Below are 55,051 nucleotides of genomic sequence, written 5' to 3'. Positions count from 1 at the left end.
CCCCCCCCCCCCCCCCCCCCCCCCCCCCCCCCCCCCCCCCCCCCCCCCCCCCCCCCCCCCCCCCCCCCCCCCCCCCCCCCCCCCCCCCCACCACACTAGGCATCGCCTGCCAACTCCCGCGCCAGCCAAGCCTTCGCCACTTTCAGATCCTCGAACAGCGTCGTGTTCGATATCCCCAGCACCTCCCCGGCCTGCTCGTAGGTCAGCCCGCCGAAGTACATCAGCTCCACGGCCTTGGCGCCTCGCTCGTCGAAAACGGCCAGTCGCTCGAGCGCGTCGTGGAGTTCCAGCAGCGATGCGTCATTGGCAGGCGATTGGAATACCTCCTCGTTGAGCGTTATCGCCGCCAGCCCTTCGCCTCGCTTGTCACGTTGCTTGCTGCGCGCGTGGTCCACGAGCACTCGTCGCATCGATTGAGCGGCGAGGGCGAAGAAGTGTACACGGTCCTTGGCCTTCACCTCCGCCCCGGCCAGACGCAGGAAGGCCTCGTTGACGAGCGCCGTGGCCTGCAGGGTGTGACCAGCGCTCTCGCGGCGCATGTGCCTCGACGCCAGCGCCCTCAGCTCGTTGTACAGGCGGGCCAAGATCTGACTGTGGGCGGACTCGTCCCCCGCCCGGGCGGCGGACAGCAGTTGGGTGACGTCTATCGACTCGGACATATCCGTTCCTAGGCTCGTCAGGGTGAGCATCGGTGCGGGGCAGCCGGTATCGCCGAACGATTCGTTGCTGCACGACGCTCTTTAGGGGGTAAGCACAGAACAGCAAACAACCTCTTGTCAAGGAGCCCTCATGAGCCCCAAGAACCTCATCGTCGTCGCCTACTTGATCCTCGCGCTGGCCCCCGCTGGCGCCGTCCACGCCGAACTGAGTCCCGCCGAGCAGAGCTTTCAACGTTCGCTCGGGCAGCAGACTCGCTTCGAGATGCGTCAGCGCGGCGACGTCGCCCGCCACGCGCGAAAGCGAGAGCAGTACCTGCGCACGCTCGATCGCGTGGGGCGCCCGCAACCAGGAAAGACCCGCGTGCCTTCCACAAGAGTGCGCAAGGCGGCACGCTACGCGAAGGGAGGCGTGGCCGCCTACGCGGGAGCCTACGTGGCAGGACGGATCGTCGGCGTCGACGTGCCTGATCCCGTTGAAGCGGCCGAATGGACCTACGAGACGCTGAAGGATCCGAAGAATATCGATAAGCGCTTGGAACGTCTGGGCCACGACAGCTGGCGCGAGGTTCATAGCGGGGCCCGGACGATCAGCGATCCGAAGCGAATGCTGCGCAATACCGAGCGTCTTGTCAGTGACACGGGTAAAGCTGTCGAAGAGGCGGGTTGTAGCGTCGTCAAAGTGTTCGGAGCGAGGTGCTGACAGTGTCTCCAGGACGTGGCGGGCATCACCCCACCAACGGTACGTCGCGAGGGTCAAGCTCGGGGTTGTCCATAGGACACTAGCCATGCACGTCAAATCAGTCCTCGGGGCCCTCGTTGGTGCGGCAATCGCAACATCGGCGGTGCGCTACTTGTTGTCAGCCGCGCCGGAGGCTTCCCGGGAAGTGCGGACTTCAACGCCTTACTCGCCGAGTACGGCTGCGATGGCAGCGTCGGTGTCGTCTTTCGCGGGCCGTTCAGTCTGACGCTACGTGGTAGTACTAACGCTTCCGGAAATTTCTTCGAGGGTGCGCGGGTGTTGCCGCCTTCCTGCGGTCGCTACGTGCAGGCGATCGCCCTGCGCTCCTCAGGCATCCGCGCCAACGCACCGCCGACCAGCTATTCCGCTTCAGGCGCCGTCCCGTACACAGTGTACGCCTGGCCGGGCTCTTGAGTATTCGGCGAGGTCTGCGGCGCGCTGATGATGAAGTCCGCCACGCCGTCATTGTTGATATCGCCCGCAGGGCTCACGGACGTGCCCGCGTAGTCGTTGGAGCCGGCGCCCGCGAACACCGTACCGAAGCTGCCGTCGCCACCCTGTACTTCCAGCAGGCTCAGCACATCGGTGACGGGGGGATAGTTGCCATCTACGGCCGTATCGCGACCGTAGATCACGTAGGCGTTACCCACGCCGAAGCGGCGGTCGTAACTCTCCGCGTTGGGGGCGCCAATGAGCATGTCGTCGATGCCGTCGCCGTTGACATCGTCAATGCCGGCGGCTGCGGCGCCGAACTCGTCGATCGCCTCGATGCCGTCCAGGATGAAGCCCAAGGTGCCATCGCCTGCGCGCAGGGACTCCACGTCCATGCTGGCCGGGAGGGCGCCGGGATCACTCTGGCCGTACACGACGTACGCTGAGCCTTCGCGTCCTCGCACGAAGGCGTCGCCGATCACGATGTCGTCCAGGCCATCGCCGTTGAGGTCACCGATGCCAGCCAGTCCTTCGGGAATCGAGTCATTGTCGCCGGTGCTGAAGAACACGATACCGTCTGACCCATCGCCACCGTTCGCTTGGCGCAGCTGCGTAAGGTCGAAGACGGCCGGGAAACCGTCTTGCGCTTCGGCGTTGCGGCCGTAGACGAGATAGACACCCCCCGTGGTGCCATCTTCCGTGGTGGCGCTGCCCACTAATAGGTCTTCCACTCCGTCGCCGTTGAAGTCGCCTGCGTTCGCTAGCGTTGGTTGACCGAAAAGGTCGTTGGCGAGCACCATGCCTCGCGAGCCGTCGCCGCCTTCTTCGGGCAACAGTGCCTTCAGCGACTCTACCGGTGCGAAGGTGTCCCCGGCCGTGCTATCGCGGCCGAAGAGCACGTAGCGGTCCGTATCCTGCCGGCCGGCGACTACAAGATCATTGATGCCATCGGCATTCAGGTCGACGGCATTGCTGATGCCTTCGCCTAGGCCAGCGCTTTGCACGAAGCCACGCACCACGAAGCCCTCGCTGCCGTCGGCTCCGGCGGCAGGGAACAGCGTGTCGACGAAGAAAAGCGGTGGGAAGGCTGGCTCGTTGCCGCCGTCTCGCCCGTAAACCACGAAGACCTCACCGGCTCGGCTGATCTCGTTCGGACTCGCCTCGCGGTAGCCAACGGCCACGTCATCGATCCCGTCGTTGTTGGCATCGCCGATGCCTGAAACGACCACCTCCAAGCGCCGCGCGTAGCGCCGGGGATAGGTGATGGCGAAGCCCCGCGTGCCATCCGATGAGATGCCCAGGGAGGCGACGTTCAAGTCAGATCCGAATGCATCGCCACCCGGGACATCGCGGCCATACAGAACATAAGCCTCGCCTTGTTCCTGGGCGACGGCGATGTCGTCAATGCCATCGGCGTTGATGTCGCCGAGGCTCGTGACGACCACGCCGAGTGACTGATTACGAAAGTCGCGCAGGACGAAGCCCTGGGAGCCGTCGCCGCCGAAGCCGCTGGAGAGGCCGACCAGGGGGACGTAGGGTTCCTGGGCCTGCGCTGAGGCGAGCACGGCGGTGCACAGCATGCCGGTGAGGGCACCGGGCCGTTGAACGTTGACGACGGCGCGGCGCACGGCCTGTACGAGAGAGGCTCCGCTTCCTATCATGGCTACTCCCGGGTTGGTTCGGTTTTGTGTTCCAGCCGCGAAACCGATGGTCTGTGTGGCTCGCGGGTCTTCTTGATCGGTACGGACGGCTCGGAGCCAATCGACACCGAGCATGCGCTCGGCTGAGTGCTAGAGGCGATTGAGGCCTTGCCGGAAATGGCAGATGACGATCCGCGGGCAAGGGAGGCGCTGCCGTTGATGATCAAGGGCTGGGGTTCGCTCTCGTTGTGTGCCGCATGCAAAGCCGCCGCTGGTCCGATCCAAGGGCAGATCTCCATACTCTTCAAGCAAGCGGACGGCCAGCGCAGGTGACCGTGGGTGGATGGACCAAGCCGTCGAGCCGATTTACCTTCATCACCACGCCCGCGTGCTGGAGGCGCCAAGTCCCAGGTTAGTCAAAGCGAGAGTGCGATGCCGTGGGCGAGCGCTGGGACCGCGCCGCTCCAAGGGGAGTAGCACTGAAGTACGCGGCTGCTGCTACAAATCGCTCTACGCGACATACAAGAACGCCTGGGGAGTTCGCCCGGCCCTTCTAGCTGCACGTACAAAGACGATCCTTACTCCTGAGGGTGGAGGTCAGTTACGCGTCTTCGAAGTAGCGAGAATGATAGGCAGCTATTGCGAAGGTCGTCTGCGCGGGGTTCTACTCTGGGTTTGCGCCTACTGCGGAAGCGGCCAGGCTCGGCGTAGAACGAGAACTGTTCAGCAGTGCAACAGCCGTACTTGCTGGCGCCTCACTGTTCGAGTTGGGCGATCGGCTGAGTGCTGTGGCTTGCGCGCGGCGCGTCGAGCCCTGCCTTCGTTGGCTACCAGACGGCTCCTACCCCGGCACACCTATCGCCACGATGAAGCAACCAAGCTCACAGCAATGGGATGAGTTCTTCTGCGAGCTGGAGGCGTTAAAGCAGCTGCCCAGCGACCAGCGCCGCAGCGCCCTGGCGCAGCGCCAGTATCGCGATAGCGAGCAGTGGCTCAAGTCGATGCTCGTCACCTACCTCGCCCTGGCCCAGTGCGACGCGGACACCCCGCAGCCCGGAGACCGGCTGAACGACCTGACGTTGCGCCAACGTATCGGCAGCGGCGGCATGGGCGTGGTGTTCGAAGCAGATCAGCATTTGCAAGGCGCCACTCGTCGCGTAGCCGTCAAGTTCTTGAAGCCTGAGCTATGCGCGATCGCAGGAGGGCTGTTCCGCGACAGCTTGGACAAGGAGGTGCAGGCTCAGGCGCCTCTGCAGTTCGCTGGGATCTCACGGCTGTACGCGACTGGCACCTACTTCGCCCCACCAGAGAATCACGAGGTTCCCTACCTTGTAATGGAGTTGATTCGCGGTGCCGTACCGCTCACGCGGTACGTTCGCGACAACGCTCTGGAGCTTCACGAGCGTCTACAGCTCTTCCGTGTGGTTTGTAATGCCATCCAACATACTCACGATCATCGCGTGGTGCATCGTGACCTGAAACCCGACAACATTCTCGTCTCGAGTGATGGCAATCCCTGGGTCATCGATTTTGGACTCGCGCAATCCTGCGGTGCCTTGTCGCCCGGCGGGGCGCTATTGGCAGCCGGGACGCCCTCCTACATGAGTCCCGAGCAAATATCCACGGACTTCGGAGAGGTCACCGATAGGTCGGATACGTACGCCCTTGGTGTGCTCTTGTATGAGCTGGTCACCGACGAACTCCCGTACCATGTGGAGTTCGATCGTTCTTTCGAGGCGCTGAGGCGGACCATAGTTGCATCTGTTGCTCCCTCAACACGCAAGCGCGGATTGATGGCAGCCTGCACATCGCAGGTGGTTGACGAGATGGATGCCATCATCGGCGCTGCCATGACCAAGGTCCCGGCGACACGGCTCACCGTGCGCGCGCTTGCCAACAAGGTTCAATGTCTGCTCGATGCGGGCGTGACCCATTGCCAAGTTCCGAGTCCCACGGGCGAACGAAGCAACGACAGCGACAATGGTGCACGAGATCGCCGTCGGACAGGCGCCCTGAGGCTTACTGTTGCGCTAGGTATGCTTGCGCTAGTGCTTGGCGCCTGGGTGCAACTGTCGCAAAACGCTCCGCCCGCGGGCGACGCACCGCTCCCCAAGGCCGATCCCAATCGGCTCACGGTCATGGTCGCCGATCTTCAGGGCGATGAAGGCGGTTGGTTCAAGAAGCAGATCGAAGTAGCCCTGCAGCAGAAAGGGCTCGAAGTTGCCGACAAGCGTCTGCAGGTGTTGCCGATTCGCCGCACCATTCCCGTCTTCGAAGGGGCTGCAGAGCGGACGGGACACGGCACGGCGCAACAGTTCTTGCTGGCTTCGGACGCGTCCGTGGTTATTTGGGGCGGAATCGTAGGTGGCTCCAGTGACCGGCAGGGCACCGGCAAACCTCTGCTGTTCTTCTCCAGGCGGGACGCACCTGCGCAGGGGCCGAATCAGTACGCGGTGGAGGATCGCGTAGAAAGCTACCAGCTTCCAGGTTTGTTCTGGGAGCACTTCGAGGCCGTGCTGAAGCTTGCAGTGGCCGCGGAGCACGATCGGTTTTGGAGTCTTCGTGGGGGAAGCGAGTTCGACTACCTGCAGCCGTACGTAGCCCAGGTGAAGCGTCAGCTCGCAGCGAATGCGTCGAATTGGAGCCCGCAAGACCTCGCGATCACGCAGGCGGCCGTTGCGGATGCACTTACTCGTCGAGCCTTCACAAGGTTCTTGAACACCATCGACACGATCCATTTCTCTGGCCATGGTTCTCAGCTGCGCACGGAGCTACAACCGCTGGCGTTCCCTCAGGGTAATGATGCTCTCGTATCACTGCCTCCGGCTACAGACTTGCGGGCGTTCCTAGGGGAGGAGGGAAGCGAAGGCACTGCGCTGCTCGAAGAAGCGGCGGAGTCTGCCGAGGCGGCCGTCGACCTATCCGTGCCCGGCTCGGCGGAATGGACCGTCGCCCAGGCCGAGCTTGGAGATGCGTTCTATCGGCTCGGGTCGATCACGGGCGACGTGGCTAGCTTGCGCAGGGGCGTCGAGGCGTATCGACGAGCTTTCGCTCACGCGACACCTGAACTCAGCTGGCGCCTGAGCTCGAAGCGGCGAGGCGATGCGCTGCTGGCGCTCGGTGCCTTGGAAGGGGATGTGGCACTTCTCGAGGAGGCCAAGATCGCCTTTTGGGAAGCGCTCGAGGAGCTGCACGGCTTGGAGCCGTACGTGACGCCCTTGGTTTCGGCGGCCTTACAGGCAAGACTGGCAACGGTGCTGCTGATGCTCGGGCAGCGAGAGAGCGGGACCGCGTCCCTGGACGACGCAGTGCTGCGATACCAGCGTGCAATTGCCGAGATCCAGTCTTCCGGCGTGCGTTGGAACCAGAACGCGTTGCTGTTGCACGCACAACTAGAGCGGGGCTTGGGGGCGGCGCTATTGGCGTTGGGTTTGCGCGGGCCTGGCAACGAGTTCCTCGAGGCAGCCCTCGATGCGTACGAGAGGGCTGTCGCGCTGTACTCTGATGTTGCTTCGGGTTCACTGTTTGCGGTGCTCACGCTCGAAGATATGGTCAACGAGACGCCTGAAGCCTCTAGCCCACAGGTGAGCATGGAGCTGGCAAAGACGCACAAGAGTATTGGAGACGCTCTTCTTGTGCTTGCGCAACGCGACGACCGCTTCGAGACGGCCGAAAGTGCGGTATATGCGAGCCAACAAGCGCTGGCCCACTGCTCGCCTGCAGAACCGTCGGAGCTAAGGGCACAGATTCAGAGCAGCTTGGCAGCCTCGCTCTTGGTGGCTGCCCAACACGAGCTTGGAACCGACCGTCTCTTCAAAGCCTTGGCGGCGTTCAGGGAAGCGCGCCGGTATTACACTCGCGATAGGGCACCGCTGGATTGGGCGGCAACGCAGGCGGGCTCCGGCAGCGCCCTGCGCCTGCTTGGGGAGCGCGAACACAGCATCGAGTGGCTTCAGGATGCCAAGGTGGCGTTGGAGGCGGCGTGGGACGTCTATCGCGCGCAGCAGCAGCTTTGGCATCGAAACTATTTCGAGGAAGAACTCGGCTCTCTGCAGAGGCGAATAGATGAGTTAGCTAGGAGCCAACCTGGCCGCCTCGAAGCGCCACTCGATTAGCCCGAGCCGCGGGCCAGGGCATTCGCTGCCAGGTCCTAACCACTCCCTCCGAGTTGCCAGGTGCTACGAGTACGTCACGTCTTTCCTGGCGATCATGCTTTGACACAGCCTGGTGGTCTGTGAAACTCCACGAGATGAGGTGAGCTGGTTGCCGAAGCAAGCTATGTCTTGCGATGACGGGACGGTGATCAAGTGCTAGCTCATTCTCGCGGATCATGGGCTCTCACAAGTATGCTTTCCACGGGCCTAGGATTAGAGCATGTCGTCAGAGAAATCCAGCTTTCCGATCCCGGCTCGTTCAGTGAATGGTACCCAGCGGCTGTCGGTGCGAAGTGACTTGAGATACGGTGAATACGGTAACGTCAAGAGTCCGCCGTCCTTGGCCTGGCGGGCCGTTTCTAGCCAGTAGAAAGCTCCATCTAAATCGCCGATGTATCCATAGACCTCTGCAATTTGAAAGCTCCCGCGCAGACCAAACTTATCTATTAGTTTTCTCAGCGCTCGTTCAGCTCCCAAGTCTTCGCCAATCGCTGACAGCGCGATGGCGCGATGGCTAATTCGGCTTAGGTCGACTGGCTCTTTCTCGAACTCAACTAGGGCTTCCTGAAACCTACCGGTAGTAAGGTAAATCTGCCCAAGCGCGGTGTGTGCCATCGTCTGGTTGGCGTTTTCGGCAAGCACACCGTGTAGGAGCACTTCCGCTTCTTCGAGTCGCCCTGCCAAGGCCAGTACACGCGCTAGCACCGTTCGGTTGTCAAGCTTTAAAGGATCGAGATCTACGCGACGTTGCGCGTAGAGCACCGCCTTTTCCATGTCCTTTTGAATGAGGTACAGGAGAGAGACGACTCCTGCAGTTTCACTTGTGCGCGCGTCGGTGTTGAAGAGCTTCGGGCAGTAGCGATTCGCCTCGCTCCATTCATAGAGCACAAGACGCAGGTAGCACGCCTGTGCCCAGGCCGCATCGGATCCCGGAGCGAGCCAAAGTGCTCGATCTGCGGCGTCCCTCGCACGCTGGCGCATCTCCAATGTGTCCGTGATCCCGTAATCGTGCAGCACTCCATAGACTCGGGACAGTGAAAGCCAAGCCAACGCGTAGGTGGGGTCTAGTTCGACGGCGTGCTCCAGGTGCTTCTGAGCTGCTTCTAGGCCCTGTCGACTACGGTCTTGGAAGCGGCTTTTCCCTCGAAGGTACTCCGAATACGCCGCAAAGTTCTCGGAATGCTCCCGTCCAGGTGCGCGGTGAGTATGGACGACAGACGTCTTCGTAGGCTCTAGACGGCTGCGCACCTCGTCGGCAACCCGAGCGCCTACGTCCATCTGCAATGCAAGAAGGCTCTGCTGTGTTTTCTCGTACTGGTATGCCTGTGTCCAAATCACCGCGCCTGACTGACAGTCAACCAGAGTGAAAAGCACACGCCACTTTTGCTGGTCTTGGCGAAGGGTTCCGGTAACTGCGAAATTGATGCCGAGTATACTGGGAGCTTCTGTGAGCGCCTTCCCTTGCCCATGAAAAACCGATGAAGAGTAGGGGTCCACGACGAGAATCTCCCCTGCGCTGGCGGCGGTAACTGAGTAGCGCACTTCATCCGCAAGGCCATCGGTGAGTATGTCGTTTGCATCGTCGTCAGTTAGGTTTGTCAGGGGCAAGACGGCCAGCCGCGCTGCTGCGTATGCTAGTTTGAAATCTGAGCGCTCGCTTAGTGTTGAGTCTGCTGTTCGTGATACGAGGCGTTGCTGAGTCAACTCTGCAATGGGGCGCAGCAGTAGGCCGAGTGCTAACGCGACGACAATTGAGACTCCCCACTTACGCGGTGCCTTGTCTCCTGGACGTTCCCGCTCCCGTTCCGAGATCCTCTCGATCAGTGCGGCGATACGATCCGCGAGGCGCCCGACGGAGGGTCTGTCCGCCGGTGCCAACGCCAACGAATGAGTCAGCAGTTCACGCAGCGCACCTCTCTCTGCCTGGTGCAAGGAGAGCGCTAGCTGCCCGGGGAGGGGTTTGTGTGGCGCGGTGTGAGCGCGTACAGAGTCAACGTGTGCTGGGCGTTCATCAGTCATCAGCTCGTAAAGGACAAGGCCGAGCGCATAGGAGTCCACTTTCTCGCCAATTGGGCCAAGCGCGCAGTTGAGCTGCTCAGGAGCCATGTAGGCGGGTGTTCCCGACTCCTTGCCAGCTAGTGATGCGACGTCATCATGCTGGGCCAATCCAAAGTCCACGACGAACGTGCGACCGTCACCATCGACTAGGATGTTCGAGGGCTTGAGATCGCGGTGAATTACTCGGTGACTGTGCGCGTGTTGAACAGCTCTACATGCTCGCTCGATCAACCTGAGCCTGTCCTGTACGGGCAATCTGTGGGAGCGCGCGTAGTCGATGATGCAGAGCCCGTTTCTGACCAATTCCATAACCAAGTAGGGCGCATGTTCTCCAGTGCTGGGGTCGCGATATTGGCCAACATCGTAGAGGCGAGCGAGGCCGTCGTACTGAAGCTTTGCGTGGATATTTGTCTCCGCTACGAATCGTTCACGTGCGTCCTTAGCGGCGGCCGCCCAGAAGAGCGGGTTTACGATCTTGAGTGCAACAGGACGCTTCGCTTCCCCAAGGTGTTGGATCGATTCGTAGACCACACCCATGCCGCCTCTGCCAAGTCGTTGCCCTAACAGATAGGGGCCTACTCGGTCGCCAGAGTTCGGGCCGAGCTCGCCGGGTTCAACGGTTGGCATAGCGAAGTGTAGGCTCAGGAGGGAAAGCACGCGGGGGTCTGCCGCTTGTTGTCGGCGGATAGCAGAGAATTCATGAAGCCTCAGTGCAGGTGTGAGCGCTTCTAGGGCTTCTCTAATTCGGTGGAACTCATCCCAAAGGCTCGGGCTCGTTTTAGACACCGGGCGGCGATCCTCCATCTTCTAGCCAGGACAAATCCGTCGGATAGGGAGTTTTGCTCAAATTGACGACCGAATCAGGTTACCAGCCAAATAATAGCGGCGGAAAAAGTGGATGGGCTTTCGCGTTACTCCTCAACGCTATGCCCGTGCAATTTGTCATTTGCCAGAGCGTTCGTCTCTTGGGCGCTAAGGTGAGGTCGCCGGGAACGGCAGCTACTTACCTCTCGCATCGTGTCTTGGCTCATTGGGTGGCGCGTCAACTATGAATAGGTCTTGTGTCCCAAGCTCTTTGGGCCACTCGGTCGTCTCACTTCGAGCCGAATTGGTGGTCTAGCCTGTTGAGGTACACCGGTGAGCGGGCTCCTTCTTCTCGATCACCCTGCGCGCGCATGTGGTCAGCGCCTTGATCATCTTCCTGCGACGTCGAAGGCCCCTACCCCGCGAGCAAAGCCACAGTAGACTCTGGCAGCAGCAACGCTGTGCAATGTCCAGTTCGCCCGCTCTCCTGCGCCATGTCGTGTGACTGGCTGTGGCCTGCGCGTAGTCGTACGACTGTCCGGCCGTCAATCGCCAGCAGAGTATCGCGTTCGATTCAATAGGCTGCGCTGCCCTCGCGGGCGTGACGCTGAAGGTCGACCACCCCTGATCCAACGGAAAAAGAACATGAAGTGGATGAGAACTGTCTTGGCATTGGTAGGGACTTTAGGCGCGTTTTTACCGCTGGCGGACCTGGCCTACGGCGCGCTGCCGAACAAATCGGGCGTACGCCCGGCGGCGATCTCGCTGCCCACGGGACCCGGATCCCTGGAGGGCCTCGGAGAGTCCTTCGAGCCGAACTTGAGCACCGGATCCGCGGTCTACTCGGTGCCGTTGGAGGTGCCTCCCGGACGCACTGGCACCGCCCCGGAACTCTCCCTCAGCTACGACAGCGGCCGCGGCAACGGCATCCTCGGCATAGGCTGGAGCCTGTCGTCGCTGCACGTACACCGTCAGACCGACAAGGGCTTGCCCCGCTATGGCGCAGGGCCAGTGCCCGATAGCTTCGTGACAGGAGACGGCGCAGAACTGGTGCGAGTAGAGGGTGATGCGGACAGCTCGCAGCAAGTGTATCGGCTCAAGAATGAATCGCAGTTCGCGCGCTACGTCTACTTCATGGAGCAAGACCGGTGGGAGCTGACCACGCGGGACGGCACCCGCTACGGCCTGGGCGCGCGACTGAACGGCGGCGAGGTGAATGCGCGCGTGGCCCATCCGGACGTGGCGTCCGCCGCCTATGCCTGGCACGTGGCGGAGGTGCGCGACCTTAACGGTAACCAGGTGCTGTACCGCTACGCCATTGATCAGCAGCAGGTGTATTGCCAGGAGATCAGCTACGGCTTCATCAGCGAAAGCGCCGCCGCTCATGTCATCTCGTTTACCTATGAATCCCGTGAGGACCCTGTCGTCGACTATCGACCGGCTTTTCGCCTGGCCACGGCGCAACGACTCGCGTCCATCGACGTACACACTGCTGGCCAGCTCGTCAGACGGTATCGGATGGACTACGAAGCGGACCGCGCGACAAGCTGGCTCAGGCGCATCACGCTGACTGGCGCTGACGGCATTACGGCGCTGCCGCCCCAGGAGTTTGCGTACTCAGATCAGCAGCCGCTGGCGTCGTCCGCCTACGAGGCGCAGGCGGGCCTTGGGAGCACGGCTCTGCTGCTCGAGGGGGAAGACCCCGATCAGTTCCCTGATAAGGCAGAGCTCATCGACTTCGACGGCGATGGCCTCCCCGACTTCTACCGCTCGAGAAGTCCCTCGAGTCCACCGAACGAGTACGACGTGGTCTACCGCAACCTCGGTGGCGGCGAGTTCGAGCGTATCCCCCTCGCAGAGCAGGACAGCGCTGGCCTACGCATTCAGGCCCGTCGCAGCTTCGTCCGCGACGTGGATGGCGATGGCACCGCCGATCTCATCGCCCAGCGCAACATCGACTCCGGCAACTTGGTCTACCGCCTGAATCGCAAGGGGCGTTGGGCCGATGAGCAGCCGGAGCTGGTGTTACCGCCAGGTACCAACATCGAGCAGGTGTTCACTGGCGCTGACGTGCGCTGCACGGATCTGAATTTCGACAAGACGATCGATTCGGTTCGCGCCTTCACTTCGGTGGGACCTTCGGGGTCAGGGGTCTTCTTCGCGGCGTATACGAGTAACGGTGATGGCTCCTTCGACTACATCCCCCAGACGCAACCGGACATCTTGAAGGGCCTCACCGTGACCTTCGCGCAAGCGAACGGCACCTTGGTCATGGCCGACATGAACGGTGATCGCCTGGCGGACGTGGTCTTGCTGCGTGACATCAATGCGGGTGGACCGCGCTATTGGCCGTCGATGGGGAGGGGAACCTTCGATGATTCCACCAACGGCTATGCACTGCCTTTGGTCGACGGTCCTGATTTCGATGGTGATCCTGAACAAATCGGCAGGCTCGACCTGGCGGATTTGAACGGAGACGGGCTCGCCGATCTCCTCTACGTAAACGGCTCGCGCATCCGCTATTGGCTCAACCAAGCTGGCACGGGTTTTGGTGCTGAGCAAGCGCTGCTCTTCGATCGCATCTACGACCGACAGGTGGCCACCTATCGACTGATCGACGTGGACGGTGACGGCCTGTTGGAGGTCTTGTTCTACGCGCAAAGCCAAACTACCCCCGATTACCTGCCAAGAGGAACGGGCTATGTGCGCGTGTTTGCCAATAACCTTGCGCAGCGCGACGACGGTGTGGACAACGATGGCGATGGGCTCACCGACGAGGCGGACGAAGGCAACTCCGTGCCCAACATGCTGAGCGAGATCCGCAACGGGTTCGGCCTCATAACGTCAATAGGGTACGGCTCCAGCGCCGAGGAGATGCGGCGCGACGCCGCCGCGGGCGATCCCTGGCCATCCCCTGTGCCATTTCCCTTGCCCGTGGTCACGCGTACCGATCGCTTCGATGGTCTGCGCAGCTACCAGACGAGCTATGCCTACCACGACGGCTTCTACGACGGCCTAGAGAAAGAGTTCCGCGGCTTTGAGCGCGTGGAGCAACGAGACGTTGGCGACGCGTCCGCGCCCGATCTGATTACCGCCAGCGAGTTCGATAGCGGGCGCGACAACGAGGCCCGCAAAGGCAAACTCCTGCGCATGACGGCGACCGATGGCGCCGGCACCGTGTTTTACTCAGAGCAAACCACCTGGGCCACGCGAACCCTACTCTCAGGGGCGCCGGGCGAGCATCGAGAGATCACCTATTCCTACATGGTGGACCGCGGTCGAGAGGTCGTCGAGGGGGGCAGCGCACCTCCCATCACCCTGCGCTGGGAGTACGAGTTCGATGACTTTGGCAACCAAACGCGCCTGCTTGAGCACGGGCGTCTGGATCCGGGATGGGACGACGAACGCCTGACTACAACCACCTACACCGCTGCCTATCCACAGGGGCAGGAAGCGTGGATCCTGGATCGCGTGGTGACCAACACGACGAGTGATGAGAACGGTGTTCAAGTGGCTGGCGAGCGCCACTACTACGATGATAGCGACGTGCTCGGCGTCATCGTGCGAGGCAACGAGACGCTGGTGGAAGCGTGGGTCGAGAGCGACCGCTGGCTGAATGCCGTTCGTCGACGCCATGACGAGTTTGGCAACGTCATCGAGACGCGCGATGGCCAGTACGGCTTGGCTCCAGGGCATCGTCGTCAAGTGTTCTTCGACGACGGTCTCAAGATCTATCCCGTGCGCGAGGACATCGACACCGGGGCGCTTACGCTCAGCACGAACGCGGCCTATGACTTGGGCTTCGGTAAGATGATTTCATCAACGGATTTCAACGGTTACGAGACTCTTTATCGCTACGACCCCATTGCGCGCCTCATTGCCATCGTCGAACCAGGCGACACGCTTGCCGCTCCCACCGTCGAATACGCGTATGAACTCATCACCCCGGTTGATGAGTTACGCACGATCAACGCCATATGGACGGCGCGGCGAGAGCGCGCCGGCGCCGGCACCGTGGATTCGCGTTCCTACTTCGATGGCCGCGGCGAGCAGGTGATGGTGCGCGAAGAGGCCGATGTCGCGGGCCGAGTAGTGGTTCGCGATGCCGTTACCTTCAACTCGCGCGCGCTAGCGGCGCACCAGTTCCTGCCGTACCAGGAAAGTGGAACGCTAGCCTACCAGGACCCTAACCTGGCGGAGGATTCGGTAACCCTTGCGTACGATGCGCTCGGGCGTATCTCCACCACCACCCAGCCCGATGGTACCTTCCGTACGACGCAGTACGAGCCGCTAGCACAGCTGGTGCACGATGAGGCGCAAACGCAACCCGGGTCTCCTCACTTCGGCGCGGCCACGCGTCTCATCGAGGACGGTCTTTGGAATGAGGACTCGTACGGCCGGCTACGCTCGGTGGTGGAGATCGTTCGCATCGGACCCAACGGAGAGCCCATCTCCAGCACCAGCGAATGGGTGACCACCTACAGCTACGATCTGCTCGACAACATCACCGCCTATGTAGACTCTCAGCTCAACGCTAAGCAGGTACGCTACGACGGCCTCAGCCGAGTTCGCTTCATCGATGATCCGGACCGGGGCACCATGCAGCTCGAATACGACAACGCTAGCAACTTGATTCAATCCACCGATGCAAAGGGCCAGGCAATCCGTTACACCTACGACGGCGCTAACCGACTGCTGACGGAGCGCTACGGCCCCAGCGACGGGGAGCCGGACGTGAGCTACCACTACGACCAGCCCTTTGGTCCTGTCTCCCAAGGCGAATATTGGTCCGGCGTAGCGGCCGGTCCAATCGCGGAGGCGATCCTCGGTCGGTCGCCGGCACAAGATGGCTTTGATCTGAACGTGGACGGCGCGATAGACGTGGCCGACGCGGTGAGCGCGGCTAGGGCCCCGCAAGGCACGGTGACGGCCCGCAACACGCTTGGACAGCTGGCTTGGCTGAGTGATCAGTCCGGTGAGCATCATGCCTCCTTCGACGAGCGCGGACGTGAGGAGTGGACCGTCGATCGCATTCTAGACGGCGAGGGCGTGCTCAGAAACTTCTACAGCGCGAAAACCTACGACTCCATGGATCGCATCGAATCGCTCGTATACCCAGACCAGAGCGCGCTGGCGATGCAATACGGCCCTCGTGGCTTGCTGGCAGGCGTGGCAACGGTGGTCGATTCGATTCAGTACAACGCCGCAGAACAGATCGAGTCGATGACGCTAGGCAACGGGGTGGTGACGACCCGCAGCTACGACTCACGGCGCCGCCTCGTGGCCCTGCGATCCGTACGCGACTCGCTCACGCTGCAAGATCTCTCCTACGATCTCGACGCCGTCTCTAACGTGCGCGGAATCACCGACCTTAGAAGTAACGCCGCTCTTGATGCGATCGGTAGCGAACTCGGTCTGTCAACTGAGGTGGCGCGCGAGTTCGATACCACCCAGACCTTCGAGTTCGATTCGCTCTACCGTTTGACGCGTGCTGAGAATCCGAGCGTCTTCGGCCACCTCGACTACCGCTACGATCAGATTGGCAACCTAGTGCTTCGCGATGGTGAGCTGAGCGATGCGGCGCCCTTCGTGGCGGTGGGTGAACTCGCGTACGGCGGGGCTGCGGGCAGCAGCGGCCGCTCGGGGCGTAGTCCCGGCGCACCCCCCGGACCGCACGCCCTTACCTCGGCGGGCGAGGAAGCCTATACGCTAGCGTACGACGACAACGGCAACACGTCGCAATTCAACGATGCGGCGTACGGCTGGGACGAGAAGGACCGATTGATCACGCTGAGCGAAGGCACAAGCGCAGCTCGGTACACGTACGATCACGCGAACCAACGCAAGCTCAAGGAAGTGATCACCGACGGCGCTCTGGCGGAGCGCGTACTGTACGTAAACCGCTACAGCGAAGTGCGCAACGGCGAGCTGCGCAAATACGTCTACGTCGGCGACGCTCGTGTAGCCCGTGCGTACGTCGGCCAGTCCTTCGCGCCCGAGGCGTACTTCCTGCACGACCACTTGGGCTCTTTGAACCTCACCTTACAGGCGGACGGTACGGTGGCCGGACAAAGGACTTACTACCCGTACGGGCAGACTCGCCTCGCCGCGTCCAGTGATGGCGAGCTGAGTGGCATCTATCAGTTCACCGGCAAGGAGCGGGATCAGGAGTCTGGCCTCATGTACTTTGGGGAGCGGTACTTCAATCATTTTGGGCGCTTCGCCTCCGTAGACCCTGCGGACCATTTCCTCGCGCAGACGAAGGATGGCGATTTTGCGCGAGCGCCCCAGAGCCTGAACTCGTATCGCTACGCCGCCAACAACCCCGTTACGCTAATCGATCGCCTTGGACGCGCGGCGGAGCGGCCAGATTCGTGTACTGCAGCATGCCTGAACCTTAGTGACGAGATGTTCGATGCTATGCAGAAGACGACGATGCCGCAGCAAGCACCCGTTCAGGAGGTGACGCCGGGTTCTGATGCTCATCGGCGATTTGAAACCGCGAAAACGGTGACGGAGCCTGCTGCAAAGGGGATTGCTGAATTGACGGGGTTCGTCTTTCCGTTGAGCCCGGCGGGCCAATTGCTGCTCGACCTCTTTGAGTATTGGGTTGAGTCGGCAACCAGCGATGGTTCCGACGCAACGGCAGAGCCACCCCTGCCTATCAATGACGTGGGCGATCTGGTGCAAGAGGTCGACCGTGATTCAGGTATGCAGCCGACGACATTCGACGACTGAACGGGTCCTTGAGCGGGTAATTCCTGGTCGTCCCCTAACAGGTTGAGATTAGCAAGGCGTTAGCCGGCGGTAGTGCGCACGCGAACCGTCGCGTCGATCGTCGATGCAAGTGCGATCTTCTGTCAGGGGAAGGTCCAGTGCTGTCGTTCGAGTCCTCCTTAGCTTCCGGGGACCGTCGGTCGACCCATGTCCTAGTCTTCCGTCTGATTGCGCCATGTCTGATATGCGAGCTCTAGCGAACTGAGCTCGTTGCAATCCGCAATCACAAGAAGATATGGAAGCAACCAATGGCAGTTAGAGCGTCACCGTTACTAGTCCTCATCCTGATTGTCTTGTCGATGACCGTCAGCGCGGGCAGCGCCTCGGCCAACGGCACCGCGACGGCGGAGGTGACAGGCCCAGACACCGTGCGCATTTTGCTGGACCCACCGAGCACACCCGCCAACGATTCAGGTGACGCGTGTTTCAACCTCCGCACCTCCGTCGAGGTGTTCAAGAACGGGTCGTTCGTCACGACACGCACCTACGACCCGGGGGTGCCGCCCGTCGTGACACTCAGCTCGGGCGGAAGCTACTTCTTTGATGTGGAGTGGTGCGCAGATCTGGGGTTGGATGGTGGTCCTCCGCCTCTCTGGTCTGCCCGCTCGAACACGGTTTCCGTCGAAGGTCCACCACCCCCGCCAACGCCCGACACGCCAGACTTCCTTCGCTGCAACGACTGTGACTTTGAGAACTCGGGCGAGTACATCTCCCTCGATTCTTCCGTCGCCCTCGAGTGGGGCGACGAAAGTGACACGACCAGCTACACCGTGGAACGGTCTACGAACGGCGGCTCCTATCAACGCGACTTCAACACTTCCGGTACCAGCAAGACCGTCACAAGCTTGTCCGACGCCCTTTACCGGTGGCGAGTTCAAGCATGTAACGGATCCCAATGTAGTGGCTTTCGGGAGATCAGCAAAACCGTAAGGTTGAGCTCGCAATCGGTGATAGCTTCCGTAGCATCAAACACGGAAATAGACATCTTCATGAATCCGCCGAGCACCGATGATGACGGCTGTATCGGCCGCAATACTGAAGTGCGGTGGGATGCGAATCTCAAGGAGTTCCCCCCGGGGAGGAACCCAGTGCGTGTTACTGTGTCACGCGGCGGCGATTTTGTGTTCGACGTTACCTGGTGCGTCGACTTCGGCCTCGATGGTCCCGGAGCCACCCTTCAAGGTACTGCCCAGGTGGACGATGTAATTGGCCCCCCGCCACCCCCGCCACCCGATCCACCCGACACGCCTGCTAGCCTCACCTGCAGCTCCGGGTGCGAGCGCATCGAGAGCGACGAGTACGTCGACATCAACAGGGATTTCGTCCTCTCCTGGCCCGCCGTGCCGAACACGGACTACTACGACCTGGAACAAGCCGTGGTAGGAGGGTCCTTCGTCGATATCGACGAGGACGGCAGGATCACCGGCCTGTCGGACAACCTGTACACCTACCGTATTCGTGCCTGCAACGCCGACGGCTGCAGCGGCTCGAGAGGAATCGACCGCCCCGTGCGTGTCGATACGCAGCCGCCAGATGCTCCAGGCACGGTCACCGTCGAACGCGAGGGCTCCCGTCACCTGGTGAGCTGGACAGCGCCCGACGACCCCTACGTTGACTACTACGTCATCGAGCAGACTTACCTGACTTTCACCGAGGAGAAGACCGTAAGCTCCACCAGCGCAGAGTTTTCGTTGATCAGCGAGGGCGACTACACCTATCGCATTTCATCGTGTCAGAACGGCTTGGACTGTGGTGCACCTGCAGTGACGGACCCGCAGCTGTTTGACCTCGCCTGTCCCGAAGAGACCTTCGCGCACATCAACCCAAGTACCCCGCACTGCCTCGATATCGAGACTGACGACTTCGACCAGCAGCTGTCGGCGCGAATCGCGTGCGAGCATTTTGAACAGGGCACGGAGTTCCTGCGCGACGAGCTCATCTGGCGCCAGGGCCTGGTACAGCCCGATGAAGTCGACCCACCACAGGACGGGCAGGCCCCACCCCCCGACACCTTCGACAACCTGCGCAACAGTCAAGGCGATCCCACCTATCTCCCCGAGAGTCTGCGCGCAGCCGAGTCGTACTATCGCTGCGCGCTCGACGACAACCCGAGCCTCGAGGTGGCCGCGGAGGGTTTGATCGATGTGCAGCGAGCGCGCCTGCAGAAGTCCAACCTCGTGGCTGACCTGATCTCCGCGAACGCCCTGGTGGCTAAGTACTCCGATGCGCTCGGCGTAAGCGTAGCGGATGACGGCGGCGTGCGGTTGCAAGCGGAGATCGACATTCTGCAGGCGATCGTGGACGAGCTGCGTGACGCCATCCCCGGACTTCTGGAAGCGTACCTGTCGCCGGATCTGAGTGGCCGGATGCTTCGTGGGGAGGTGCCTGCGTCATCACCCGACGAGCTGCAAGTCATAGGGAGAACGTTACTCTCGGCCGTTTCACGGTTCGCGCGAGCTGAACGCAGTCGCGGGCGTCGAACGCTCGATCGGGATCTATACCTCTCGGATACGCAAGGTCGCGACGAGGTGCTTGCCGAACTCGATGACGCAGGGGCCTTCGTTGAAACGGTGCTCGATTTGGTCGAAGCAGCGCTGGTTGCGACGTTGCCCGTACCACCTGTCGGAGAGGCCCCGGCCAACTCGAATGAGAGCCTAAACGTCGTCGCCTTCGCCGATGTGGCAAGGGCCCACGCAGAGCTTGTTGATGCCACCACGTCAATTCGATTGGGCTACAACCCTTTCGGCTTTGTCTCGGACTTCGTGCCCTTCGTCGGGGCTGCTGAACAAGGCGACACGACGAGTCTGAACACGTTTAATCAAATGCATAGCATTGCTTCGGGCGCTGTGGCGGATTTGTTGGACGTAGAGGTAGATATCTGTGGCGCCTGCTCTCCCGGTGGTAGTGGCGGCGGATTGCTCGCAGAACTCGATCGCTTCTCGCGCGCAAATGACGACTACGTCTTACGAGCTCAGGAGCTCACGAGTAGCTACGATCAACGACTGCGAAGCCTGTTGGGTACCGTAAGGCTGCCAGGCGGCGGCGAGACAGTGCCGGATGTGTATAGCAGCCTGATCCCAGATGTCGATCTCGATGGCGATGGCGTTACGGAACGAGACGCCGCTCGCGAGGAGTTGGCACGGGAGGGTTTCGAGTTCGATGCAAACGACAAGGGACTCATCGGGCAGCAGTATCTGATCATCGCGAACGCCGAAGACAGAGCGAGAGCAGCGCTCGATGAGACAGCGGATCTCACGGAGCAAATCGCCCTTGCGGAGCAAGAAGCCTTGGAAATGGTGGGGATCGGTAACGATTTTGCTGACTCGGTGTTCAATCGCATCAACGAGGATGGCGAGCAGATCAGCATCCTCATCGAGGAGAAGGGCCAAGCTGCGCAAAAGGCAGCGGACGAGGCGGCACGGGCTCAGCGCAGGAACAGCTTCCTCTCGGGAATCGTCTCGGGTGGCCTCAGCTTCGGCCTGGGCGGCGCGGCAAACCTCACTTCGGTTGTGTTGAGCGGTTTCTCACAGTACGCAGGCACGATTGCTGGTGCGGGAGGGCTCGAATCCGCTTCGGGTAGTGCGGCCGCTGTTACTGCTGGTTTTGATGCGGATATCAATGATATTCGTACGGCGCAGCAAGCGGACATCGTGCTGGCCGAAGCGCTGCGAGACGAAGAGCAGCTCCTGGCTAAGCTGTCCTACACGGTGGCTAACCTCCAGCTGTCGATCAATAATCTTGCGCTGAACTACGACATCGCCCAACGCGACGTCGACCGTGAAGTGCAAGCATTGTCGCGCCAGTACGCAGAGGCAGCCGCCCTAGGTGCTGATTTCAGCAAGAGCCTCCTGCTGCTCGAGTCCATGAGTGACGGCAATGCAGTGGGCTGGAACGATGTGGACTCTCGTGATGTGCTTCATGACCTGCTGCTGGTTGGAGACCAGGCACTGCAGCGTGCCAAAGCGTGGACCTACGTTACCCTGCGAGCCCTCGAGTACTACGCCAACCGCCCGCCGGGGGCTGATGGTGGCCCGGACCCAACGTTCTTTCTAGGGTTCTACCGGCAGCTCTACTTCGCTCGTCGAGCGACGGACCTGGAGACCATTCTCCAACGTATGACCGACGTAGCCCTGAGCGGAGAGTTGTTCGATCAGGGGGCGCAGTCCTGCGGCTCTCGTTCCACGTTCTCGCTCAAGTTCGACGTCTTCACCACGAACTTGGTCAACTTCGATGAGGCGGGCGAGGTGATCGACAACGCCGATGATGTGGTCTTCCGATACTACAGCCCCTTCGATGACGTGACCTACGAGGGCAACGACGCCTACCACGCACTGTTCCGAGACACATTGAGACGCACGCTTCGTGTGGTGGGCACGGACGTCAACGGCAATCCGGTGCGCGAGCTGGCATTCGAGTTTGGGACCAACCTCTTTCCGCCGCCTACGAGCGATGTGGACGGTGTTTTCGCCGGTAACCCCTTCTACATTCTCCAGTCACGCAACGCCAAGATTCTCGGCATTTCCAACCTCAACTGCGGGCCAGCCTCCGGTCAAGGAGTGCAGCTGAACTTGGTGGGCAACCTCGCAGCATCACCTGTTGCCGAGATATACCAAGAGGGAAATAGCTACCTGAAGCATACGCCGTGGAGTATCGAGGACTTCGACGACATCAACGATGATCCGATGCGCAGCATCACGGTCTACACCGCCTATGAACAACTGATGCCAACGTGGCTGATAAGTGATCTGGGTGGGGACTCGGTGCCTGAAGAGACAATCGGCAGTACGGTGGTCGGTCTCGTTACCTCGGCCATCAACGGCACGGCGGACGATCAGTCATCCGTGACCCTGGCGTTTACGGATCGCTCGGTAGCCAATGATCGATGGAGAGTGGTGATCAATGAGGCGAGCAACGATAACGGAAAGGCCTTCTTCGATGAGCTCGAGGAGATGCTGGCCGAAGGCGCACCAATCGGCTTACCGGCAGAGCGCTTCCTAACCGACATTCAGCTGCTGATCAGCTGGGCATTCAGGAACCCAAACTAGAAAGGACGAGCAAAATGAATAGGTTCAAGTGTAAGGAATCGCCCAGACGCGCCGATCGACGCCAGGCGCTCCCGAGTGGAGCGTTCGCCGGCGCGTTCGCGCTTGGTCTGAGCCTGCTCGGCAGCAGCGCACTAGCCCAAACGCGACTCGACGTGAGTGCCGACATGGCGCTCCAAGGCGCGGAGGTCGAGCTGGCCTTGCGCATCACCGACAGCCCAGCGTCCGCCGGATTCAACGCCGCGTTACTGCTCCCAGTGGCGTTACCCGATCCGGACGGGGAGTTCCCTGGCGCGGATGCCACGATCAGCCTTCTCGGCGTGTGGCCCGGCGAGCTCCTCGAGACTGCGGGGGGGTTCACGATGCAAAGCGAATCCACGGCGGAGGAAGCTCGGCTCCTAGCGTACTCTGCGGCCGGCGCCTTCGAGGGATCCGGCGACCTTGCCTACGTGCAGCTTGCCATCGGACCGAACGTGGCTCCCGGCCTCTACCGCGTCGAGATTGCCACGAGCAATCCCGATCTTGCCGTCAACAGTGCTCTTGCGCTCTCGGATGTGTCCGGGGGAGCGTCGCTGCCCGTTCTAGGCGGCGGCGGGGAGCTGTTCGTGTACTCCTTGTCGTCGGACTTCGACGGTGACGGGCTCCCGGACAGCTGGGAGATGGCCAATGGACTCGATCCGCGAAGCGGTCTGGGCATCGACGGCGGCAGCGGCGATCTCGACGGCGACGGTGTGTCCAACCAAGACGAGTTCCTAACCGGCACGGACCCCACGGACGCACAGTCCCTACCCGAGGGCGCAAACGGAACGCTCTACGTTCGCTTCCGTGACGAGTTCAACGATCTCCAATACCAAGACCGCTGGAGCGTCGAGCTACTGGACGAGGGGGCCGCCTACTCGTTAGTGGAGGACACGTTGCCGGACGAGGAGTTGGGCACGCTCACGATTCTCGACGCTGACCTCGCGCAACCGACGGAGCCTGCCAGCTGTGACGCCTTGTTGCTCACCACCAATGCAGCGTTCGACGGGGAGACGGGCGTGTTGACGACCTCGCTGAGGCCGCTTGGGTCAGGCGTGACCACGCTTGGCCTCAGCAGGACGGACGACCCTGCCACGCGCATCGAGCTGCAGCTCAATCGCGATGCGCCGCCTTATGTGCGCGTGGTGTCCTTCGAAGCGGGCGTAGCGGTGCAACCTCCCGACCTAGTCTTGGACACGCCCCTTGGCGAGCAGATCAGCGCGCGGGTGACCAAGTCCGGTAGCGTCTACGGCTTCGTGGCGAATGGCAACGTTGTAGGGACCACGGAGAACCTCGCGCTCGGCGACAGCTACCAGCTGTTCGTTGGCGCCGAGTCGTGTGAAGGAGACGTGGAGGCGGTCGACACCTGGTTCGATCGTGTCGAGCTTCTCCTCGACCGCGACGGCGACGGACTCGCAGATCTTCATGAGGATCTGGACTTGGACGGCGAAGTCGGTGCCGAGGAGACAAATTTTGCTGATGCGGACTCCGATGATGACGACCGTTTCGATGGCTTCGACAACTGCTCTCTGTTCGCCAACAACGCACAAACGGACGGAGATGCAGATGGCTTCGGCGATTTGTGCGACGGCGACTATAACGGCGATTGCATCGTGAACTACGCAGATGCTGCGAGGATCGCCCAAGCCTTCGGCACGGAGGATCCCTTCGTCGATCTCAACGGCAACGGGTTCGTAGATGAAGTGGATGGCTTCTTGTTCAGGCAGCTGTTCTTCACGAAGCCTGGACCGAGCGGGCTGATAGCACCGTGCGTGCAGTGAGCAGGAGGGAGATCGATATGCGTACCAGAATGAGTGCTTCTTGCCGTCGTGGCGCTGCCCGTCGCGTGGCCAGCTGCGCAGTCCACGCTGCGCTTCTGATGGCTGGCGCAGCAATGGTGCCATTGCACGCACAGGTCACGGAGCAGGAACTCGTGGATTCCATCTTGGGCACTCGTTCCCTGAGTCCTGACCTACTCGATTTGAACGGTGACGGGCAGATCGATGTGTCCGATGTGGTTGCCTACCTTGGCGGTAGCCGCCCGAGTATTGCGGGCTATACCTGGCTTGTGGGCGCCACCTTCGGCACCGGTGAGGAAGAGGCGTTGCTCTCGCGTAGCTACAACTTTGCCCTGCAAGTGGAGGATGGTGTGGCAACGGTCGTGGCCATCGACGAGCTGGACCCTACAAAGGGCCTGCTAGCGCAGGATTTCGGCGCGTCGGAGTTCTTGCCGTCTCGAGTGATCCCGCAGGATACGGTGTTCTCCGTGCTCGAAGATCCGGGTGCTTGTGAGACAGCGGGTGAGGGCTGCTTCGTTCTGGTGAGTCAAGAGGTGTCGCAAGACCCCGGAGGAACCAACCCCCTGTCGACGACGCTGACGAGGTCTTGGAGCATGACCGTGTCGCTCCCCGTCGTCTATTCCGACGAACTCGCACACGGCACGATCACAGCCAACATGCAGGCCATGGTCGGCATCGAGAACCAGGGCGGCGAGGACGTTCCCTTGATCTACTCGACGGCGAACACCGGCACCATCCGCTGGTCGCGCATCGCCCCCAACGTGGCACAAGTCGATGAGTAGGCAACTCAAATGGCGGCGATCCGAAGACTATGCGAGCCCGACTAGGCGCACGCCGCAGACATACACCTAAGCTAACGGCAGGGAATTCGATGAACAAAAAGAACACGCTGAAAAACTTGAGGTCTTTGAGGTGTCTGGTCGTCGTTGCCGCGGGCACGGCGGTCTTGCAGGTGCCTGCCACGAGCAAGGCGAGCGACCTGAACGCGAGTCTACTGGAGGCAACGGCCAATGCGTTTTATTCGCAGGATGCGAGCTACGACTTGAACGGTGACGGTCGCGTGAACTTCGCCGACCTCGCCTTGTTGCGAGAGAGTTCCGGCCAAGGTGAAGGCGGGGCGCGTCGGGTGCAAGCGGATTGCCCGAGCATTCGCTTCGAGCCATCGGCCACCGAGGCGATGGAGGGCGAAGCATTCACGCTGACGGTAGTGGCCGACTTCTCCTGTGAAGCAACGCTAGGCGGCGGCGTAGACCTTCGCTGGGATGAAGGCGTGCTGGAACTCGTGAGCTGGGATCCCACACCGCCCGGTGATCAACGCTTGTCTCGACCCGGGGACATCGGGCCGGGCTTCATCGACGGCTATGGCTTTGGCGATCTCTTTGGTGTCTCGGGCGTGGTGGAGATCGGGTCCATCACCCTTCAACCCATCGACGGCAGCGCAGGCGCACTGACCCCGGTGGAACTCGGCCCCGATGATTTGCTCGGTGAGCAGATCGCAGGCGATTTCTACTCGGCAGTCACCTTTGCGATCCAAGAGGTAGCCTTCGAAGGCAGTGAGGTCACGGTGGTGGAGCTCACGGCGATTTGCTTTGGTAATCCCGCGACTATCGTAGGTACATCCGCTGATGACACTCTGGTAGGCACGCCGGGGCGTGACGTCATTGCTGGTCTGGAAGGCGACGACACGATCGACGGCTTGGAAGGTAACGACATCATCTGCGGTGGATCGGGTGGAGATGTGATCAGCGGCGGTGATGGTAATGACGTCATCTTCGGCGAGGGTGGCGGCGATCGCATCTCAGGGAACATGGGCAACGACATCCTCGTTGGCGGTGGCGGTGCCGACCAGATGTTCGGCCAAGAAGGCGCGGATCTGGTGTTCGGCCAAGGCGGCGACGACTTCCTAAGCGGTGGCGACGGCGAAGACGTGTGTAATGGTGGCGGTGGCAACGATGCAGCGGGCAACAGCTGCGAGACGGTGCAAAGCGTGCCCTAGGAGGGAACTTCGCCGAGTCGGACGGTCGGCGCCCCTAGTGTCGCGTAAGCCACCCGTAGCCGCGGCTATGGGTGGCCTCACTGCGGCCGTGGCGCGCTGGCGGCTGAGGCGTAGGACACTCACCTCTCGAATTGACAGCACTACCAACGCATCCTAATCAGGTTGCATCCGCTGATACGACTCACTTCAAACCCGCCAACAAATCCTCGCGAGTCAAGCGACCTCACTCGGGCTAGCGGCCGCGCGGTACCAAGTGCTCCTTCGCGTGCCGCGCGAACGGTGCCGACCCTCGTCGTACGCGAAACCCTTCGATGCTTCGAGAACGCGCTCTCTTTCAGGCTGCTGAATCAATCGACGCGGAGGCGGTGTCCCGTCGCGGATGAGCAATGGCGAAGATATTTCGGGCAGGAACTCGATCGTCATGTGCTTGCCAATCTCAGTAACCCTATCTTCAACGTGGCGGCTTTAAGGGCGCTAATGCACATGTCCGGTGACACGCCGACGCGCCGTTGCAACAGGGCAGTCGGCATGACGCCCCTCGCCTACATCCATTCCCTGCGCATGCAGCATGCCTGCGCGCCCCTGCGAGGGGGGCAGCTCAGCGTGTCCGAAGTGGCGCACGACGTGGGGCAATACCCACGCCGTACGCCCTGGAGCCAAGCGACGCTTACTCGCCAGGAACGGCCGGGCCCACCAACGGGGAGAACAACGGCTGAGCGATCACCGGACAGTTGATGATGGCCTCGGCCGAGTTCAGACCCGCGACAAAACCATCGCTGGGCCCGTTCTCTGCGAAGCTGGTCACAAGCCCCGCTTCCACCAGGTTGCGCAGATCGTCGAAGCTGACGATACGGCGGCGCAGGCCCTGGTCGATCGCTTCCTGCGTCCACATGTTGAGGTGGGCGTCCCACATCGGCGAGTAGTTGTTCAGGAGCCCCTGGTTGTTGACGGGGTCGAACGGGAAGACGTTGATAGGATCAACGGGACGCTCGGCCGTGCCGGCCGGGATGTCGCCGACACCGATCGGGAAGAACGTACCAGGTACGGTCTGGGTAATGGTAAAGCCGAGGCTCTGTCGCTCGGGTGAGTCCAAGTCAGTGATACCGTTGACGACGGGAGAAAAGCCGAACAGCGTCGACGTTGACTCCGGGGTCGACACACCGAAGGAGGGCAGGTTGGCGAGGCGGGGAGCGTACACACCGAGCTCGATGGCCGCCGGCTCCGGCGCCGACGCGTCCGTCACGAGGTGGTAGTAGTACTGCTGACCGCCCTGGAAACCGTCGAGCAGCTGCAGGGTGACCGTACCTCCCTCCAGGTCGATGGCGGTGGCGCGGTCATGCACGCCGGTGCTGTTGAAGACCTGCTGCACGTTGAAGACGTTGCCGGCGGGGGTCACGACCAACGAGGACCACAGGGCGTCTGCCACCGCACCGGGCTGTACGAACGCAGGGGGAAACGCCTCGTCGGGATTGTCGGGGTTGCCAGGGATCACCTCGAGCGTCGGACTGAAGTCCACGTCTCCCGGAAAGATCAGCCGCCCGGCGCCATCGATGGTGACCTCCATGGCGCCCTCCGTCCCCACACCATTGATCATGCGGGGCGAGAAGTTCAGGCCCATGATCTGCGCGACATCGAAATGCGCGCTCTCGGTGATGATGTAGTGCGCGATGTCACCGTTGGGTCGAATGCCCTTCCAGAGTCGGAGCGTGGCGGTCGCCGCGTCCGGATCGTCGAGGTCCGCCACGGCCACCGTGCTCTGCAGGAAGACGTTCTGCTCGGCGGGGAAACGATCCGGCGAACCCACGAGATCCCGGACCCTGATGCCGAGGTCCCGTGCTGTTGACCTCAGGAGTCGGCGTGCTTCCGCGCGGCGTCGGATTTCGCCGGGGGACGCTACGGCGTCTGCGCTGTCTATCCCCTGGGCGTGTGTGGCTTCGATCCCAGCGGTGAGGGTGACGGCAAGGGCGACGCTGAGGCACGCCGCTCGCATGATTCCATTGAGGGTAGTGGGGGTCATCGTTCGTTCTCCTGCGGTTTCCGCGCCAACAAGGCGCTGCATTACGGGTCTATTCATCTCGTTGCTCCTTAGTTTGCGTTTATCGTCTCTGTGTCGGGTTCTCATGGCGGCTGACATCGCTTTGAAGCGGGACGCAGAGGTGCCGCAGCCGCAATAGCTACACGTCAGATATCACAAGGCCATTAATCCCATTAGCCAAAAGTTCACGTAGTCGTCCGCTCATGGAGGCTGTGCGGGCGCTGTCGCCAACTGGCAGTGGGTAGGCGGCGCTTACGTTAAGTGGGTGCGCTGAAAGTGGCAACTAACATTTTCATAACAGTTGGAGATGGCTCGGGCTTCACTAAGTCGAGACCTATAGATAAAATTAGGCAAATTTTTACTTGCCAGAGAGCGCGGGGGTGCGGGGGCAGATATCGCAGACTAGAGGCGAATGGTCAGCCGCCTCCGTTGAGCATGTGGAATCGACCGCTTGCCGCGGCGATTGCCCCACAAGTCGCAAGAAGCGCCTGGCCGCGCCGGCGGGCAACGGTTCGGTAGGGGCCCCATCGGCCGGCACTCACCGCAGAATAGACCTTCGCCATGATCGAGGCCTTTCCCTCACGGCCCCGATCTGTGTTGGCCACAACCTCACGGCAGGGACTGCCTCTGCCGCGTGGTGAACCGCGTTGTCAGATAGCCCAGCGCGATGGCGATGCGCTGGGAAGTGACTCAGTGGCCCATGGTGTTGGAGGCAAAGGGGAGGGCAAGGCTGGCGCGTACCCATATTGGTCTCCGAGGGAGATCATGACGTAAGCTACGCTGCCCGGAGATGCCAATCGAAAATCGACTATAGACCCCGGATCACGCTCGGCGAACTCTTGCTGAATTCGCCTGTATTTAGGGTCAAATGACATGCTTGTCGACGCAGGGCGCGGCCCAGCCAGCGTTGACTTCCGTCGGCCCTCAATGGCTCTGCACCCAACCCGATCAAGGACGATCGCTCATGAATCACCCATACGAAGCGCACACCCCAGTGGACTCTCAACACAACTGCCGGAGTCGCGCACTGCTCTGCGGTTTGGCCGTGATGCTGCTCAGCCGCGGCGCGGCAGCCCAATTCCCGCCCGAAGTGGATCTCGGTGCCTTGCTGTTGGAGCGGGGCGGTGATGGCAGTGAGGGCTTCGTCGCGTTCAGCGATCGAGGTTCAGGTGAGTCGCTCAGTCGGGTCGCAGATCTCAATGGCGACGGCCGCCCGGACCTACTGATCGCAGACGTTCGCTCCGCCAGGGTGTACGGACTGTACAGTCCATTGGAAGCGTTCCCCGCGGAGACGAACCTCGAATCGCTGTTTGTGGAGAACGGCGGGGATGGCAGTGAGGGCTTTGTCATCTTCGGTCCGGACGCCGGCGCGGAGCTTGGGTTCGATATCGACGGCGCTGGCGACGTCAACGGAGATGGCCTCGACGACTTCATCCTCGGCGCGCGGTTTGCGCAGTTCGAGGGCGCGACGCCGGGGGAGGCATACCTGATCTTCGGTCAAGAGGGGGGATTCGAGCCGGAATTTCAGCTATCTGAATTGTTCGCCTCTGCCGGTGGGGACGGGCAGCGAGGTGTCGTCTTTCGTGGCGCAGCGGCCGGTGACCTCGCTGGGCGGTCGGTTGCCGGGGTCGGGGATGTCAACGGCGATGGCGTCGATGATGTACTGATCGGCGCAATCACCGCCGCTCCCGACGGTGTCGTGAGGAAGGGTGAGGCCTACTTGATTTACGGTTCGAACCAACCGTTCCCCGCGGAAGTGGACCTAGCCTCCTTGCGCGCCGCGAACGGTGGCGATGGCAGTATCGGCACCGTGTTTCCCGGCGTCGATGAAGGAGATCAGGCGGGCGCTGCCGTGGGCGCGGCGGGAGACCTCAACGTAGACGGTATCGATGACATCATCATCGGTGCCAACACGGCGGGAGGGCGAAGCGGGGAGGCCTACGTCGTGTACGGACGCGCCGGTGGTTTCGGGGCCAGTTTCCTCCTTGGCGACTTGTTCCCCGAAAACGGTGGGGATGGAGGTGACGGCTTAGTGATCCTGGGGCGACCCGCCATGCAGCGCTGGGGCTCGGCGGTAGGTAGCGCCGGGGATACGAACGGGGATGGATTTGATGATCTATTCGTCGGCGCGCAGGCCACGACAGAGGCGGGCGATGTCGCGGTCATTCTCGGTCGCAGCGAGGGGTTCGGGCCCATATTCGAGATCGGTGCGCTAAACCCGAGCAACGGCGGCGATGGCAGCGAAGGCTTGCTGATCAAAGGCGTGTCTGGCGATGGGGCGCCCACGCCGGACACGGTGACGAGCGGCGATATCAACGGGGATCGTCTCGATGATCTGATCATCGGCGTCCCGGCCGCCAACAACGGCCGGGGTTACACGTTCGTCATCTACGGGCAGCGTATCTATCGCGAGGGAGATCTGTTTCTGAATTCCCTGTTCGAGGGGACGGGCGATGGGAGCCTGGGGTTCGTCCTGCGTCCGCCACAGGAGCTATCCGCCGTGGGTGGAGAGAGCGTCGCTGCCGTCGACCTCAATGGAGACGGCATCGATGACATTGCGACCGGGCTGCGAAGCGGCGGCAGTATATTCGCGTTGCTCTACGGTCAGCTAAGGCCTGCCCCGTCATTGAACGCGCGAGTGGTTGGGATGGACTCGCGCAGCGTCGCCTGCCGAAACGTCGACACCGGGCAGACCGTCAACGGAGCGCTGCCGAACGTGAGTTTGGACGAGTCCTTCGATTGCGGCGAGCTAGGGCTGGACTTCGCTCTCGAACAACTGGTGACGCTTCAAGCCGACGGCGTGAAGTTCGGCAATCCGGGGCTGTCCGGGGAAGCGGGCGGCTTGGAGGAGGGTTCACTCGTCACGTGCACCAACCTGACCACGACCGAGTCCGCCACGGTTCGGGTACTCGACGGGGCCTGGGATTGCGCTAACGCTGGGTTTGCTATGGCGCCTGGAGACGAGGGGCTGGTGCGCATTCAGGGCGTCGTCGGGGGCCCTATCGACGGGATGCCGCCGCCCGTACCCTTGATACAGTTGCGCCTGTTCGTCATGGACACCCGCACGGCCGTGTGCCGCAACGACACGACCGGCGAGGTGGTGGCGCTAGATCTTCCCGACGTAGGCCTGTCGACGCAGCTCGATTGCATCGACTTAGGGCTTCAGGCGAATGTCGGGGATCAGGTGTCGATCCAGGGCAACGGCCGCAACTTCGGCTCCCAGCTCGTCGCTCGGTTCAAAGGCTTTACGAGCAACATAGGTGGTCGGTGCGAGAATCGCACGACGGGACAGATCGTGAATGTCTCCCTCGACGATGGTGTGGAGGAGTTTGACTGTCGCCAGCTCGGTCTCAGGTTTGGGGACTCGGACGATGTTTCGATCACGGTGCGGGGAAATGTGCGCTAGGCTCGCTCGGGGCGGTGGCGCTCGGCTACCGCCCCGCAGATGCCTCAATCTGGTTAGTGTGCTGTCCCAGAAGTTGATTGAAAAATACGCGGGTACTTTTCGCCCCTGAGTACGTTGCTCCTCCTCCCGTGGGGCCTGCCACGCTCGTCCTCGCGCCGCACCCAGGAACGAAAAGCCCCGTGCGGTATTTTTCAACGAACTTCTGGGACAGCACACTAGGACGTATCGGTCGCCGCAGATTTGCGGTAGCAGGTTGAGCGGGCACGCGATGTTCGGGGTATGCGAGCGTCCCGTCACCGCCGTCGCGCAGCCATCCGCCCTAGGGCGCGAGCTCGGGGAACAACTCCACAATGCTGAGCCGTTGCTGACGCACGCCGGGCCCCATCGTCTCCCCCAGCAACCCTCCACTGAAGAGGTAGACCGCACCGCGGAATCCCTCGGCACCGATCGCGATGTCATCGAGCCCATCACCGTCCACATCACCGGCCGCCGCGATGGCCGGCGGGCTCGAGAAGAAGTCGTGGGGGATATCGCTGATCTCCACGCCACGGGCGGGCAGCACGGCGACTTCCTCGGGGTTCGCACCGATCTCCGCCAGGTCGATCTGTGCGCCATCCACCAGCTCGCTGCCCGACACGAGGAAGACGCGTCCGTCGTCGAACTGGCCGCTGCCTAGCATGGCGCTGATGAGGATGTCGGTGCGCCCGTCGCCGTCGACGTCGCCAACGGGTGTTATCCGGTCCCCGGCGCGGAAGATCGTGCTGTCCGTGCGCATCACCACGCCGGCTACGGTGCTCGCCACGTCCTCGAGATTGACCACGCCGCCGTTGGCCGCGCCCAGCGTGTCACTGCCGAACACCAGGTAGGCCTCGCCTTGTTCGTCGTCGGCCCGGCGATCGCCCAGCAGCAGCTCATCGAAGCCATCGCCGTTGATGTCGGGCAGGGGGGCGAGGCCCACATCCGCTCGATCGTCCGGCGCGGTCAGGGCGAAACGAATCGCCCCACCGCTCGCCACCAGCGCATCGTCAACGCGGAGGAGGCCGTCGGCGGCGCGCTCGGCGGCGAGGGTCGCGCCAAAGATCAGGAACGCTTCGCGGTCGAGGCCCGGATCGTCGAGTCTGGGGGAGACGCCCACGAGCACGTCACCCAGGCCGTCGCCATCGACATCGCCGCCGCTCGCAACGGTATCGCATAAGCCGAAGTCGTCGCGCTCGCCATCCAGCACGACCGATCGCAGGGGATCGGGAATGGCCAGATCAATCGACCCGTTAGCCGCAACGGTTGCAGCCAAGCTAGAGCTGAACACCACGAAGCCCCGACCGACGCGGGACCCGCCATTGGTATTGGCGCCGTTCGCACAGATGAACAGCTCGCTAATGCCATCGCCATCAATGTCGTCGAGAGGCGTGGTGCCTCGTCCAAAGTTGAAGTCGTCCCGCCTCGTGGTGCGCACCAGTGCGCCGCCCACTACGCCGCCGTCGCCAACTTCATCGAAGTCGATGGTGCCAGTGCCCGCGAGCGCATCGCGCAAGGCCACGCCTGGGATCACGGCGACTTCCCGGTCCTCTGAGCTGATGACCAACTCTGGCAACTCGTCGCCATCGAGGCCCGCCACGGTGGCGAGGGAGGTGCCGAGGACGAGTTCCTCCTCAGTGCCTTCGATCAGCACCCGATCGCCAGGTCCGAGATCCGATGCGGACGTCACCTGTTGAGTGAGCGCGGCTAGCGATGCGCCGTTCAGAATCGTGACGCGACCGGCTTCGTCGAGACCAGACTCCGCAGTGGCGAACTCCGCCGCGACGACAAGCTCGGGACGGCCATCTGCGTTGAGATCGGAAATGGACACGATCTCGTTGTCGAAGAGTTGGAAGAGCGGATCCTGCCCGGCCACCAAAGCGATCGCCCCGAGGGTCTCGAGCGCCGATTCCGCGACGTCCTCCACCGTCAGCGAGAAGGCTTGCACTGTGGCGGCAACGCCGTCGCTTGCGGTGAGAGTGAAGGTGTACACGTTGTCGGCGTCGACGTCCGCGGGACTCTCGAAGTCGAAGGGCGCGGTGCTGCTGACGGTGAGGCCGTCGGCATCCAGCGTGAACAGCGCGGCGTCCTCGCCGGCGAGCTCAAGGGTAATCACGTCACCGTCCGGATCGTCGACGGTAATCGGGATGTCGACGACCACGTTCTCCTGGGCGGTGACGTCGAAATCGCCTGAGAACTCCGGCGCCTCGTCGGATACGTTGAGCACTTGCAGGGAAAAGGCCTGGGTGGTGCTCTGCCCGCCGTCATTCTCAGCCGTTAGGGTGAAGACGTAGAGGTTGTCGCCGTCGACGTCCGCGGGCGCCTCAAAATCGAAGGGACCGGCGGTGACGGTACCGGCGAGTGCATCGAAGGTGACCGCCGCTGCGTCGGCGCCCCCAAGCGTCAAGGTGAGCTCATCACCGTCGGGGTCATTGGCCTCGATGGTGAACACGGTGACATCGCCCTCAGCGGCCGCCTCGTCGAACACACCGACGAACTCGGGCGCGCCTTCGTCCACGTTGGTGATCTCGAGTTGATAGGCCTGTTCGACGACGACGGTGCCGTCGGAGGCGGTCACAGAGAAGTTGTAGACGTTATCACCGCCGGCACCTGCCGGATCCTCAAAGTCGAAGGGCGCGGTGGCGGTGACGGTGAGGCCGTCGGCGTTCAGTGTGAACAGCGCGGCATCCTCGCCGGCGAGTTCTAGGGTGAGCGCGTCGCCGTCCGGATCGTTCACGGCAATCGGAATGTCGACGGCCACGTTCTCCTGGGCGGTCACGTCGAAATCGCCCGAGAAGACCGGCGGGGTGTCGGAGACGTTCAGCACTTGCAGTGAGAACGCCTGGGTGGTGGTCTGCCCGCCGTCATTTTCGGCAGTCATGGTGAAGACGTAGCGGTTGTCACCGTCGACGTCTGCGGGTACCTCGAAATCGAAGGGGCCGGCGCTCACCGTGCTGGCGGCAGAATCAAAGGTGACCGCCGCTGCGTCGGCACCCCCAAGCGTCAGGGTGAGCTCACCACCATCGGGATCGTTAGCCTGGATGGTGAACACCGACACCTCGCCCTCGGCGGCCACCTCGTCGAATGCACCGACGAACTCGGGCGGACCTTCGTCCACGTTGGTGATCTCGAGTCGAAAGGCCTGTTCGACGGCGATGGTGCCGTCGAAGGCGGTGACGGAAAACGCATAGACGTTGTCACCGTCGGCATCCGCCGGTTGCTCGAAGTCGAAGGGCGTGTCGGCGCTGACCGTCGCGGTCACGGGATCCAGTGAGAACAGCTCCGCATCGATGCCCCCTAGCGTGAGCGTCAGGGCGTCGCCGTCGGCGTCGGTCACCTCGATGGGAACATCGACCGCCGTGTTCTCGGCACTCGTCTGCTCCACCTCCCCGGCAAACACCGGAGCGTTGTCAGAGATGTTGATCACCTCGACTGAAAAGGGTTGCTCCGTCGCGGCCAGGCCGTCGCTTGCGATCACTTGGAATTCGTACACGTTGTCGCGGTCGGCGTCGATAGGGAGCTCGAAGTCGAACGCTTGGTTCGCCTCGACGGTGAGCCCCTCGGCATCCAGGGTGAAAAGTGCCGCATCAGCACCCTCCAGCGACAGCGCCACCGCGTCACCGTCGACGTCGAACACATCGAAGGGCAGCAGGGCGATATCGCCTTCGGGGACGGCCGCATCGAAGGACCCGGCGAAGTCGGGGGCGACGTCCGAGGCGTTCGTGACGGTCACGGTGAACGCGAGGTCGATCGCATCGAGGCCATCGCTCGCCGTGACGGTGAAGCGATAGACGTTGTCCTCGTCTCCATCGGCGGGTGCTTCGAAGTCGAAGGGTGCGTTTGCACGCACCGCGAGCGCATCCACGGTGAAGAGCGCTGCGTCCTCGCCGGCCAGCGATAGCGTGATCGCATCGCCATCGGGGTCTGTCACATCTACCGGCACGAGCACATCGGTGTTTTCCTGCGCTTGCACGGCCAGGACTCCCGAGAATACGGGCGCCTCGTTGTCTGGGGGCAGCTGCTGCTGAGCATCCTCGACGGGGGCCGCCGCTCCACCGCCACCTCCGCCACACGCGACGAGGGCGCCAGCGGTAAGCACCCCAAGGGCAGCGGTGCGGTAGCGACGGAGCCATGTCCAGATTGCCGCGCCTTTCGATCTCATGTGACTACTCCGTCGTTGGCCATACGAGGGTTGAGTACCCACGCGGTGCGAGAGGGTTCTAGAAGTAGCGAGTTACCGTGGTAACGAACGTGGCAAGCCCCGTTTGCACGCCTGACGCTCCCCCGCGGGCGTGGAACGGTGGGATGGTGTCCAATGAACCCCTGTCTCTGCAGCCATCTCGGCGAGTCACGCTGCCGTCGTACGCCTTCCATGGTGAATCGCTATCGCCGGCGCATCTCCAGTCCGCTGCTCGATCGGATCGACTTGCGATTGCATGTGCCGAGACCCTCGGCCGCACAAGTGCAGAGTGCGGATGTGTCGCCATCGCCTGTAAGCGTAAGCGTAGCTCGTCGGCTGGCGGAGGCGCGTGCTGAGCAACGGTCCCGTGGCGTGAACGGTGGCAGACCTACAGGGGGGATCGACGGTGAGTTCGGTTCACCTGGTAGATGAGTACGACGCCACAGTTAGTCGTACCGTCACTGATTTCACCACTGGCGACGGCGCGCAAAAGCGGTTTGCGGTTACAAATTTGTCTACCGGATATCGCAGGAGGCCTCAGTAACAACGCAGAAGCTCACCAAGTTGCTGTTAGCGAGTGGCAGCAATCTCGGACCTGGCGCGGGTAATCCCGGTCAGTGGGAGTTCGTTGACGTGTACGAGCATCTCGTCGACACGGCTGGGACCGATACGGCGCTTGTCGACGCCATCGATGCGGCTTGGACCGATATGGGGGCGTCCCGCTCGGTGGTGGCGGAACGGGTGGAAGCGGCGGTGGAAACCCAGGTGGTGGTTCCGGCTGCGCGCCTGGAATCCAACAGGCTGAGCCGCTCCTCCAGGCCATCTTTGTTTCGGCCCATGGTTCTAGTACCTATGCGTTCAACACCGAGCAGATGTCGTCTATTCCCGAAGTGAGTCGGACCAACTGCACACCATCGCTCGAAGCGGGTTTCTGTCTGTACTGGCCGAAAGTCGGTGATACACGCGATCACGCTTCGACACCGCGGACTCAAGCAGATCTTGCAGCAGTGGCCCTCGCTCGCTCTGGCAAGGTAGGAGAAGGGCTGATTCTCTTTTCTGCACATGTCCACCACCCCCACGATCGTCTCCGCCCTGGACATCGGCCGAACGCTATCGTCTTGCCTCCCGACATCAGCGTGCCGAGCGGAAGCTCCAAAACTGGGGACTTTATTGTTACGTTGGGCTTGGATGGCATGCCGTATCAACCATCCCCCGAACTACGCTATTTCTCGCGACCAAGCGTCGCGCCAGGGGTCTGGGTTAGGCCAAGTGATGGTCAAGAAGTATCAGCCAAACTAGTGAATGCTATCGTGGCGAGCGCGCGTGTGATCTGGGATTCCGAGTTGCCCCACGAGTGGCTATTGCTTGGGCGCTACACATCGTCTCCAACGGGCGATGCCGTCGAGTTTGTGTCCGATCAAGATGTCGCGCCAATGTGCGCTCCTAGCGAGCCGCTGAGCGGCTCCTCGGGCAGCGGACAGTAGCCGAGATACTCCATCACTTTCGGGTAGTGCAGGGTACTCACAGCGGCCTTGCCAAGCTCCCAATTCAGTACTGTGTACTTCGTCGCGCCGATGGAGTCAGCGACGACCTTTTGGAGTTCGCCTCGCTTCAATCGCTCGGTGCGGATGTGATCGCCAAAGGTTTTTAGTACCGCCGGCGCACCTGCGATCGCCCGTAACTGTTTGAATTGTATGGGCGACAACAAGGCAATGAACCCCTGGCCTTTCGGAGGGAACGCACTACTCGAGGCTTTGCAGAGGCGGGCGTGTGGCGTTGGGGCCACCAACAGGGTCCCGTCGGCGGCGAGCCGGTCGGTCTTTCATCCCAAGGAGAACAAGAAGATGAGAATGGTGGTGTTGCTAGTTGCCCTCGGTGCATCTGCGAGCGCGTGGGCGGTACCGATATGGTCCGAGGGTGTGGGATCGGCGGTGGATACCGTTGATGCGCTCGTCACCTTCGATGCGATCGACAACCATGACCACCTCTCTGTCTTCCAGGAACGTGGCGTGTCGGTGACCGTTGCGGACACGGCATTCGTGGGCTTTGACCCCACGGGCGGTCGCGGGGGCTTCGATGACGGCTTCTTCTACGCCAACGGCGGCGCTGCTGCCCCGTATGTCGTCGACCTTGGAGGTGCGGACCTGCTAGCCGTGGAGTTTGCTGTGGGCAGCGGCTTTGCCATCGACCGGCGCCTGGGTTACACGCAGCTCTCCTACGAGACGTTTCGTGACGGCGTCTCCACCGGTGTTGGCAGCATCGAATTCGGGCTGGGTGAGGTGTTTGGTCTGCGCGACATCGCCGGCTTCGACGAGTTGCACCTGTTCAACGTCAACGCCCGGCAGTCCGGCAAGAATGCGCTCGCCATTGACTACCTGGCCATCGAACGTGTGGCTGTCTCGGAGCCTGCTGTGCTGGGCTTGTTCTTGGCCGGTCTGTTGCTGATTCGTGCCGTTAGGCGGGCCTAGACCGCGGCGCTATGCTCAAGGGCGTATCGAGCCCGGGAGCTGCAAATGCAACGCCCGCGGAAGCCGATCCATGCTTCCATGGGCTCGATCCTGACTCTCCGTCCGACCGAGTTCGTACGGCGCACTTTCTCGCCCTGATCAATTCGGGCCGGACTTTACGGGCGCCCGAAGGCCAGCGGTTTCCTGTGAGCCAACTTGGCGCTGCGGAAAATTGACCGTCCACTGCTCGCCGCAGCGATTGCTTTCGTTTCGAGACGGGCGCGCTCACAGTGATGTCTTCGATTCGAGGAAGCCGAGGGTTGGCTCCCGTAAAACCGAGGTCTGCTCGGAGCGGTGTGTTCGAGGAGGAGAAATAGCGCGTGGACATCAGTCCGGCGCCGTGTGTACTTCGGTGTAGGTGTTGACGAGTATCGGCGGTTGCTGGCGCCTTGCGTGCGTCCTCGCGGAACTCGCGCCCTATTCGTCACCTGGAGGTGCTGTTGCTGCCGATCCGTCTGCTACAGTTGGTCGCGCGGGCAAGAAGCGCACCAAAACCTATGAACGGCCGGCACGGCCCGCTGGCGTGTACGGCACCTCCGCAGGCACGCTCTCGGAAACACAACGATAATGAAGCCATTCGAAATCGCTCTAGCACTTGCGCTACTCGCCCCCCTTTCAACCGCGCATGCGAGCGAACCGACTCGGGCAACCCAGCTTACCCCGCCCGTGGGCAACCGCATTCCCATCACTGAGAATACCTGCAGCCTCAATGACCTGGGACTCTTTAGCCCCTCTGGGCTCAGCTTCGTACCCGATGAGCAGTTGCTCGCGTTGGCCGATCGCTTCGCCATCTACCTGATCACGCAGGACTGCGAGATCGACTCGTCATTCACCACCGAAGCGGCCGGATTTTTCGTACCCCAGGGGGTGGCTTACGACGAACTCAACGATGGGTTCGCGCTTGTCGAGAGCGATTTCGACCAACTGCACTTCGTCAACCGCGACGGATCGGTCGTCGGGTGGTGCGACCTGGCAGCGATCGGCGCGACCTCCGCAACAGGGATCGCTTACCGTGCTGTCGATGATACCTTCGTCATTACCGACGAAGAGCTCGACACCGCTTTCGTGGTTGACCGCAGCGAGATCGCCGGCGGTGCCTGCGAAGTGGTCGACCTGTTCAGTCTGTCCCCGCTCTATGCCGGACACTCGTCGGGCATTACCTATGATCCGACTCGCGACGTTTTTCTAATTGCCGACGACCTCAACGATTTCATCTATCTCGCCGACGGCAACGATTTCTCACCGGCCGATCAGCTCAACACTTCCCTCGGCTTCGGCGCCAATACAATCGAAGGCCTGGCGTTCTCGCCCGCCGAGGACCGCTTATACGTCGTCGACCGTCAGAGCGGAATGCTGTTCAGGTTGGATATCAGGGGCAAGGTAGAGCCGTTGTGCGACACAGCGGCGCTCGGCTCAACAAGACCCGAAGGCCTGACCTTCATCGCCGAAACCAATGAAATCGTCTGGATCGATGGGGATCATTTCTTCCTGGCGGACGCTGAAAGCTGCGCGCTCAACAGCACTCGCGACCTATTCGGCTTTGTTTACTCGTTTTCCGTTGCCTACCTGGCCGGGTCGAAGCAACTGGCCTTCTTCGGCGGGGATCAGCTGCGCTATTTCGATCTGCAGACAGACGAGCTAACCACGGGTTGCGACTACGGTTCACTTGGGTTCTCAACTCCGAAGGGACTGGCATCGATCCCGGGATTGGAGTCTTTGCTGATCACCGATGAAAACGGGCGCGCTGGCGCAGTCCTGGACCTGGAGTGCAATCTGCTGCGCACTTTCGCGCTCAGCATTGGCGGAGTGGAGTCCGGGGTTGATGCCGCGGAAGCCGTCGCCTTCGATTCTGCTACGGGCCACGCACTCGTACTCGATAGCGGCAACGAGGGGGCTGGTGGTAGCCAGGCATTCGTTTTCGATAGCAAAGGGCAGATAGTGCTGGACTTCGACCTGGCCGGCCTGTCCATTCTCCCCAACGGCGTCACTGGGCTTGGCGATGGCGTGACCTTTGCAGTCGCGGACGAATCTGCCGACATGATCTATCGAATGACGCTACCCGCGCTGGCCGTACCGAGTGGCGTTGGGGGTAGCTTCCGCGCCAGCGGCCTCGCCGCGGAGGTCGTCCTATTCGAACGGGGCGAGGGCCGGATTACCGGCAGCATCCTCTTGCAAAATCGTGAACTGCCCGTGTACGGGCAGCGCTCGGGCAATCGCCTCTCACTGGGCTTCGACACCCCGGCAGGCATGCCCGTAGCCACTCGCGGCGTGATCTCAGCCGACCTGAACGTGATCAATACCAACGGCCCACTCGGCGTACTGCGCCGGAATGTGCCTTCGAACGAGTAGCGTTTTCGCCGGTCGCCGACCCAGCGGCGATCGCTGCCAGCTTCGGCGCCTGGGCGCTAAGCCGGCGAAAGGGATACTCTCCCGGTTGCCGAAGCAGCGTCTCGCGGCGCTTTCGCGCATCAACCGCTACTGCGCCTCGCAAGGCGGTACAGTGCCCTTCTACAATTCGGTATGAGCAACAGCGTCAGGTATCGCAGATGGCCCAGGTACCCCTCCGCCTAGGCGTGTCTTGCCGAGCCAGTCTCTGTTCGTGGGCTGCGAGCTGGCAGAAGCCTCCGAGCGATCCCCCGCATTTGCATGTTGTGCAAGCTATCGCTCCATCGATTGCAATAAGGCGCGATAGCACCTGATCCACTCGTGGCGCTCAAGGCAAAGGAGGCCACGACACGCGCAAGTGCTTTCCTCTTACCCGCCCGTGCTCAACACCGCGATACCCAACGATGGGGTGAGCTTGTTCACCAAACCGGCTAACGCTGCGAAGCATGCCACGCCCACAACAGATGCCAATCAATCGCTACGCGAGACGCCTGACGCGTTTGATGGCCCGCGTACGCATCAAGAACCCGAGCCCGGCCGCGAACAGCCACCCCGACGCCGGCAGCGGCACGGCGGTCACGGCAAGGTCATCGAAGGTTGCATTGAGGACGAACGCTCCGCTTCCGGGGGCGCCGCTTTGGTCGATCGCAATCCCCACGCCGCCAGCACCCAGCGGAGCATTGTCGTCATCGGTCACCGCGATACTGTCGAGGAGTTCTCCAGACAGGCTGAACACCTGCAGTGCGAGCAGGTTGTCAAACACGGAGAAACGCAGCTGATACGCCTCGTCATTGCTCAAACCGGCCGAGAGACTCGTCGCCAGAGTCTCAACCCCGTTCGCTTCGGTACGCGAGAGCACCAGTTCCATCGTCGAGAAGTCCACGCCGGCGGAGTAGGCTGCTCCGGTCTCTAGGTCGAGGCGAGCGAGCAGCAGGACGCGGTCCTGGGTGCCTCCCGTGGCGTTCGCCACGACATCGACAATGACGTCTGACGCGTCCACGCCAAAGGGTAGGAAGCCGATTGAAACCGCACCGCCTTGGTCGGGAGACAGATCGTCTGAGAGGGTCAAGACCCCGCCCGACACGTGGGGAGTGGAGAACTCGCCGCTCGGGAGTTCGAACACCACCGCGTCCTCCGGATCGATGGGCGCGTCAAAATCGAACTCGAGTGTGGCTGCGCCGACGGGGCTACTTAGGGCGCCCGCGAATGCCACTGCCGATGCGGTCAACACACGACGAAGTGGAAGGAGTCGGTCGTCGCGCAGCCCCCACGTGTTATCACTCACGCGCTTGGCGCTGGACAAGCTCAACTGCGTCATTCCGTCCTCCCTCTTTCGCCGTGACCAACGCCCACTTCCGCCCAATGCGGCCCCGCGCATCGAGCCGGGATCCGCCCACGGGCGAAGTGCGATGCAGTATGGATGAGTCTTTGCGCACATATTCCTTCTTCCCTGACTGTCGAGTGAGGCGGGCTGCAGCGGCCTTTCCAAGCCCTTCACTTTTTCATACGAAAACGGTCAGAAAAGCCCTGCATTTTAGTCTTGGCGAGCCTGGTTGAAGAGGCGAGGCTTACCCCACAGGCGCTAAAAGCAGCCGGGCGCTAGGTGGGTCACCGACACAGGCACACTGTTTCTGTTCCTCGGTGACTCCGGGAATTCATCCGCCGGTGGCGGCCAGCGTCATTTGTGAGGCATTTCACCCTCGGACTACGTATTCAAAAGAGGGGGCGTATCGCTCGGCGGCCCATGCTCGCGCTACAAACGATAGTAAAAGGACCGTAGGCGAATGAAACTCAAAGAAAGAGAGAACCCACCGTGTCTCCGATCAGCTGTTGCTAAAGCTGTTGGCGCGACTGCGATAGTCGCCTCGGCGCTAGTTGCAGCACCCGCGTCGGCGAGCCTGTTCCTAGTCGGCGATACCTTCACTTACGAACTCACCGTCAACGGTGAGACCGTGACCAGCGATATCGAGGTAACGGGGCTCGGGCGACAGGATCTGGGCCTTGACGCCGTCGACACCCTGGGAGGTGCTGATATCCGGACGCTGCGCTTCGATATCTTTGATTGGTCCCAAGACGAAGAAGACGCTGTCTTGGACTTCAATCTTCAACTGCTCGGTCTGGCCGTAGGATCAGACATCTCTCTGATGATCAGCGACCTCGATTGGATTGGTCTGGACGGCGAAATCGTCGATGTGTTGGGCAGCGGCACCGGCATCGACAGCGTCAGCTTCACGCAAAACTCCCTGACGTTCGAAGGTGTGGTGGACAGAGACGGGTTCTTCACCTTCGGCCCGGAAGTCGTCGTGGATTTCGAGCTCACACCGATCGGCGTACCAGAGCCCAAGACGCTGCCGATGCTTGCCCTGGGCCTCACGGGCGTCTGGTTGCTGAGGCGCTGGCGAGGGGCTAGCGATCCACCGTCAGGTTTGAGTCCGGTTCATCTGGCATAGCTATCGTCATAGGAAACTGGGCCAGTTCTCAAGGAGGCGCTTGTCCTCGAACAGCGCCTCCTCGTCTCGACGATGTGAGCACGAAGCTCGGCCACCTTCTCTGTGGACTGCGCAAGTTTGACTCCTTGCGCTTCAAGGGTTGCGGCGGCGGCAGCAAGCAACGACTCCTCTTGGAATCGCCGTGCTGCGAGAGGCCTCTACGCGACCACTGCGTTAGCCCAGCGGCTCAAGTTGCTCCTCCCTGTGCTTCTAATGCTGCGTGGAAGTCTTGTACCCCCAGTGTCCCCACGACCTGCAGCGCGTCGTTGAGGATCTCGAACATCGTATCCTGTGTGCCTCGTAGGTGGTAGAGCACCACTGCGCCGTTCTCACCGCCGCTCTCCCGATGGGGCGCGGGGTCGGCGGGACTGCGTGTGAAGCTGCCGACGGCTCGACGTTCGCGCACTTGCCCGTCGGGCTCGTGGATGACGTGCTCGCCCTGTACGACGAAGGTGTTCGTATGCGCCAGGTGACGATGCAGGAAAATCGCCTCGGGCCCGTCGAACTTGAGGATCGCATCGACCAAGCGACGTTCGCGATCCACGCTGAGCATTGCGAAGACGAAGTGTTCGAAGTCACCCAAACGATGCCAAGTGAGCGTCGCAGGATCGAAGGGTTCGGCGCTGGTCACAGTGGATACTCCTGACTATCATTTTCTCGATCCATCATAGGAGTGGCGCCGAAGGGGTTACTTGTAGAAACTCACTGCTGTAGTAAGCCAGTGTTCGCAGAGGGCAGCACTATGGGCCGCATCGCGTTGCCCCAGCATCGTCAGATCTACCTTTGGTCTACGCGCGCGTTGTGTATGGGCCCGTCGAACTCTCTCTCGTTGCGGCGGTACGGCGCTGGCGCGTTACACGTTGGGATCTACGCGCCTTTCACGATCGCCGCTCCCGGCATGGCGCCGCGTCGCGCGCGCGTTGCCTTCGTCGCGCCGAACACCGAGCACACGGTCGACTTCGGTGGGTCTGTCGATGGCAAGCTGTTTGTCGAGCGCGATAGCGCCGACTATCAGGCCCTCCTGCAGTCGTTGCCTGCAAGCCCGCAGCGGGTGATCGTTGCGGATGCGCCGGACTGGGTGACTTGCATGCACGCACTCTATGAGTCCATAGCCGGGCGCGACGCGGCGAAGGTGGCGCTGGACGAACGTCTTCGCGCCAGGAGCTTGCAATCGCTGGCTCTGGATCCAAGGGTGTGCCAGATGCTGGAGTTGATTCGGCGCGAGCCCACTCGCAACTTCCGCCAGCATGAGTTGGCGCGCCTCACGGGGCTGTCCGCATCCCGATTGCTCTACCTGTTCGGCGAACAGATGCAAATGCCCTACCGCCGCTATCGGACTTGGTACCGCCTGCTGGTGGCGCAACGGGCCCTCCATCGCTGCGACACGCTGACGCACGCCGCCCTGGAGGCAGGCTTTTCCGATAGCGCCCACTTCAGCCACAGTTTCCGCAAGGCTTATGGAGTCACGCCGGCCAAGGTGTTTCGCCGGCCGACATGCTTCGAAGTGGGGTAGGAGCCGTGGCGTGCCCGGGCGGTCGATATCACCAACGCGGCGCTGGGGCGAGTTTACGCCGAGCGGGTCAATGGAGCACCGCCGTAGCTGGAAACGTCTCTGCTGTTTAAGCTGACAAAGTAATTAGGCTTCTGAGCCCAAAGAGAAGCTGCGCGGAGGAGGCTTCTGTAGAGTCCATCCGTCGCTGCTCGATTTCCTCCTGTGAATGCCGTCGACGAGAGGTACCAACGCAAGGTGTGAGCACGCATCCCGAACGATGCCGTTGAGCGACGCTCGTTACCGCGTCTGGACGTGCTAGTCTGAGGTGTCGATGGGCACACGGTCGGGAGCCAGATTCAGGAGAGAGTCAGCTCCCCGTGACCGGGGGAACGCTCGCGCCTGCAGCACAGCGGGCGGCCGACAGGATAACGAGAACCAACGCGGCAGCGCCCCTAGCGCGAGCCGGCACTCATCCATTCGCACGCTAGGGAGGAGGCGGTCCATGGCCTTTCCCGAGTCCCAAGGACTACACCGACGGCCCCTAACTGCTTGGGTTGTCCGACTTGCAATTGCGCTCATGGCACTGGGTGGCGCCAACCCCACCTTCGCCCAGGCCAGCTTCGTCAACTTCGAGTCCGGCCAGGTCCGGCCGATGGCCTTGTCCTCGGACAGGAACCGCCTGTTCGTGGCCAACACGCCGGACAATCGCCTTGAGGTTTTCGCTGTCACGCCAGCAGCCCTGGTTCACGTGGCCAGCGTACCTGTCGGTATGGAACCGGTGGCCGTGGCCGCGCGCAGCGCGACCGAAGTGTGGGTGGTCAACCATCTTTCTGACTCCATCAGCATCGTCGACCTGTCCTTCGCGGACCGCATCCCCCGGGTGGTGGATACGCTGCTGGTGGGGGACGAGCCGCGGGACATCGTGTTTGCGGGGGCTAACGGCGATCGCGCCTTCATCACCACCGCCCACCGCGGCCAGCACTCACCGTCGACCTTCGATGCGCTGGCGAGCGAAGGTCGAACGGACGTCTGGGTGTTCGATGCCAACGATCGTGGCGCGCCTCCAATCGTGGTGCAGATGTTCGGGGACACGCCGCGTCCCTTAGCGGCGTCGCTGGACGGCACTCGCGTCTACGTGGGCGTCTTCCATTCGGGCAACAAGACCAGCGTGCTCCACCGCGACACGGTGCAGGGCCTGATCGGCGATCCGCAAGAAAATGTGGACGGCGAGCCGGCGCCGCTCGACATCAGCTTGATCGTGCAGGCCGACGAGCAGAACCGCTGGTTCGACGGCAACGGGGTGGAATGGACGCCGAGCGTGCGCATGACCCTGCCGGACTACGACGTCTTCGTGCTCGACGCCGCCGCTGAGACGCCGGCGGTGATCGACCGCATCAGCGGCGTGGGCACCACGCTGTTCAACATGGTGGTGAGCCCGAGCGGCGGTGCGCTGTTCGTGAGCAACCTCGACGCACGCAACATCGTGCGCTTCGAGGGCTCCGGGGAGTTCTCTCCCACCACCGTGCGCGGTCACTTCATCGAGAATCGCATCACCGTTATCGATCTCGATAGCGGCAATGCCGTACTGCCTCGCCACCTGAATAAGCACATCGACTACGACCGCATCCTCGGTACGCCCGAGGAGAACGCGGCCAGCCTGGCGACTCCCCTCCAGATGGTGCTGAACCCGGCCGGCGACCGGCTCTACGTCGCAGCTTTCGGGTCGGCGAAGATCGGCATCTTCAACACGGGCGAGCTCATCGCCGACACCTTCACGCCGGATCCCGCCAACCACGTCGAGCTGAGCGGTGGCGGCCCGAGTGGCATGGTGCTCGACGAGCAGCGCAACCGCCTCTATGTGCTTACGCGCTTCAACAACAGCATCTCTGTGGTGGATCTGGACAGCGCGACGGAGATTGGTGCGGTCTCCCTGTACAGCCCAGAACCCGCGGTGGTCACCGACGGTCGGCGTTTCCTCTACGATGCGCGCCACACCTCCTCTCGCGGCGATTCCTCCTGTGCCGGCTGCCATATCTTCGGCGACCTGGATCACCTGGCCTGGGATCTCGGCGATCCGGACGGCAGTGTGCTGGAGAACTTGAATCCGCTGATGCGGCAGGTGCCGCCTGGTACGGCGCGCGACTTCCATCCGATGAAGGGGCCGATGGCCACGCAGAGCCTGCGCGGTCTGAACAACCAGGGTCCCATGCATTGGCGCGGGGATCGCTCCGGTGCCAATGACCCCGAGGGGCAGGATTTTCTCGATGAAGAGGCCGCGTTTCGTGCCTTCAATGGATCCTTCGCCGCGCTGCTCGGGCGCGAGACTGTGCTGGCGCCGAACGAGATGCAGGCCTTCGCCGAGTTCGCCCTCACGATCCACTACCCGCCGAACCCCGTACGCACCCTCAACAACCAGCTAACGCCTGTGCAGCAGCGCGGCTTCGACGCCTTTCTCTCGGTGGTGTCGAGCGAGCCCTTCACCTGCAACGACTGCCACGTGGTGGACGTCGCAGCCGGCAAGTTCGGCACCAATGGCTTCTCGGTCATCGATCTCGAAGGCCCCCTCGTCATTCAGCCGTTGAAGATCCCTCACATTCGCAACCTGTACACGAAGGTGGGCTTCTTCGGTCGCTCGCGCGGCGTGGATGATCAGGATTTTCCGATGCTGGGCGAGCAAATCCGCGGCTTTGGCTTTACCCACGACGGCGCCTGGGACACGTTGTTGAACTTCCTCCAGGACTTCACTCTCGATGACGATGCTCAGCGTCGCGAGGTGGTGAGCTTTCTGATGGCGGCAGACGCCGAGCTGCTCCCCGTGGTCGGTCAGCAGGTCACCTTGCGCCAGGGCAACATCGGCCGGGTGCGGAGCCAGCTGGTGAGCTTGCTGCAGCAGGCGGCGGTGACGTCGCCGCGTCCCGCGTGTGACTTGATCGTTAAGGGCAGTTGGGGAGGTGCGGCGCGAGGGGCAGTGCGAGACGCCAGCGGCCAGTTCCGCACAGACCGAGCCAGCGATGGAACGCTATCGATTCGTTCACTATTGGAAATTAGTCAGCGCCCCGGTCAATCGCTTACCTTTACCTGCGTGCCGCCCGGGAGCGGTGAGCGCATGGGGATCGACCGCGATGAAGACGGTATCCTCGATGGCGATGAGATCGATTAGCTCACCCAGTATCGCCCGGCGTGGTGGTGCTTCAGCGCCGACGCGGTGAATTCCTGCGTGCAGCGCTTGACGTGAAGCTATCCTGCTGGCGCACAAGGCTCTTGCAGATGATGGCCCTGACCTCACGGCGACGGCATCGACGACCTGCTGCTCGCGGCCTACGATGCGCCCTTCCGCGACGATGACACCCGCGAGGGCGAGATCTACCTAGTCTTCGGCACTCGGTTCCCTGTTACAGCTGAGGGCATTTATCGGCGGGGACTGCCGAGGCAGCGCCGTACTGATCGAGGCCCAAGGCCTTACTGGCCTCGGCCTCACGGCGGCCATCGTAGGAACTGCTCCCGGAAGCGATGTGATTGAAATCGAAGGCTGCGGTCAAGTGATCACAGAGCTCTCCAGTCCGTTCCTGGTGGATCAGCGCAACGCCTTGCCTAACGGTAAGGTTGACTTCGTGATCGACCGCACACCCGAGCGACTATGTGGGTTCTCGCTGCAGGTGGTGGATCTAACCACTTGCGTCGCAACCAACGTGATCACTGCCCCAGAGCAGCCCTAGCGCCGAGTCCGGTGGGTTCGTTGAGGAAGTTGCACCGGGCCTCCTGGGGACGGTGCGGCGACGAGTGTGGTAGGCGAGGAGAGCTTTGCCGCTTGCCGCGAGAGCGGCCGGGTCAGCGCGGGGCGTCCTGTGTAAGGGACACGTCCGACGTTTGATCAACCAGCGTGTTTGAATCCCCTGGCTTTGGGGACGCCACCTGGCGTAGGAAGCGAGATAGTTCATGAAGAGGAGCGGAGTCCTCGAACAGCGCCTCTTTGTTGGCGACGATACAGCCTTCAAGTTCGGCCAGTTTTTCCTCTGACCGTGCGAGTTCCACTGCTTTTGCTTCAAGGGCTTCGGCGTCAATAGCCACCAGCTCGTCCATGCCGAGCATCGCAAGGCACGCGGACGTGTGGTTGGCTCTCATCGTGTGCCCCTTCACGGTGAGCACCACCCGGCCGCATGCCAATGCCTCCATCGTCGAGTTGAATCCTGACCAGTGCAGCGAGTCGAGCACGATATCGACTTGCTTGTTCAGTGACAGGAACGCTCCATGGTCCAAGCGATCGAGGACAGTTACGTAGTCCTCGAAGGACAGCCCTTGCGCGGAGAACGCCGTCGCTAGGCGCTTTGAGAACTCTATCTTCTGATACTCACCTAGCGCTGCGATAAAGTAGAACTGGCAAGTACCTAGCGCCTTAGCGATGTTTGCAAACACTCGGTCGTTTTCCGGAAGTAACTTAAAGAGACTCTGCGAGCAGAGAAACGTTACCCCGTCGCCCCGCTGTGGTAACTCCAGCTCCCGCTCGCCTGCGTCATCTATATGCGGCTGCGGATAGCTCACCGAGAGGCTCGGCAAGGTGATGAGTGTCTCGCTGTACGATCGCGCGGCGTCTTCCGCCTCCATCAACTCGCTCGAGAGGTAGTAGTCGATACTCGCCAAGCCGGAGGTGATGGGGTGGCCCCAAGTGGTGCATTGCACCGGTGCCAGCTGCAGGGGGGCCACCACATTGAGGAGGGGCGTCATCCCGATATCCAAGTAGATGAGTACATCGAGCTTGCCTTTATCGATTCGGTGAATGACCTCATCTGCCGCGACTCCCCCCAGCATCTCGAAAGCAGTGCAATGCTCGCGAATGCTCTGCGTGGTCGAGTCGACAATCGTCCCCAGGTAGAAGACGCTTACCTCGAACTGATCCGCGTGCAACCACCTTATCCAGCTGGCATGGCTCTTTGCGACGGAGTGCTTGCGAAAGAAGGAAGAGACGAAGCCCACGCGAATGGGCTCATTTGAGGGTCGCGGCCTGAGGTCTCGGCGTCGAGCATGCGCCGGGTAGCGCTTGTGGGCGACTTTGGTCAACACCCGACCGTAGTCAGTTTGGTCCTGCAACGTCAGACGGTCGAGATAGTGAGCAAAGAAGTTTGTCGCGCTACTGACCGCCTCGACGGCTTCGTCCACGCCCCGCCTGCTTTGGAGCCGGAGCGCTTTGTCGAACCGCTTCAGCTCTGCACGCCATCGCCCATGGTGCTCTTGCACTTGTGCTTCGTTCTGGAACACCAATGGGAAGGTGTGCATCTTTAGCCAACGAGACTTCAGTCGCCCGGGCGACAACTCAATTGCGCGATCCAATACTGCCGTCGCTTTCGAGGGCTGATTTCGGACTCGACACAGCTCCCCGTAGTGCTCCAAGACTTCCGGGTTGTTGGGGAGCATCTCCTGCGCGGCGCACGCGTATTGCAACGCCTCGTCAATCTCGTCTCTGGCATGAAGCTGCACGGCGAGATTGTGGTGCGCCTGAGCGAAGGTAGGTGCAGTCTCGATCGCCTTGCGCAGCAGCTTGACAGCTGCCTGAGAATCTCCCGCGGCGCCGAGGGTAACCGCCAGGCCGTTGATGGCCACCACGTAGCTCTGATCGAGAGCTAACGCTTTTCGATAGCTGGCCTGTGCACCATCGTGCTCACCGGCATCGTGCAGCGCGGCGCCAAGGTTGGCGTGCACCGCCGGCATGTCTGCCCGCAGGCGTGCAGCTCTTCGCAGCAGTGCGATCGCATCCTCGTGGTTTTGGAGTTCGCGCTCGACGATGCCTGCCAGGTGCAGTGCGTCCGCATTGTTCGGCGTGTGCTTGAGCTGCTTCGCCAGCAACTTCCTGGCGCTGGCGAGCTTGCCTGCTCGGTAGGCCTTCACCGCCTGAGAAAATTTGCTCGGACGAGCCGCACTCACGGGAGACTCGCTTCGCCACAGGTGTCGCCGAGGCGATTGAGCAGGTCGATCGTTGGGGATGTGTCACGCACGCCCGCGATGGCGGCAACATCGATAGTAGCGTTGTCGCATGTACCTTCCATCAACACCACGCTGGCCGGTCCGGGCGCGCGGCGATGAGTGACGACGCCGTGAGCGCAGCCGGACCTTCTGGGTTCGCGACGGTTAGCCTATCCAGCAGACGCGCCGACACCGGTGTGGCGGGCCGTTGATGCCACCCGTGCGCGCACGCTGCGATGCCACTTTCGTCTTGTCAGCCACACCGCGCCGATGCCAAGCGTAAGTATGGAAAGGGATTTAGGCTCGGGTATGGCCATTGCGGCAATCTCGAAGTTTACCAGTGCGTTTGGGCTAAACCTGACGAGATTAGGACTCGCGCTGATGCCAGAGAACGTCACCGAGTCGCTGGTGAAAGCGAAGTCACTCACGCCCACACCGTCAACATTGAGGAGGCCGCTGATTTCCCCGTCGAGGCCTATCCAGTCGAGATCACTGAGTGTTAGCGAGATGCTTGTCCCGACGGCGATGCCAGTCAGTTGGAGATTGAAATCGAAGAACGCATCAGTGGCCGAAGGGCCTGCTCCGAAGAAGAGCCTCGACCCGATCACCTCTCCACCGCCGACGCTGACACCATCCAGGCCGCCAGTAACAGTGCCGTAGCCGGCGAGCTCGATGTCGCTGGTGACGGTCTCGCCGCCTATCGTGAGTTCGGCGGAAATCGTGTCGCCGAACAGGAATACGCTTGCTGAGGCGGGCAGAGCGATCAGTCCCGCGGCAGTCGCACCGATGGCGTTAGCGACGGCTGATCGAAGCCCGTTGGATCGGGTGTTCTTTTTTATCATTGGCTTACGTCCTTGTCGGGATCTCCGATGAATCGCGCTCGGTGCAGCATGAAGCGCTCCACTTACTACATACGAAAATGGGACGGAATCCCCCTCAACAAGCTCTACCCTTAAGACGGGCTGGTTGCCAGCATCTCCTCAGCTTCGCAGTCCAGGGCGTACGAGGATCGCCTCAGTTGAGGCACGCCTGCGTGATGGCAGTCCTCGCAATCATGGGGTTTTCGTACCGGGAGACCGTGGTCGTAGGGAGATCTGTGACCACACCTTGCCTGCCAGCCAAGCCCGCGCCCTCCTAGGCGCGTCACAGAGTCACAAAAATCACAGTTTGACTTTTCTGTGACTTTAGCGCTAGCTTACCGCTGTCACTCCCGTTCTGAGTGGGCACGCCCATGCACTGGTTCTCTATCCTCCTGGCTGAACTGAACGATCATCTCGGCCAAGCGTCGATACGCGTGCTCGACGCCTGCTTGGAAGTGGCCGGGCTGCCGCAAGAAGGCGCTCCCAGCCTCAGCATCCCGAAGGATCAGGTGCTAGCACGCCTGGCGACCGTGGAAGGCAAGCCCCTCGATGCCACCGCGTTTCGCAAGCGCCTGCAGAAGATCAACAAGGCGACCAAAGACGAGATCCCATTGCCGGACGGCGAACCTCCTTTTCGGGTGAGGTCCACGAAGGGTCGGATCATCATCGAGCTGGGCGCCGGTGCCGCCTTTCATGCACAGCAGGCGCAAAGTCGTCGCTTAGCTATCGAGTCCACGCGGGCCGATGTGAGCAACCTCACGCCAACCCCCCAGGCACCGTACGTGGACGGGCACCAAGTGTTCATCTCCTACGGGTGGGAGAACGACGAGGTCACCGAGGTGTTCGATGGCTTCATCGATAGCCTCGCCCGTAAGCTGCAGCATCCGCCGATTAAATTTGCTAGCTTACCGCCTGTAGCGCTGTGGGTGGATAAATCGCGCGTGCACGGTCGCAGCGAGAGTTTTGATGACCAGACCCTGCCCGCATGCCGGGGCTCCGACGTCGCCGTCTTCATGCTTAGCAACAAGTGGCACGCGAGCTCGAGCTGTCGCGCCGAAGCCGCCGTCTTCGAGCGCGACGGCCAAGTTGAGCGCGAACGAGTGATCTGCATCCAGCTGTGCGATGACCCGCACGACAACCCAGCCCCCTACGACAAGACCCCGACGTATCCTGAGCTGTGGCGACCCGATGTGCGGACGCTGCTGCGCGTCTGGGCCCTTGAGGACGCGGCGGACCGAGACGAGTTCGTCGGCCGTATCGCCAAGGAGATTCTCGAGGCGCTCACCCAGCTGCCTCCAACGCCCCCCAGCCCCGGAGGCCACGAGACGGCGGAGCGCGATGCTCATGACCGTGATGGGCATAGGCGCCGTGAGCTCGCCGGCACCCACTGGCATGACGAGCAGGTGCGGCGTAAGAACGTGCAGGTGCCGCACGCGAGCGAGAGCGACGCTGACGACGTCATCAAGATCATCCCCCTCTTGCAGGACTGGGTCTGCACGGACGAGAGCCGCAACCGCGTCGTCGCGCTGCTTGGCAGCTTCGGTGCGGGCAAAACGACAACAGCCCAGGCCCTAGCCACCCGCCTTGTCGAACTGGACCCGAACGACTCGTCGACGCCGTTGCCCGTCTACCTCGATATGCGGCGGCTGATCGAGGTGTTCGACACGGATCGCAAAGACCCGCTACCCCTTGCTGAGCTGATCACGCGCAGCCTGCACCAGGACGTGCGAGCCAACCTGGACGCTCAGTCCTTGCTCAACATGTTGCGCACGCAGCGTTCGCTAGTCATCGTGGATGGGCTCGACGAGGTGGGGACACGCGTAGGCGTGGAACGCGCTGGCGCGTTGTTTCGCCAGCTTCTCGAAATCGTCCCCGGCTCGGCCTGGACGCGCGACCTGCGCAACGATGGCGCCGACTGGGCGGCGTGCCCAACCCGCTTGATGGTCACCTGCCGCACGCACTTCTTCCGCAATCATGTCGAGGAACTGTCGACGTTGCGGGGGCAAGACCGGGCTCACCCGGCGGTGAATCGCCGAGGCACGGTCAAGACCTACTACATGGCGCCGTTCAGCCCCGATCAGGTAGAGGGCTTTCTGAAGTCGGCGTTGAGTGAAGCGGATAGCGATAATGCGCTCTCCAAAATTCGCCGCAACGAGCAGCTCGCAGCCCTTGTACGTCGGCCGATCATGACGCGCTTCATCGCCGAGGTGTCGCAGGATCTACACGAGGATGTCGATAGGGGCGCTGCGATCAATGGCGCCCGAATCTACCACCATATCTTCGCACGTGCCTTAGCGCGGGACGCCGACAAGCGACCGTTGCTCACCACCGGCGATCGCGAGCAGCTGTTGTGCGCGTTGGCGCTGGAGTTGTGGCAGCAACGAAAGCCGGTGATGAATGCCGATGAGCTAGAGCGCTGGTTCGATGCCTACGCGGCCAAGCACCAGGGCATCACTGCGATCATGCGCTCTGAGGCGTGGGCGAGAGGAAGCCTGCAGACGGAGTTACGCAACGCAAGCTTACTCGTACGCGAACGAGGCGACGGGTTCGCCTTCGTGCATACCTCGTTCCAAGAGTACTTCCTGGCCAAGGCGATCAGCGACGCGATGCTATCCGATCGACTCGGTGAGCTTGGTGCGATGCCGGACGTTAGCAACGAAACGGTTGGGTTTCTGGTGGAGATGAACGCCGATCAGATTGAGCGTCTAGCGGCTGCAACAGGGAGCCTGTGGTCGCCATCACAGCAGGTGGCGACGCGGGCCTTCGCGATGCGCGTAACGAAGGCGCTTATGCTAGCGGGCCATCGCGCCTGCGTGCCAGACGATGCAGAGCTGTCGGCGCTTGATTTGCGCGACTTCTGGCCTGTGTTGGCGCAACAGCAGCGGCGATTTCAGGGGGTCAACTTCAGTCACTCTAACCTGCGGGACACGAATTTCTCGCGCGCTCACTTCAGCGGCTGCGTATTCGAAGGCACGCAGTTGGCGGGGAGTCGCTTCCAGGGTTGCGAGTTGTTGGACTGTCGAGGTGAGCCACGTGGTCTGCTAACGGCACGGGGCACTGATCTCTCGCTCGGCCCCGATTCGCCGCTGGCGCGGCTGGGTATCCGAGTCGAGGCAGCGGATGTGCCGCACGCTAGTGGCCGTAGGCGGCTGACGGCGCCCGGTTGGCACACGTCCAGCGTTCTCAATGCCCGCCTCAGCCCCGACGGCACCCAGATCCTCACGGCCTCTTATGATGGCACCGCGCGCCTGTGGGACGCTCGCTCGGGCGATGAACTTCGCCGCTTCGAAGGCCACGGTAGCGTAGTCACTTCAGGGGTGTTCAGCCCCGACGGCACCCGGATCCTCACGGCCTCTTATGACGGCACAGCACGCTTGTGGGACGCTCGCTCGGGCGATGAGCTTTGCCGCTTCGAAGGCCACGGTGACTGGGTTTGCTCAGGGGTGTCCGGCCCCGACGGCGCCCGGATCCTCACGGCCTCTTATGACGGCACAGCACGCTTGTGGGACGCTCGCTCGGGCGATGAGCTTCGCCGCTTCGAAGGCCACGGTAGCGTAGTCACCTCCGGAGTGTTCAGCCCCGACGGCACCCGGATCCTCACGGCCTCTG

Annotated in this window: 27 protein-coding genes; 16 read left to right on the top strand and 11 right to left on the bottom strand. The window is 62.0% G+C overall.

Features of this window, described 5'->3' with window-relative positions:
- Positions 1 to 95: 95 nt before the first annotated feature.
- On the bottom strand, positions 96 to 659 hold the full coding sequence (locus tag AAGA68_21205; GenBank protein MEM9387585.1) for an ECF-type sigma factor: 564 nt from the start codon (positions 657 to 659) through the stop codon (positions 96 to 98).
- A 130-nt stretch (positions 660 to 789) separates the two neighbouring features.
- Here AAGA68_21205 and AAGA68_21200 point away from each other — a divergent pair, with 130 nt between their 5' ends.
- Positions 790 to 1,359, top strand: coding sequence for a hypothetical protein (locus AAGA68_21200; protein ID MEM9387584.1), 570 nt, complete (start codon positions 790 to 792; stop codon positions 1,357 to 1,359).
- A 398-nt stretch (positions 1,360 to 1,757) separates the two neighbouring features.
- Here the strand turns inward: AAGA68_21200 and AAGA68_21195 are convergent, their stop codons facing one another.
- Positions 1,758 to 3,491, bottom strand: a complete 1,734-nt coding sequence (locus AAGA68_21195; GenBank protein MEM9387583.1) for an integrin alpha — start codon at positions 3,489 to 3,491, stop codon at positions 1,758 to 1,760.
- An 845-nt stretch (positions 3,492 to 4,336) separates the two neighbouring features.
- Here AAGA68_21195 and AAGA68_21190 point away from each other — a divergent pair.
- Positions 4,337 to 7,585, top strand: coding sequence for a serine/threonine-protein kinase (locus AAGA68_21190; GenBank protein ID MEM9387582.1), 3,249 nt, complete (start codon positions 4,337 to 4,339; stop codon positions 7,583 to 7,585).
- Between the two features lie 252 nt (positions 7,586 to 7,837).
- On the opposite strand, the gene AAGA68_21185 is transcribed toward AAGA68_21190, so the two are convergent.
- Positions 7,838 to 10,309 carry a protein kinase gene (locus AAGA68_21185; protein MEM9387581.1) on the bottom strand — a complete coding sequence of 824 codons (2,472 nt, stop codon included), beginning with the start codon at positions 10,307 to 10,309 and terminating at the stop codon, positions 7,838 to 7,840.
- 822 nt (positions 10,310 to 11,131) lie between these two features.
- On the opposite strand from AAGA68_21185, the gene AAGA68_21180 reads away from it, so the two are divergent.
- From AAGA68_21180 to AAGA68_21160, 5 genes are all read left to right on the top strand, one after another.
- Positions 11,132 to 17,224 (top strand): SpvB/TcaC N-terminal domain-containing protein, encoded by a 6,093-nt coding sequence (locus AAGA68_21180; GenBank protein ID MEM9387580.1) that lies wholly within the window; start codon positions 11,132 to 11,134, stop codon positions 17,222 to 17,224.
- 287 nt (positions 17,225 to 17,511) lie between these two features.
- Positions 17,512 to 22,308, top strand: coding sequence for a fibronectin type III domain-containing protein (locus tag AAGA68_21175; GenBank protein ID MEM9387579.1), 4,797 nt, complete (start codon positions 17,512 to 17,514; stop codon positions 22,306 to 22,308).
- A 14-nt stretch (positions 22,309 to 22,322) separates the two neighbouring features.
- Positions 22,323 to 24,104 (top strand): hypothetical protein, encoded by a 1,782-nt coding sequence (locus tag AAGA68_21170; GenBank protein MEM9387578.1) that lies wholly within the window; start codon positions 22,323 to 22,325, stop codon positions 24,102 to 24,104.
- A 152-nt stretch (positions 24,105 to 24,256) separates the two neighbouring features.
- On the top strand, positions 24,257 to 24,904 hold the full coding sequence (locus tag AAGA68_21165; protein MEM9387577.1) for a hypothetical protein: 648 nt from the start codon (positions 24,257 to 24,259) through the stop codon (positions 24,902 to 24,904).
- 89 nt (positions 24,905 to 24,993) lie between these two features.
- On the top strand, positions 24,994 to 26,118 hold the full coding sequence (locus tag AAGA68_21160; GenBank protein MEM9387576.1) for a calcium-binding protein: 1,125 nt from the start codon (positions 24,994 to 24,996) through the stop codon (positions 26,116 to 26,118).
- Between the two features lie 667 nt (positions 26,119 to 26,785).
- Here the strand turns inward: AAGA68_21160 and AAGA68_21155 are convergent.
- Positions 26,786 to 28,192: a hypothetical protein gene (locus AAGA68_21155; protein ID MEM9387575.1), complete on the bottom strand. Its 1,407-nt coding sequence runs from the start codon at positions 28,190 to 28,192 to the stop codon at positions 26,786 to 26,788.
- A gap of 925 nt (positions 28,193 to 29,117) precedes the next feature.
- Here AAGA68_21155 and AAGA68_21150 point away from each other — a divergent pair.
- Positions 29,118 to 31,559 (top strand): FG-GAP-like repeat-containing protein, encoded by a 2,442-nt coding sequence (locus AAGA68_21150; protein MEM9387574.1) that lies wholly within the window; start codon positions 29,118 to 29,120, stop codon positions 31,557 to 31,559.
- 319 nt (positions 31,560 to 31,878) lie between these two features.
- Here the strand turns inward: AAGA68_21150 and AAGA68_21145 are convergent, their stop codons facing one another.
- Positions 31,879 to 35,736: a hypothetical protein gene (locus AAGA68_21145; protein MEM9387573.1), complete on the bottom strand. Its 3,858-nt coding sequence runs from the start codon at positions 35,734 to 35,736 to the stop codon at positions 31,879 to 31,881.
- Between the two features lie 582 nt (positions 35,737 to 36,318).
- Here AAGA68_21145 and AAGA68_21140 point away from each other — a divergent pair.
- Entirely contained in the window at positions 36,319 to 36,648 is a 330-nt protein-coding gene (locus tag AAGA68_21140) for a hypothetical protein (protein MEM9387572.1), read from the top strand.
- A 523-nt stretch (positions 36,649 to 37,171) separates the two neighbouring features.
- Here the strand turns inward: AAGA68_21140 and AAGA68_21135 are convergent.
- Positions 37,172 to 37,462: a hypothetical protein gene (locus AAGA68_21135; protein MEM9387571.1), complete on the bottom strand. Its 291-nt coding sequence runs from the start codon at positions 37,460 to 37,462 to the stop codon at positions 37,172 to 37,174.
- Positions 37,463 to 37,598: 136 nt separating this feature from the next.
- Here AAGA68_21135 and AAGA68_21130 point away from each other — a divergent pair, with 136 nt between their 5' ends.
- Positions 37,599 to 38,222: a hypothetical protein gene (locus tag AAGA68_21130; protein ID MEM9387570.1), complete on the top strand. Its 624-nt coding sequence runs from the start codon at positions 37,599 to 37,601 to the stop codon at positions 38,220 to 38,222.
- A 606-nt stretch (positions 38,223 to 38,828) separates the two neighbouring features.
- Positions 38,829 to 40,610, top strand: coding sequence for an SdiA-regulated domain-containing protein (locus AAGA68_21125; GenBank protein ID MEM9387569.1), 1,782 nt, complete (start codon positions 38,829 to 38,831; stop codon positions 40,608 to 40,610).
- A 514-nt stretch (positions 40,611 to 41,124) separates the two neighbouring features.
- Here AAGA68_21125 and AAGA68_21120 read toward each other — a convergent pair.
- A complete protein-coding gene (locus tag AAGA68_21120; protein ID MEM9387568.1) occupies positions 41,125 to 41,964 on the bottom strand; it encodes a hypothetical protein in 840 nt (279 codons plus the stop codon).
- A 466-nt stretch (positions 41,965 to 42,430) separates the two neighbouring features.
- Between AAGA68_21120 and AAGA68_21115 the strand changes: the two genes are divergently transcribed.
- Positions 42,431 to 43,096 carry a PEP-CTERM sorting domain-containing protein gene (locus AAGA68_21115; protein ID MEM9387567.1) on the top strand — a complete coding sequence of 222 codons (666 nt, stop codon included), beginning with the start codon at positions 42,431 to 42,433 and terminating at the stop codon, positions 43,094 to 43,096.
- A gap of 226 nt (positions 43,097 to 43,322) precedes the next feature.
- On the opposite strand, the gene AAGA68_21110 is transcribed toward AAGA68_21115, so the two are convergent.
- On the bottom strand, positions 43,323 to 43,766 hold the full coding sequence (locus AAGA68_21110; protein ID MEM9387566.1) for a regulator: 444 nt from the start codon (positions 43,764 to 43,766) through the stop codon (positions 43,323 to 43,325).
- Between the two features lie 267 nt (positions 43,767 to 44,033).
- On the opposite strand from AAGA68_21110, the gene AAGA68_21105 reads away from it, so the two are divergent.
- The 3 genes from AAGA68_21105 (at position 44,034) to AAGA68_21095 (ending at position 48,343) form a co-directional block, all read left to right on the top strand.
- Positions 44,034 to 44,648 (top strand): AraC family transcriptional regulator, encoded by a 615-nt coding sequence (locus tag AAGA68_21105; GenBank protein MEM9387565.1) that lies wholly within the window; start codon positions 44,034 to 44,036, stop codon positions 44,646 to 44,648.
- A gap of 481 nt (positions 44,649 to 45,129) precedes the next feature.
- Positions 45,130 to 47,787 carry a hypothetical protein gene (locus tag AAGA68_21100; GenBank protein MEM9387564.1) on the top strand — a complete coding sequence of 886 codons (2,658 nt, stop codon included), beginning with the start codon at positions 45,130 to 45,132 and terminating at the stop codon, positions 47,785 to 47,787.
- Positions 47,788 to 48,139: 352 nt separating this feature from the next.
- On the top strand, positions 48,140 to 48,343 hold the full coding sequence (locus AAGA68_21095; protein ID MEM9387563.1) for a hypothetical protein: 204 nt from the start codon (positions 48,140 to 48,142) through the stop codon (positions 48,341 to 48,343).
- A gap of 112 nt (positions 48,344 to 48,455) precedes the next feature.
- On the opposite strand, the gene AAGA68_21090 is transcribed toward AAGA68_21095, so the two are convergent.
- From AAGA68_21090 to AAGA68_21080, 3 genes are all read right to left on the bottom strand, one after another.
- Positions 48,456 to 50,543 (bottom strand): tetratricopeptide repeat protein, encoded by a 2,088-nt coding sequence (locus tag AAGA68_21090; protein MEM9387562.1) that lies wholly within the window; start codon positions 50,541 to 50,543, stop codon positions 48,456 to 48,458.
- Entirely contained in the window at positions 50,540 to 50,665 is a 126-nt protein-coding gene (locus AAGA68_21085; protein ID MEM9387561.1) for a hypothetical protein, read from the bottom strand. The genes AAGA68_21090 and AAGA68_21085 overlap by 4 nt, the downstream gene beginning before the upstream one ends.
- 87 nt (positions 50,666 to 50,752) lie before the next feature.
- Positions 50,753 to 51,424: a hypothetical protein gene (locus tag AAGA68_21080; protein ID MEM9387560.1), complete on the bottom strand. Its 672-nt coding sequence runs from the start codon at positions 51,422 to 51,424 to the stop codon at positions 50,753 to 50,755.
- A 389-nt stretch (positions 51,425 to 51,813) separates the two neighbouring features.
- On the opposite strand from AAGA68_21080, the gene AAGA68_21075 reads away from it, so the two are divergent.
- The coding region (locus AAGA68_21075) for a pentapeptide repeat-containing protein (protein MEM9387559.1) at positions 51,814 to 55,051 on the top strand (3,238 nt) is incomplete at its 3' end.

This window comes from Pseudomonadota bacterium (genome assembly GCA_039193195.1).
Lineage (GTDB): Bacteria > Pseudomonadota > Gammaproteobacteria > Steroidobacterales > JBCBZW01 > JBCBZW01.
This window is presented reverse-complemented; position numbering and strand designations above follow the sequence as displayed.

Coding starts and splice junctions, on each gene's coding strand:
- AAGA68_21085 (MEM9387561.1), bottom strand. CDS start 50,665: ATGGAAGGTACATGCGACAACGCTACTATCGATGTTGCCGCCATCGCG.
- AAGA68_21105 (MEM9387565.1), top strand. CDS start 44,034: ATGGCGCCGCGTCGCGCGCGCGTTGCCTTCGTCGCGCCGAACACCGAG.
- AAGA68_21205 (MEM9387585.1), bottom strand. CDS start 659: ATGTCCGAGTCGATAGACGTCACCCAACTGCTGTCCGCCGCCCGGGCG.
- AAGA68_21170 (MEM9387578.1), top strand. CDS start 22,323: ATGAATAGGTTCAAGTGTAAGGAATCGCCCAGACGCGCCGATCGACGC.
- AAGA68_21185 (MEM9387581.1), bottom strand. CDS start 10,309: ATGCCAACCGTTGAACCCGGCGAGCTCGGCCCGAACTCTGGCGACCGA.
- AAGA68_21100 (MEM9387564.1), top strand. CDS start 45,130: ATGGCCTTTCCCGAGTCCCAAGGACTACACCGACGGCCCCTAACTGCT.
- AAGA68_21115 (MEM9387567.1), top strand. CDS start 42,431: ATGAAACTCAAAGAAAGAGAGAACCCACCGTGTCTCCGATCAGCTGTT.
- AAGA68_21155 (MEM9387575.1), bottom strand. CDS start 28,192: ATGAATAGACCCGTAATGCAGCGCCTTGTTGGCGCGGAAACCGCAGGA.
- AAGA68_21195 (MEM9387583.1), bottom strand. CDS start 3,491: ATGATAGGAAGCGGAGCCTCTCTCGTACAGGCCGTGCGCCGCGCCGTC.
- AAGA68_21180 (MEM9387580.1), top strand. CDS start 11,132: ATGAAGTGGATGAGAACTGTCTTGGCATTGGTAGGGACTTTAGGCGCG.
- AAGA68_21125 (MEM9387569.1), top strand. CDS start 38,829: ATGAAGCCATTCGAAATCGCTCTAGCACTTGCGCTACTCGCCCCCCTT.
- AAGA68_21120 (MEM9387568.1), bottom strand. CDS start 41,964: ATGACGCAGTTGAGCTTGTCCAGCGCCAAGCGCGTGAGTGATAACACG.
- AAGA68_21150 (MEM9387574.1), top strand. CDS start 29,118: ATGAATCACCCATACGAAGCGCACACCCCAGTGGACTCTCAACACAAC.
- AAGA68_21160 (MEM9387576.1), top strand. CDS start 24,994: ATGAACAAAAAGAACACGCTGAAAAACTTGAGGTCTTTGAGGTGTCTG.
- AAGA68_21145 (MEM9387573.1), bottom strand. CDS start 35,736: ATGAGATCGAAAGGCGCGGCAATCTGGACATGGCTCCGTCGCTACCGC.
- AAGA68_21200 (MEM9387584.1), top strand. CDS start 790: ATGAGCCCCAAGAACCTCATCGTCGTCGCCTACTTGATCCTCGCGCTG.
- AAGA68_21080 (MEM9387560.1), bottom strand. CDS start 51,424: ATGATAAAAAAGAACACCCGATCCAACGGGCTTCGATCAGCCGTCGCT.
- AAGA68_21130 (MEM9387570.1), top strand. CDS start 37,599: ATGAGAATGGTGGTGTTGCTAGTTGCCCTCGGTGCATCTGCGAGCGCG.
- AAGA68_21175 (MEM9387579.1), top strand. CDS start 17,512: ATGGCAGTTAGAGCGTCACCGTTACTAGTCCTCATCCTGATTGTCTTG.
- AAGA68_21190 (MEM9387582.1), top strand. CDS start 4,337: ATGAAGCAACCAAGCTCACAGCAATGGGATGAGTTCTTCTGCGAGCTG.